The sequence below is a fragment of the Acinetobacter terrestris genome, assembly GCF_004331155.1.
GTDB lineage: Bacteria > Pseudomonadota > Gammaproteobacteria > Pseudomonadales > Moraxellaceae > Acinetobacter > Acinetobacter terrestris.
Window position 1 is genome coordinate 1 of sequence record NZ_SJNZ01000015.1, and the last position, 57,671, is coordinate 57,671.

At 40.7% G+C, this 57,671-nt stretch carries 48 protein-coding genes and 1 pseudogene (1 of these 49 running past the window's edge); 20 read left to right on the forward strand and 29 right to left on the reverse strand.

All coding sequences use genetic code 11. From position 1 onward, the window contains the following. Positions 1–180, forward strand: a 180-nt coding sequence (locus E0H81_RS09720) for an IS3 family transposase (protein ID WP_141738493.1), incomplete at its 5' end; no start/stop codon positions are given. A 403-nt stretch (positions 181–583) separates the two neighbouring features. Next, the gene (locus tag E0H81_RS09725) at positions 584–1,213 is read left to right on the forward strand and encodes a response regulator (RefSeq protein ID WP_131318513.1); all 630 of its coding nucleotides are present in this window, start codon (positions 584–586) and stop codon (positions 1,211–1,213) included. An 83-nt stretch (positions 1,214–1,296) separates the two neighbouring features. Here E0H81_RS09725 and ppk1 read toward each other — a convergent pair whose 3' ends face one another. Then, complete coding sequence (gene ppk1 / locus E0H81_RS09730) at positions 1,297–3,378, reverse strand: polyphosphate kinase 1 (RefSeq protein WP_131318515.1); 2,082 nt, start codon at positions 3,376–3,378, stop codon at positions 1,297–1,299. A 113-nt stretch (positions 3,379–3,491) separates the two neighbouring features. Then, positions 3,492–4,166, reverse strand: a complete 675-nt coding sequence (gene mtgA / locus E0H81_RS09735; RefSeq protein ID WP_131318517.1) for a monofunctional biosynthetic peptidoglycan transglycosylase — start codon at positions 4,164–4,166, stop codon at positions 3,492–3,494. Between the two features lie 79 nt (positions 4,167–4,245). Here mtgA and E0H81_RS09740 point away from each other — a divergent pair, with 79 nt between their 5' ends. Continuing rightward, on the forward strand, positions 4,246–5,058 hold the full coding sequence (locus E0H81_RS09740) for a rhomboid family intramembrane serine protease (RefSeq protein WP_131318519.1): 813 nt from the start codon (positions 4,246–4,248) through the stop codon (positions 5,056–5,058). Between the two features lie 32 nt (positions 5,059–5,090). On the opposite strand, the gene E0H81_RS09745 is transcribed toward E0H81_RS09740, so the two are convergent. Both E0H81_RS09745 and E0H81_RS09750 read right to left on the reverse strand, forming a co-directional pair. Beyond that, positions 5,091–7,553 carry an ABC transporter permease gene (locus tag E0H81_RS09745; protein WP_131318521.1) on the reverse strand — a complete coding sequence of 821 codons (2,463 nt, stop codon included), beginning with the start codon at positions 7,551–7,553 and terminating at the stop codon, positions 5,091–5,093. A 1-nt stretch (position 7,554) separates the two neighbouring features. Further along, on the reverse strand, positions 7,555–8,283 hold the full coding sequence (locus E0H81_RS09750; RefSeq protein WP_131318523.1) for an ABC transporter ATP-binding protein: 729 nt from the start codon (positions 8,281–8,283) through the stop codon (positions 7,555–7,557). 56 nt (positions 8,284–8,339) lie between these two features. Between E0H81_RS09750 and E0H81_RS09755 the strand changes: the two genes are divergently transcribed. Continuing rightward, entirely contained in the window at positions 8,340–8,924 is a 585-nt protein-coding gene (locus E0H81_RS09755; protein WP_244926529.1) for an arylesterase, read from the forward strand. A gap of 35 nt (positions 8,925–8,959) precedes the next feature. Here E0H81_RS09755 and E0H81_RS09760 read toward each other — a convergent pair whose 3' ends face one another. Next, positions 8,960–9,574: a carbonic anhydrase gene (locus E0H81_RS09760; protein WP_067868181.1), complete on the reverse strand. Its 615-nt coding sequence runs from the start codon at positions 9,572–9,574 to the stop codon at positions 8,960–8,962. Between the two features lie 312 nt (positions 9,575–9,886). Here E0H81_RS09760 and E0H81_RS09765 point away from each other — a divergent pair, with 312 nt between their 5' ends. Both E0H81_RS09765 and E0H81_RS09770 read left to right on the forward strand, forming a co-directional pair. Beyond that, on the forward strand, positions 9,887–10,918 hold the full coding sequence (locus E0H81_RS09765) for an alpha/beta fold hydrolase (RefSeq protein ID WP_131318527.1): 1,032 nt from the start codon (positions 9,887–9,889) through the stop codon (positions 10,916–10,918). Between the two features lie 14 nt (positions 10,919–10,932). Continuing rightward, the gene (locus tag E0H81_RS09770) at positions 10,933–11,940 is read left to right on the forward strand and encodes a hypothetical protein (RefSeq protein WP_131318529.1); all 1,008 of its coding nucleotides are present in this window, start codon (positions 10,933–10,935) and stop codon (positions 11,938–11,940) included. Positions 11,941–11,992: 52 nt separating this feature from the next. Here the strand turns inward: E0H81_RS09770 and E0H81_RS09775 are convergent, their stop codons facing one another. Both E0H81_RS09775 and nfuA read right to left on the reverse strand, forming a co-directional pair. Further along, positions 11,993–14,179, reverse strand: coding sequence for a TonB-dependent receptor domain-containing protein (locus tag E0H81_RS09775; RefSeq protein WP_131318531.1), 2,187 nt, complete (start codon positions 14,177–14,179; stop codon positions 11,993–11,995). Positions 14,180–14,347: 168 nt separating this feature from the next. Further along, positions 14,348–14,986: a Fe-S biogenesis protein NfuA gene (gene nfuA / locus E0H81_RS09780; RefSeq protein WP_131318533.1), complete on the reverse strand. Its 639-nt coding sequence runs from the start codon at positions 14,984–14,986 to the stop codon at positions 14,348–14,350. Positions 14,987–15,145: 159 nt separating this feature from the next. On the opposite strand from nfuA, the gene E0H81_RS09785 reads away from it, so the two are divergent. The 3 genes from E0H81_RS09785 (at position 15,146) to E0H81_RS09795 (ending at position 18,617) form a co-directional block, all read left to right on the forward strand. Next, positions 15,146–15,763: a rhomboid family intramembrane serine protease gene (locus E0H81_RS09785; protein WP_131318535.1), complete on the forward strand. Its 618-nt coding sequence runs from the start codon at positions 15,146–15,148 to the stop codon at positions 15,761–15,763. Between the two features lie 157 nt (positions 15,764–15,920). Beyond that, on the forward strand, positions 15,921–16,871 hold the full coding sequence (locus E0H81_RS09790; RefSeq protein ID WP_131318536.1) for an ABC transporter substrate-binding protein: 951 nt from the start codon (positions 15,921–15,923) through the stop codon (positions 16,869–16,871). Between the two features lie 189 nt (positions 16,872–17,060). After that, positions 17,061–18,617: a hypothetical protein gene (locus tag E0H81_RS09795; protein WP_131318537.1), complete on the forward strand. Its 1,557-nt coding sequence runs from the start codon at positions 17,061–17,063 to the stop codon at positions 18,615–18,617. Positions 18,618–18,895: 278 nt separating this feature from the next. On the opposite strand, the gene E0H81_RS09800 is transcribed toward E0H81_RS09795, so the two are convergent. After that, a complete protein-coding gene (locus tag E0H81_RS09800) occupies positions 18,896–20,515 on the reverse strand; it encodes an inorganic phosphate transporter (RefSeq protein ID WP_131268535.1) in 1,620 nt (539 codons plus the stop codon). A gap of 429 nt (positions 20,516–20,944) precedes the next feature. Between E0H81_RS09800 and metH the strand changes: the two genes are divergently transcribed. The 3 genes and pseudogenes from metH to dhaK all read left to right on the forward strand — a co-directional run bounded on the left by metH (position 20,945) and on the right by dhaK (position 27,931). Beyond that, complete coding sequence (gene metH / locus E0H81_RS09805; RefSeq protein ID WP_131268542.1) at positions 20,945–24,637, forward strand: methionine synthase; 3,693 nt, start codon at positions 20,945–20,947, stop codon at positions 24,635–24,637. 174 nt (positions 24,638–24,811) lie between these two features. Beyond that, positions 24,812–25,985: pseudogene (locus E0H81_RS09810) on the forward strand (IS3 family transposase). Between the two features lie 215 nt (positions 25,986–26,200). Further along, on the forward strand, positions 26,201–27,931 hold the full coding sequence (gene dhaK, locus E0H81_RS09815) for a dihydroxyacetone kinase subunit DhaK (RefSeq protein ID WP_131268544.1): 1,731 nt from the start codon (positions 26,201–26,203) through the stop codon (positions 27,929–27,931). Between the two features lie 345 nt (positions 27,932–28,276). Here the strand turns inward: dhaK and E0H81_RS09820 are convergent, their stop codons facing one another. Both E0H81_RS09820 and def read right to left on the reverse strand, forming a co-directional pair. Beyond that, on the reverse strand, positions 28,277–29,494 hold the full coding sequence (locus tag E0H81_RS09820; RefSeq protein WP_131268546.1) for a GGDEF domain-containing protein: 1,218 nt from the start codon (positions 29,492–29,494) through the stop codon (positions 28,277–28,279). 78 nt (positions 29,495–29,572) lie between these two features. Further along, positions 29,573–30,052: a peptide deformylase gene (gene def / locus E0H81_RS09825; RefSeq protein ID WP_131318539.1), complete on the reverse strand. Its 480-nt coding sequence runs from the start codon at positions 30,050–30,052 to the stop codon at positions 29,573–29,575. Positions 30,053–30,296: 244 nt separating this feature from the next. On the opposite strand from def, the gene E0H81_RS16220 reads away from it, so the two are divergent. After that, positions 30,297–30,500, forward strand: a complete 204-nt coding sequence (locus E0H81_RS16220) for an amino acid transport protein (RefSeq protein ID WP_131318542.1) — start codon at positions 30,297–30,299, stop codon at positions 30,498–30,500. A gap of 122 nt (positions 30,501–30,622) precedes the next feature. Beyond that, positions 30,623–31,963 carry an MFS transporter gene (locus E0H81_RS09835; protein ID WP_131318544.1) on the forward strand — a complete coding sequence of 447 codons (1,341 nt, stop codon included), beginning with the start codon at positions 30,623–30,625 and terminating at the stop codon, positions 31,961–31,963. 45 nt (positions 31,964–32,008) lie between these two features. Here the strand turns inward: E0H81_RS09835 and E0H81_RS09840 are convergent, their stop codons facing one another. The 3 genes from E0H81_RS09840 to pnuC all read right to left on the reverse strand — a co-directional run bounded on the left by E0H81_RS09840 (position 32,009) and on the right by pnuC (position 33,532). Continuing rightward, the gene (locus E0H81_RS09840) at positions 32,009–32,506 is read right to left on the reverse strand and encodes a DUF2505 family protein (RefSeq protein WP_131268552.1); all 498 of its coding nucleotides are present in this window, start codon (positions 32,504–32,506) and stop codon (positions 32,009–32,011) included. Positions 32,507–32,639: 133 nt separating this feature from the next. Next, the gene (locus E0H81_RS09845) at positions 32,640–32,915 is read right to left on the reverse strand and encodes a hypothetical protein (RefSeq protein WP_131268554.1); all 276 of its coding nucleotides are present in this window, start codon (positions 32,913–32,915) and stop codon (positions 32,640–32,642) included. A gap of 32 nt (positions 32,916–32,947) precedes the next feature. Further along, positions 32,948–33,532: a nicotinamide riboside transporter PnuC gene (pnuC, locus tag E0H81_RS09850; RefSeq protein ID WP_131318546.1), complete on the reverse strand. Its 585-nt coding sequence runs from the start codon at positions 33,530–33,532 to the stop codon at positions 32,948–32,950. A 221-nt stretch (positions 33,533–33,753) separates the two neighbouring features. Here pnuC and E0H81_RS09855 point away from each other — a divergent pair, with 221 nt between their 5' ends. Further along, on the forward strand, positions 33,754–34,539 hold the full coding sequence (locus E0H81_RS09855) for a crotonase/enoyl-CoA hydratase family protein (protein WP_131318548.1): 786 nt from the start codon (positions 33,754–33,756) through the stop codon (positions 34,537–34,539). A 466-nt stretch (positions 34,540–35,005) separates the two neighbouring features. On the opposite strand, the gene E0H81_RS09860 is transcribed toward E0H81_RS09855, so the two are convergent. The 6 genes from E0H81_RS09860 to E0H81_RS09885 form a co-directional block, all read right to left on the reverse strand. Beyond that, positions 35,006–35,368: a hypothetical protein gene (locus E0H81_RS09860; RefSeq protein ID WP_378235486.1), complete on the reverse strand. Its 363-nt coding sequence runs from the start codon at positions 35,366–35,368 to the stop codon at positions 35,006–35,008. Positions 35,369–35,628: 260 nt separating this feature from the next. Beyond that, positions 35,629–37,425 (reverse strand): sensor domain-containing diguanylate cyclase, encoded by a 1,797-nt coding sequence (locus tag E0H81_RS09865; protein ID WP_131318552.1) that lies wholly within the window; start codon positions 37,423–37,425, stop codon positions 35,629–35,631. A gap of 205 nt (positions 37,426–37,630) precedes the next feature. Next, the gene (locus E0H81_RS09870) at positions 37,631–37,969 is read right to left on the reverse strand and encodes an FKBP-type peptidyl-prolyl cis-trans isomerase (protein ID WP_092818761.1); all 339 of its coding nucleotides are present in this window, start codon (positions 37,967–37,969) and stop codon (positions 37,631–37,633) included. An 85-nt stretch (positions 37,970–38,054) separates the two neighbouring features. After that, positions 38,055–38,678, reverse strand: a complete 624-nt coding sequence (locus tag E0H81_RS09875) for an MgtC/SapB family protein (protein ID WP_131318554.1) — start codon at positions 38,676–38,678, stop codon at positions 38,055–38,057. A gap of 85 nt (positions 38,679–38,763) precedes the next feature. Beyond that, a complete protein-coding gene (locus E0H81_RS09880; RefSeq protein ID WP_131318556.1) occupies positions 38,764–39,294 on the reverse strand; it encodes a YaeQ family protein in 531 nt (176 codons plus the stop codon). Positions 39,295–39,738: 444 nt separating this feature from the next. After that, a complete protein-coding gene (locus tag E0H81_RS09885; protein WP_131318558.1) occupies positions 39,739–40,758 on the reverse strand; it encodes a CobW family GTP-binding protein in 1,020 nt (339 codons plus the stop codon). A 581-nt stretch (positions 40,759–41,339) separates the two neighbouring features. Between E0H81_RS09885 and E0H81_RS09890 the strand changes: the two genes are divergently transcribed. After that, the gene (locus E0H81_RS09890) at positions 41,340–41,573 is read left to right on the forward strand and encodes a hypothetical protein (protein ID WP_131318561.1); all 234 of its coding nucleotides are present in this window, start codon (positions 41,340–41,342) and stop codon (positions 41,571–41,573) included. Between the two features lie 354 nt (positions 41,574–41,927). Then, positions 41,928–43,535: a bifunctional 3-(3-hydroxy-phenyl)propionate/3-hydroxycinnamic acid hydroxylase gene (locus E0H81_RS09895; RefSeq protein WP_131318563.1), complete on the forward strand. Its 1,608-nt coding sequence runs from the start codon at positions 41,928–41,930 to the stop codon at positions 43,533–43,535. Between the two features lie 105 nt (positions 43,536–43,640). Here E0H81_RS09895 and E0H81_RS09900 read toward each other — a convergent pair whose 3' ends face one another. From E0H81_RS09900 to E0H81_RS09930, 7 genes are all read right to left on the reverse strand, one after another. Then, the gene (locus E0H81_RS09900; RefSeq protein ID WP_131318622.1) at positions 43,641–44,255 is read right to left on the reverse strand and encodes a glutathione S-transferase family protein; all 615 of its coding nucleotides are present in this window, start codon (positions 44,253–44,255) and stop codon (positions 43,641–43,643) included. A gap of 139 nt (positions 44,256–44,394) precedes the next feature. Beyond that, positions 44,395–45,288 (reverse strand): LysR substrate-binding domain-containing protein, encoded by an 894-nt coding sequence (locus E0H81_RS09905; protein WP_131318565.1) that lies wholly within the window; start codon positions 45,286–45,288, stop codon positions 44,395–44,397. A gap of 12 nt (positions 45,289–45,300) precedes the next feature. Continuing rightward, the gene (locus E0H81_RS09910) at positions 45,301–46,491 is read right to left on the reverse strand and encodes an MFS transporter (protein ID WP_131318567.1); all 1,191 of its coding nucleotides are present in this window, start codon (positions 46,489–46,491) and stop codon (positions 45,301–45,303) included. Between the two features lie 26 nt (positions 46,492–46,517). After that, entirely contained in the window at positions 46,518–47,087 is a 570-nt protein-coding gene (locus E0H81_RS09915) for a TetR/AcrR family transcriptional regulator (RefSeq protein ID WP_131318569.1), read from the reverse strand. 132 nt (positions 47,088–47,219) lie between these two features. Then, positions 47,220–47,741, reverse strand: a complete 522-nt coding sequence (locus tag E0H81_RS09920; protein ID WP_131268580.1) for an acyl-CoA thioesterase — start codon at positions 47,739–47,741, stop codon at positions 47,220–47,222. A gap of 421 nt (positions 47,742–48,162) precedes the next feature. Further along, positions 48,163–48,360 carry a hypothetical protein gene (locus E0H81_RS09925; protein WP_171458591.1) on the reverse strand — a complete coding sequence of 66 codons (198 nt, stop codon included), beginning with the start codon at positions 48,358–48,360 and terminating at the stop codon, positions 48,163–48,165. A 356-nt stretch (positions 48,361–48,716) separates the two neighbouring features. Beyond that, complete coding sequence (locus E0H81_RS09930; protein ID WP_131318571.1) at positions 48,717–49,706, reverse strand: patatin-like phospholipase family protein; 990 nt, start codon at positions 49,704–49,706, stop codon at positions 48,717–48,719. A 139-nt stretch (positions 49,707–49,845) separates the two neighbouring features. On the opposite strand from E0H81_RS09930, the gene chrA reads away from it, so the two are divergent. After that, positions 49,846–51,054 (forward strand): chromate efflux transporter, encoded by a 1,209-nt coding sequence (gene chrA / locus E0H81_RS09935; protein WP_131318573.1) that lies wholly within the window; start codon positions 49,846–49,848, stop codon positions 51,052–51,054. Between the two features lie 56 nt (positions 51,055–51,110). Here the strand turns inward: chrA and gltS are convergent, their stop codons facing one another. Both gltS and E0H81_RS09945 read right to left on the reverse strand, forming a co-directional pair. Next, positions 51,111–52,352 carry a sodium/glutamate symporter gene (gltS, locus tag E0H81_RS09940; RefSeq protein WP_131318575.1) on the reverse strand — a complete coding sequence of 414 codons (1,242 nt, stop codon included), beginning with the start codon at positions 52,350–52,352 and terminating at the stop codon, positions 51,111–51,113. A gap of 587 nt (positions 52,353–52,939) precedes the next feature. After that, positions 52,940–54,301 (reverse strand): DcaP family trimeric outer membrane transporter, encoded by a 1,362-nt coding sequence (locus E0H81_RS09945; RefSeq protein WP_131271598.1) that lies wholly within the window; start codon positions 54,299–54,301, stop codon positions 52,940–52,942. A gap of 388 nt (positions 54,302–54,689) precedes the next feature. On the opposite strand from E0H81_RS09945, the gene E0H81_RS09950 reads away from it, so the two are divergent. Further along, positions 54,690–55,397, forward strand: a complete 708-nt coding sequence (locus E0H81_RS09950; RefSeq protein ID WP_131318577.1) for a nitroreductase — start codon at positions 54,690–54,692, stop codon at positions 55,395–55,397. Between the two features lie 87 nt (positions 55,398–55,484). Here E0H81_RS09950 and E0H81_RS09955 read toward each other — a convergent pair whose 3' ends face one another. Beyond that, complete coding sequence (locus tag E0H81_RS09955; RefSeq protein ID WP_131318579.1) at positions 55,485–56,702, reverse strand: multidrug effflux MFS transporter; 1,218 nt, start codon at positions 56,700–56,702, stop codon at positions 55,485–55,487. A gap of 136 nt (positions 56,703–56,838) precedes the next feature. Between E0H81_RS09955 and yccS the strand changes: the two genes are divergently transcribed. Further along, on the forward strand, positions 56,839–57,671 hold the start of the coding sequence (gene yccS, locus E0H81_RS09960; protein ID WP_131318581.1) for a YccS family putative transporter. It continues 1,342 nt past the right edge of the window; 833 of the gene's 2,175 nt are visible here — the first part of the coding sequence; its start codon is at positions 56,839–56,841; its stop codon lies off the right edge, out of view.

The following is a 57,671-nucleotide window of genomic DNA, read 5'->3' on the forward strand; positions in this document are numbered from 1 at the left end:
TTCTGGGGCATACTCAAGAATGAATTAGTGCATCATTGCAACTATAAAACCAGAGATGAAGCTAAAGCAGATATTACAAAATACATTGTGTTATTTTATAATCAGCGAAGAATTCAAAAGAGTTTGGATTTTAAAACGCCAAATCAAATAGCAGAGAACTTTTATCGGTTAGCTGCCTAGCATATCCCAAGTGAAAGTCTCCTGCTAATTCAGCACATATCAAAGATATTAAAGCTTCAAAAAGTTGAAAACCTCTTACACACCAGATTTATAAGAAGCAAGCCTATTCTAATCGGTCATCTAGGCGGGTTATATCCCCAATAATAGGTATTTAATAAGCTAAAATTAAAATACAGTTCATATACCTAGATAAAGGCCATGCAATAAAAGTCCTAATTAAAAAATAGCTTAAAGATGCATAACAGCGAGATCATCCTAAAATTAAGTTTTTTAATTGTTTATTATTCTCTAAATACTTCAGTTTAGTTTAATTGTATAAATTCCCTAGTTCTTGGGATAGTACTTTTATGCGTTGTATAGCAAAGTAACTCAATAAAATGAAAACCAGTGTGAGCATAGACTAGTGGGTGAACTGATGTTGCCTGTTCCTATCCTGTTGATCACGGATCAACCCACTTTGAATACGCTATTAGAGCGCGTTCTTATTGGCTTAGGTTATCCTGCGAAATTAATTCTTTGCACTGATCATCTCGCTGAAGCAGAACAACTACTACAGCACCATTTACCCAACCTGATTTTGATCGATTTATCTATTGATGGCATAGCAACGATTTCATTTATTCAGCAACTTAAAAAAATCCATCCCGATGCAAACGTCATGGTGAGCTTAGCGCAACATCAGACCACTTTACTGTTTGAGGCTATTCAGGCAGGCGCACAGGGTTATATTTTTTATCAACATACTGAAGCAGAAATGGTGAATAATATTAAAAGTATTCTGCGCGGCGGAGCACCCATCCATCATGTTTTGGCACAGTATATTTTGTCGCATCAGATTGAATCTAAACAAGCCATATCCACCACTCAACTCAAGCAGTTCCTACATTTAAATGCCATTGAATATGAGATTTTAAATTTGGTGTCAACAGGTCTTCACCTGCAGCAAGTTGCAGAACAGACTTCGGCTTCTCTTTATAAAATTGAAGGTACTATTAAAAGCACTTATCGAAAAATTGCCGACTTAAAAAGTTAGAACTCTATATTTTTAATATTTTTCTCGCATAAAAATAAAGGAGCTTAGAGGCTCCTTTATTTCTTGATCAACACTTAAATGAATTATTTAATCGCATCTAATAATATTCTTTGTGCATTATGGGCTGCTTGTCCATCTGCCACCTGTGCACGAAGCCAGGTTCCATCCCCTTGTAAAAACCACGCTTGCTGATTGTCTTTCAAATAAGTCAGTAGGCCTTGCTGATAAATACGTTTTTTCAGTGCCGGATCTTCAACAGGAAAACAGGCTTCAACACGGTTAAATAAATTACGATCCATCCAGTCCGCACTTGAACAGTAAATTCGAGCATTGCCATTATTGCCAAAGTAATACACACGGGTATGTTCCAGGAAACGCCCCACAATTGAACGCACACGAATATTTTCTGAAAGCCCCGGTAAACCAGGACGCAAACAGCAAATGGAACGAATAATCAAATCAATTTTGACACCAGCTTGCGAAGCTTCATATAACTTGTTAATCAGCTGCATTTCAGTCAATGCATTTACTTTGACAATGATTTGCGCCGGCTTGCCTGCTTTGGCATTGGCAATTTCTTCATCAATGAAATTGATCAGTTGAGCATGCAAGGTAAAGGGTGCGTGTAGAAGTTTCTTCAGCTTGGCCATTTTGCCCATGCCGGTCAATTCCTGGAAAATGCGGTGCACGTCCTCACACAGTTCCTTGTCTGTGGTCAGCAAGCCATAATCGGTATAAATACGGGCATTGCCTGCATGATAGTTACCGGTACCTAAATGCACATAACGCACCAGTTTGTTATTTTCACGGCGCACCACCAAAATCATTTTGGCGTGGGTTTTATAGCCCACAATACCGTATACCACCACAGCACCGGCTTCCTGAAGCACATTTGCCACTTCAATATTGGATGCTTCATCGAAACGTGCCCGCAGCTCAATGACTGCGGTGACTTCTTTGCCATTTCGTGCGGCTTCTGCCAATACCTGAACAATTTCGGAATCTGGCCCACTACGGTACAAGGTTTGCTTGATGGCAAGCACTTGCGGATCACGTGCTGCTTCACGCAATAGATTGATCACGGGTGCAAAGGATTCGAACGGATGATGTAAAAGAATGTCCTGTTTCTGCATGGCAGAGAAAATATTTTCAGACTTTTTCAATACTTTAGGAATAATTGGCGTATGGGTATCATAACGTAAATGCGGACGTTTAAAATTCGACAATAACCGCGCAAGGTTGACCGGACCATCCACTTTGTAAAGCTGATCTTTTTCCAGATCAAATTCTTCAAGCAAATATTCATAAATATTTTCAGGGCAATTTTGCGTCACTTCCAAACGTACTGCACGGCCAAAACGGCGCGAATTCAACTCCCCTTTTAAGGCTTTGGCCAAATCTTCGACATCTTCATTTAAAGCCAGATCTGCATTTCGGGTCACTCGGAACTGATAACAGCCGGTGGCGGTCATGCCGGGGAATAAATCTGAAACATGCTCATGAATAATGGCAGACAACATTACATGATGCTCTTTACCGTCAGTCAATTCATCCGGTAAACGCACTACACGTGGCAGTGAACGCGGTGCCGGCACAACCGCCAAATCAATTTGACGACCAAAGGCATCTTTACCTTCTAGCGTCACAATAAAGTTTAAGCTTTTGTTGACCAAACGCGGAAATGGATGAGCCGGATCCAGGCTAATCGGAGTCAGTACCGGCGCCACTTGCTCCTGGAAATACTTCTTAACCCAGGCAGATTGAGCAGGCGTGAGTTCTCCACGGCGTAAAAAACAGATATCTTCTTCACGCAGTTTTGGCAGAATTTCTTCATTTAAAATACGGTACTGGCGTTCGATGGCATCATGCGCCCTTTTAGAAATAATCTCTAAAACCTGTTTGGGGGTTAAACCATCCGGACTATGACTTTCATTGCCTAAATCGAGCTGTTCCATCAGTCCCGCAAATCGGATTTCAAAAAACTCGTCCAGATTACGTGAAAAAATAAGCAAAAAATTCATCCGTTCAAGTAAAGGATGCAGTGGGTCAACCGCCTGTTCTAATACACGAAGATGAAAATCTAAAATAGAAAGTTCACGATTAATGTAGCGATCGTTATATGTATATTCTGTTTGTGTAGGAGATAAGCCTGCTGCAGTATTCATACCTAACCTTTACTTCTTCGAATGTGATCCGTATCTTGATCAGTATGCTTCAAAATTATGACAATTTCATAAAAAAAGCCCAAAAAATTTGGGCTTTTTATTACACTTTTTCATTAAGGAATATTGCTATAACGCATATATTTCTGAATCATCCGTTTGCGGTATTTTAATTTTCGGTCATCACGATGGTCTTGGTAATATTTTGGATTGGGTAAAATGGCAGCCAGGAAGGCAGCTTGTTCACGGGTCAAGCTTCTCGCACTTTTGCCAAAATAATGCTGGGTTGCGGCTTCCACGCCATAAATATTGTCACCAAATTCAACCGAGTTTAAATACACTTCTAAAATACGTTGTTTGGTCCAGACGCGCTCCATCATCCATGTTGCAACAGCTTCTTGACCTTTACGCAGAAATGAACGCTTGTTATATAAAAATAGATTTTTGGCCAATTGCTGTGAAATGGTTGAACCGCCTGCAACTACTTTGCCTTTGTCTTTATTACGCTCCAAGGCAAATTGCATGCCTGCCCAGTCAAAGCCATGATGCTGGAGAAACTTACCGTCTTCTGCAGCAACGACTGCATTTTTAAGGTAGTCACTGATTTGATCGTAATCACGCCATTGATGTTTGATTGGCTTAGAGGGTTCAGACCAATAATCCAGACGCATCATCATGGTGGTGTCAACCGGATGGGTGCGCCACCACACCAGACTTGCAAAAATCCAAAGCTGTATCAAAAGTACCAAACTGACAAGTATTAACAAACTACGAACAATAAAAGCTTTCATGTCAGTGAGTTACTCCAAAATATTTGTTTTTTCGTGCTAAGCTGATCGCTGAATATAGCAAAGATTATAAAAGAATAGCATGGCTGAACTTTCACCTCCTTCCATTCAAAGTAAACTCGAAGTTCACCTTTGGTGGCTGACTGCAGTTTTTATTGCCATTAATGTCGGTTTATTTCTCTGGCAAGTGCTCACAGGCGTCAATATTACCAGCCCAAGTCTGGTCGATGCTATTCATTGGGGAGCTGATTATGCACCTTTAACCTTTTTAGAGGAACCCACCCGCCTGTTTAGCAGCATGTTTTTTCATTTTGGCTTGATCCATTTAATGTTAAATATGTGGGCGCTCTATATTTTCGGCAGTGTGGCTGAACAGCTTTTTGGCCGATTCTATTATTTGGGTTTGTATATTCTTGCCGGCCTGATGGGAAGTTTGCTCAGTGGCTTTATCGATATTCAAAATACCGTTCAACTGCTGCAAACTAATGACCCCAAACTTTTCCCGACGGTCAGTGCCGGTGCTTCTGGCGCAGTGATGGGTATTGGCGGTGCTTTAACCATCTTGTCTTTATTGCCCATCTTACCGAAGCAGCGCTTTATTCTAGATAAAAAAACCTTGGTCATGGTAATGGGGATTAACCTGTTTATTGGCTTTACCATGCCGGGAATTAACAATGCAGCCCATATTGGCGGCATGCTGATGGGTGCGGTATTAGCGGCTATTTGGTACATGGGACAACGCCTGCATAAACCCAATCTAGGCTTTATGTTAGGTTTGGGTGTGGGCCTAATAGCATGTTATGGTTTTTACGATTACTGCATGCAGCAAGTGCAGCTCCTTGAACCTGTCTGGCGTCAAATTCTTGCAGCCATGCGTACACAACTGCATTTTTAATGTTAGTGAATCATTTTCGGGAGATGAATTGACTATTGATTCATCTCTCGCAAACTTTGTAATGGCGGAATATTACAGAGATAACTTAAGCGATAACGTCCAATCAGGGCACACATCAAAGTCATTAAAATTGGTAAAATCAGCCAAATTTCCCCATGCGCCTGAATGGTCAAATTCATTTTATAACTGGCAATCGCACTAATCACTTCTGCAAACAGACATGAAACCACGCCTGCCATGAATCCGATAAAACCGATCTCTACACTCATCATCTGTTTTAACTTTTGTTTGGAACTACCAAATGAGCGCAGCAAAGCCACTTCACGTTTGCGTTCATCCATCAGCAAGTTCAAACAGGCAACTAAAACCAATATACCAGAGACACTGACCAGTAGCGCAAGTATGCTAATAATTTGCACCAGTACATTTACCAGGCGTTTTACTTCATCCAGAATCAAGCTGACATCAATAAAAACCGTATTGGAAAATTGCTGAATTACGGAAACCAGTTGCTTTTTATCCTGTTCGGGCACATAAAAACTACCTAGATAACTGCCGGCATTTTCATCCATGGTCTTGGGTGCAAAAATAAAGAAAAAATTCGGACTGAAACTTTCCCACTCGACACTGCGCAAGTTAACGACTTTGGCTTGAATCAAACCTTCAGGCAGACTAAAAGTAAGCCGATCGCCTATTTTAATCCCCAACTCTTCCGCTGTTTTCACTTCAACCGATACATCACCGGCCTGTTGCAAGGCCGCCGTACCCTGCACGATTTTATTGTCAGTAGGATATTCTGCTGTTTGGGTCAAATTGAGTTCACGGCGTAAAGAGTTATTGCTTTTAAGCAAACTTTGCGAAAAAGGTTGATCATTCTTCGCCACCAATCGCCCACGAATATTGGGATAAAGTGGTGTACTGTGCCAACCCCGTTGCTCAAGCTGTGCTTTCAATAAAGGCATATCAAATGGCGGCAAACCGTAAACAAATTGATTCGGTGTACCTTGCGGTAATTGTTGCTGCCAACGCTCAAGCAAATCTGTCCGCAATACTGCCAATACGGTAATTAAACTTAGACCAAGTGCCAAAGCGGTAATTTGAAAGGCGGTTTGATAAGGCGCGCGTATATAAGCGGAAATGGACCATTTCAAGCTTTTAATCAGTTTTAAGCAGCCCCAAATCAGCATGTACAGCACAGTACACAAGATGATAATTGCACCGATGACCCAAGCAGTCAGCACTATATTTTCAGTCAGGACAATACTAAACAGCACCAGACTGGCTGTCCCCATCAGCAACATCCATAACATCGACTGCACTGATTTTTCTTGCTGGCGAATCACCCGAATAGGCGGTGTATTGAGTAACTGCCATAGACTTGGCACGATAAATCCGAGTAACACCACTGCACTGGTCAGCATCGCAATCGGTAAGGGTCCAAGTAACATATCCAATGCAGAAAATTCAATTTGCAGATGTGGAATCAGTTGCAGCATCAGTTGCAACAAACCATAGCCAAGCGCGACTCCTGCCAGACTGCCAATCGCCATTGCGGCAATTAATACCACGCCCAATAACGCCAGATATGCACTCAGAATTTGTTTTTTAGTCGCCCCGATACAACGCATCAGTGCAATACTATCCTGATTTTGTTGCACATAACGCTGACTGGTTAAGGCAATTGCAATACCACACAGCAAAATGGTCAAAATATTGGTGAGTTGCAGGAAGGTATCTAAATTTGCAATCGGCTTCATTAAACGGGTATTGCCTTCGCTGGCATTACGCAGTTTTAGGCCAGTTTGTTCATTCTGTATTTTGCTTTGCGCAGATTTATGCAGCTGATTAAAATCTTGTTCAAACTGTTTGGTCTGTTGGGCAGGCCCTGCCATCAATAAACGGTATTCCACCCGACTGCCAATTTGAATGGCGTTAGTTCGGGCAATATCGGCTTGGGAAATAATCACCGTAGGTGAAAAACCGGAAAAGCCCAATTCCTGATTGGAATCATGTTCAATTTTAGCGCTGACTTTAAATGTCCCATCGGCAATATTGATACTGTCCCCGACTTTGACATGTAACAAATCCATGGCACGTGAACTGAGCCAGACCTCTTCTGTCTGAATTTTTTGTGCCTGTGGTGCCACCCGAATTTCGCCACGCAAAGGAAAGGCATCATCAATGGCTTTCACATTGACCATCACAAATTGGTCATTAGTATGCGCCATCGAACTGAATGTGGTGACTTCAGATTGTTTTAGAGATAACTGATCAGCTTTATGTTGCCACTTTTTTTCAAGCGGCTGATTGTCGCTTAAGACCAAATCCGCTGCCAGCATTTCAGCAGCCTGTAATGCCACGGCATTCTGGATCTGTTCATTGCTAAATTTCAGAGCTGTGGTGGCACTAATGGCCAAAGTCAAAGCAATAATCAGCAAGTAGACACCGCTACTTTTAAAACTTTGGGTCAGCAAGGGTCGAAAAAGTGGATTCATTTCAGCCCTCACCGTTACGATGTTCAATCAAGCGACCATCGAGCAATTCAAAATGGCGCTGACATTGTTTTGCCAATGCAGGATCATGGGTGACTAAAACTAAAGTCGTCCCAAATTCACGATTCAGCTGAAATAACAGTTGCTCAATTTCACTGGCGGTTTGTGTGTCCAGGTTACCTGTAGGCTCATCTGCAAAAATGATTTTCGGATCGCTAATTAAAGCACGTGCAATGGCAACACGTTGCTGTTCACCGCCGGAAAGCACTTTGGGCGTTTGTGTTGCCTGGCGTTCTAGACCGACTTTCTGAAGTAAAGCCAATGCCTTTTTTCCAGCAGATGCAAAATTAAAATTCTTTTGTAAGCGCAGCGGCAACATCACATTTTCTAGCGCGGTTAAATGTGGCAACAGCTGGAAAGACTGAAACACAAAGCCGATATATTTTAAGCGAACCAGTGCGCGCTGTTCTTCATTCAGTTCAGCAATTGATTCACCACAAACCACCAGTTTTCCTGAACTGGCCTGATCCAGGGTCGCCAGAATTCCGAGCAAGGTCGATTTTCCGGAGCCTGAACGCCCGGTAATGGCCACCTGTTCACCTGCCAAAATATCCAGACTGAAATTTTCGAAAATAATAAATTCCTTTTGAGGAAGTTTTATCTTTTGTGTCAGTTGCTGTGCAGAAATTATTGCTTGTGGCATGATGGAATGGTCGCTCGTCACTTGGATCATAAAATCCCTATATGCAAAATCGCAATCTAAAAATTCGTGTATTTGCTTGCCTGGCGATGTTCAGCCTGTGTCTTGCTCCAGTCGTGGTGTCTGCTAAAACCATTATGATTCTGGGTGACAGTATTAGCGCAGGCTATGGAATGCAGGCACAGCAAGGTTGGGTGTATTTACTACAAAAACGTCTAGAGCAACAGTATCCGAAACAGCATAAAGTGGTCAATGCCAGTGTCAGTGGTGAAACCACTAGCGGTGCTTTGGCGCGGTTGCCTAAATTATTGCAAATCCATAAACCGAATATTGTGGTGATTGAGTTAGGGGGAAATGATGGTTTACGTGGTCAATCCCCGTTATTGATCCAAAAAAACTTAGCTCATCTAATTCAACAAAGTCAAAAAGCTAAAGCCACAGTGATTGTTTTGGGAATGAAAATTCCACCGAATTACGGTACAGCCTATAGCAAGGCCTTTGAAAAAAATTACCAGATTGTCAGTCAACAGTACAAAGTCAAATTAATGCCTTTCTTTTTGGAAGGCGTTGCAGGTAAGAAAGACTTGATGCAGCGGGATTTAGTTCATCCGAATGCCAGTGCGCAAAGTATTTTACTGAACAATGCTTATCCTTATATAAAAGGCGCTTTATAAAGCGCCTTTTATTCAGTGTGAAGCTTGATTTAATTTTAAAAATCAAAAAACAAAACTTCACCTGTTTCTAGAGAGTATTCTGCACCGACAACTTTCAACTGACCTTTGGCAATCAGGCATTCTAAAACTGCAGAACCATGACGCAGCTGATTTACAGAAGCAAAGACATTCGAACGAACTGCATGTTTAGACAGTTTAGATAAATCGTTTTTTAGTTCAGTTTGCATCAATGTTTCAACCGATGGTCGAACACGGTTGACAATAGACATCAGGTTTAATGAAGGTGGATGATCTGGATTCATTAAGGTATCAATGGTCGCTTGAATAGCGCCACAATGACTATGTCCCAATACCACCACAACCGCGCAATCATAACGTTCTGCAGCAAACTCCACACTGCCGACCTGTGAAGGTGCGACGACATTCCCTGCAACACGAATAACGAATAAATCGCCTAAACCCTGGTCAAATACCATTTCAGCAGGAACACGAGAATCTGAACAACCCAAGACGATGGCAAAGGGGTTTTGATTTCCTGCCATTTCTGCCCTTTGCTGATGTGAAAGTTGTTTGGGGTGTGTCGTTTCCCCCGATACAAAACGCTGGTTCCCTTTTTTTAAACGATCTAAAGCTTCTTCTGCTGTTAGCATGCTGGTCTTCCAAGGTTTTAAGTTACAATATTTTAATGCGATGCAATTGGAAAGTCACTTGCAAAAAAGTATAGCTGTTGATTTTATAACTAAGGTTACAAAATATTTTATTTAGCTCATAAACTTGCCCCCTATCACACTTTTAAAGTGACATGTAACGCAATTCAAAAAACTATTCAGTGACAATTATTTAATAATAATTACAATATACTACAGACATTTTTAAAAAAATAAAATGTAGTCAAAATCAGATGATTTTTATAGGATTACTTCTAAAGAATTATCGTCATGAATACATTAGGATGATGATCAATGACAACACTTCAATCGACTTTATCCCGCTTTTTACAAACCACCTGCTTGGCCCTTTCTATCAGTGTGCCTGTTTTTTCCCATGCAGCAATAAATAAAAATACTTACGTGGTTCAACCTTCACTTGAAAATTATTTAGTCAAAGAACGTAATGCAGCCGGACTACGCAGTAAAACCATTAAAATTGATGATATCACCTGGAGCTACAGTGAAAGTGGCTCGAGCAATAAACCTGCCGTATTGCTCCTTCATGGCTTGGCTGGCAATCGTGATAACTGGAATGGGGTGGCACATTTTTTAACCCCCTACTATCACGTGATTATTCCCGACCTTCCCGGCAATGGCGAAACCAAAGTTGCAGATAATTTTGACCTGTCTGTCCCCAATGTCACGCAGCGTTTACGCCGTTTCGTTGAAGCCATTGATGTGGAAGACAAACTGAATATTGCCGGTCACTCGCTGGGCGGATCGATTGCCACGGTTTATGCATCCCAATATCCATTTGATACGCAAAGCCTGTTTTTGCTCAATAGCGCCGGAATCTATAAACGGGCCAATACCGCCTACACCAAAGACCCTTATTTTTTAAAGCATCTGATTGTGTCTAAGCCGGGCGATCTGGACGATGTGATGGGTCAAGTCATGCAAAACCCACCGGACTTACCGATTTATTTTAAAAAAGCACAAGAAAAAATGCTGATTTCTCAGTCAGTGCAAACCCGTAAAATGATTGACCAATTAATCACCCTGAGTCGTATTTATACGCCTGAATCGTTTGCCCGAATGACGCAAACCATTGAAGCACCCACCCTGATCCTGTGGGGCAAGCAAGATAAAATTATTAATGTCGAAGCTGCAAATGAATTACAATCTTTATTGAAGCGTGCAGAAACCCCGGTGATTTTAAATAATGTCGGGCACATGCCTATTTTAGAAGCAGAACAACAAGTGGCGAACCACTATTTACCTTTTCTAGCAAAAACCCAAAAGTTAAAAAACCCACTTGCTGATAAACTTATCCCATTAAATTAGCTTGCAGAGACAGTATGCCGAAACACCCGATGATTGAGCAATTGATTGAAGCTCATCTTGACTTTTTAGAGCAAGAGTTTTCACATACTGCCACTATTCAGAGCGAATTTCTAAATTTCTACCAGTGGTTTAGAAAACAGACTTTGCAGGAGATCTGGTCATTTGAGCAAATCAATGCGCTTTTGCAAAAGCAGGTTCTAGCCACACCTGCCAGTCACTTTTTGATTGAGCAAATTAGCGAACATCTGCGCTTTGCCTTAATTCATCCTGCCAATGAAAGCACTCAGATTGCGGATGTCATTCCGGTATTAACCGTCGATAAAATTGCCCAATATGTCGCCAGTAAAAGTGCTCACCGTCAGCGTTTAATTAAAACCGTGGTCAATAATCCTGCTTTTTCTGCGATGATTACCCAGCTAATCCAGCATTCCATTCAAGACTATGTGGATAATTCAGTCATGGCAAAACGGGTGCCTGGCGTGTCCCGTTTTATGAAAATGGGCAAATCGGTTTTAGAAACCGTGACCGATTCAAATCTGGATGAAACGATTGCGCATTATCTGCAAAAGAATATTTTAAAACTGAGTCAAATGAGTGAGCATGTTTTAAATCAGCACTTTGATGATGAAAAGCTCTATCATTTTCAAGCAAATCTTTGGCATAAAATTAAGGATATGCCTTTAAATGTTTTAAAGAATTATATTGAAGTTCAGGACCTGTCCAATACCGTGAGTTTGGGCCATGAAATTTGGGATCACATCCGTCAGACTGACTATTTAAAACAGCAAGTTCATGATGGTGTCTATGCCTGGTACATCCGTAATCAGGAACGTCCGTTTGATTTGTTATTACGTGACCTGAATATTGATGAAGCCTTGATTCAACATGAATTGCAGCAGTTGTTAGCCCCTGTTGTGCAAAAACTGGTTTCATCTGCATATCTACGTGAACGTGCCCGAACATATTTAGAGAAATTCTATTATGCTGAAACGGCACAGAAAATTTTAAATCTGGATGCTTAATTTCCAGTGATAAAAAAGCCGCTTAAAGCGGCTTTTTTATGACCTTATAGAATTAGAAACGTGTCGTTAAACCAACGAAATACGTACGTCCTTGAATTGAGTAATAATCTTCTGAACTATCTGTGGTTTCCATTGATTCATCAAACAAGTTCGATACACCAGCACGAACAGTGACATTGTCATTTAAAGTGTAATTCGCATTCACACCATACAATGTATATGCTTTCGCCCATGCATTTGCATCCGATGTTTCTGTTGTATATTGCTTGCCAATGTATTGCAGGTTCATTTGTAAAGCGAGTGCATCAGAGGCTTGTAAATCAATTGCTGAATGAACTGAAAGCTCAGGTGTGCTAATTAAGGCAGCACCCGTATCCAGATTTTTCGATTCAAGGAAATAAGTTGCATTCGTTGACCAGCGTGCATAGTCGGTCAGATTCATTGCAAATGTCCCTTCTAGGCCACGAATACGTGCTTTTTCAGCATTATCAGGTGCGATATACCATACACCCTTCGGATAACGTGGGTCATTAATTTGTCCAGCAGCAATATGCTTAACCGGCGTATTCACCAATTTGTTATCAAAATCTGTATGGAAGTAAGTTAAACCGCCTGAATATTTTTCATCGTCATACTGGAAACCTAACTCGTAGTTTGTTGATTCTTCCGCTTCCAGATTAGGATTACCAGTGTTATAGCAGTTTACAAACGGATTTGTCGTTGCATTATAGGTACTTTGGAAACCGTTAGGATTAGTTACAGCATCGTATGTTCCAAATTGAGAGGTACAACCTTTACCACGTGATCCCGTACTGAAACCTGGCGCAGTTTGAACCAGATCCGGTGCACGGAAAGCGGTAGAGACACCACCTTTAAATGTTAATGCATCATTGAAATGATATACACCGTATACACGTGGGCTAAAGTTCGCATCATAGCGCTCATCTTTATCCAGACGGCCGCCAATCGTCACATCAAAATTAGGCGTAATGCTTAAGATATCTTCAAAGAATAGCGCCCAGACATCCGCGGCTACTGTTGAATCACCTGTATAGTCCTTACCATCAATTGAAGGTGCACCATTTGAATCAATCCCCAAAGTACGGTCGTTGGTCAACTCTTCAGAACGGAATTGCCCCCCTACTGTTAATTTGTGAGGAACAACCCATTCAAAAGGTAAATTTACTTTAGCATCAACAACGGTTAACTCTGTCTTTTGAACAGTTGGACTAAATACGCCATTAACCTCAGTCGTTGTACTGCGATCATATTCATTTTGGTAAACACTTAGGTTGGAACTACCCCAGGCATAAGTACCATCCCATGCAAGACCAAGACGCTGGGATTCTGTCTCATTTTTATCTCCAGCCGAACCCAGCCAGAACTCACCATCAGCAACATTGGGTGCATAGGTCGGGTTTGTATTGGTTTGACTACCATAGCTACCAAAAAGCTCAAATTGGTGATGATCATTTGGACGGTAAACAAGGCTTCCTTCAACCGTATCATTACGCATACCCGTGGTTGAACTTTCAAGATCTGTCACATTCTGATCGGCTTCACGTTCAGTACGGCCTGCTGTAATACGTGCACTCAGGGTATCTGTGAGGGCACCGCTTGCCGTTGCCGACATTTGAAGCGTATCGCCTTCAGTGCTGTCTGCCGGTTTTTCTAGATTAATGGTCGCAGAACCGCCCCACTCTTGAGCTGTTTTCTTGGTAATAATGTTAATTACGCCGCCCATGGCATCTGAGCCATATAAGGATGACATTGGACCTTTTACCACTTCAATTCGTTCAATATTTTCTGGATTAATCCAGTTTAAATCCTGACGTTGCAGATCTGTACGATACGCTGTACGTGATGAATTACCAATACGACGTCCATCAACCAGAATCAAAGAATATTCAGAAGGCAGGCCACGAAGTTTAATTTTCGCACCTTCGCCATTTAAGCCTGTCCCCCCTGATACACCAGGTACTTTCGATAACAATTCAGAAATACTTTTTACCGGTTGTTTTGCAATTTCTTCTGCTGTGAGGACTGTAATAGAAGCGGGCGCATCTTTAACATTTACTTCAGAACCACTCGCCGTTACAACAATTGTCTGCAATTTAGTCACTTCAGACTTTACTGCTGCTTTTTGTTCTTCAACTAACTGATTTTGTGCTTGTACTGAAACAGCCAACGCTGAAAGTACAGCAAAAGCTAAAGTCGATTTCATAAACGGCTTGGTCATTCAAGTTTCCCCAAGTAGCAAATAGTGGATAAGTAATGTAATTTACGTTGCACAGTGTAACAAAAATTAAACTTAATGCAATTAATTATAAGAATCATTATCATTAATTATGGTATTTTAGATAAAAATAACCTCCATATTGGAGGTTATTTTTGCCAACTTTAGGTCTTATTTAAAATAAGCACCTTCAGTGTTGCTGTGGTCAGTTTGGTCAACCACACGGGCTAATTCAGGAATATGTTGTTTTAAGGTTGTTTCAACACCTTGTTTCAAGGTCAAATCAATTGAGGAACAACCTTGGCAACCACCACCGAATTTCAATACAGCAGTTAGACCATGTTCTTCATCTTCAACAATTTCAACCAAGGCACAGTTACCGCCATGACCTGCAAGACCCGGGTTAATTTCAGATTGCAATACATAGGTAATACGTTCTTCAATTGAAGCATCCGCCCCTACGCGTGGCACTTTCGAGTTTGGTGCACGGAAAGTCAACTGACCACCAAAACGATCTTTATTGTAATCAATCACCGCATCCAACAAATATGGAATTGATGGCGCATCAATATATGCAGCAAAGGTTGGATAATCTTGTTTATAGTCTGTAGGAATCACTTCTTCAGGTGCACTATATGCCATACAACATTCAGCACGAGGCGTACCTGCATTTTCCACAAAAATACGTACAGCAATGCCCGGAGTGTTTTGTTTTTCAAGCAGGTCAAACAAATACTCTTGTGCCGTTGGCGTAATCAATAAATTTGGAATTTCTTCTGCAACTGCAGCGCTGATGTTATCAGTCGACATAATCATATTTCCTCAAGCTGAAGTTATCATTTTAACTGAAGATGCGGGGTAATAAAAAAAAATCAACTAAAATTGTCGGAATTATTATAAAAGTTCATCTTAACACTTCATTTAATGGCATTATTAAGTATAAATATTTAAAAGTTGAACTTTCAATTTATGCTAGATCTACCTTTTAACCATACTGTTTGCCTGATCCTGATTACAGTGGCTGTTTCACTGATTGCATTTTCAAATCAGAAGCTCATGAGCCGTCTTATTTTTTGGCCTCCCGCGATGCAGCGTGGACAATATGACCGCTTTATTACCCATGGTTTCGTGCATGCCGATGGTGGACATCTGATCTTCAACATGATTACGCTATTCTTCTTTGGCAGTGTAATTGAAAGTTTTTACCGGCAGTATTTTTTTGATCTTGGCTTTGTGTTGTTCTACTTAGGCGGCTTAATTGTTGCCATTATTCCAAGTTATCTCAAACATAAAAATGACCATCAATGGGCAAGTTTAGGTGCTTCTGGTGCGGTTTCGGCAGTCTTGTTTGCTTATATTTTATTTGAGCCGTGGAAACTGATTTTTGTGTTCTTTATTCCTGTACCAGCTATTATTTTTGCGATTTTATATGTTGCTTACAGTATCTGGTCAGGTAAGCGTGGCAATTCCCACATCAACCATAGTGCCCATCTTTGGGGAGCTGCCTATGGTGTGATCATGACCATCATTCTTGAACCACGCCTTATTCCACACTTTTTCAATAAGCTGATGCAATTGCCTTTCTAAAGTGGATTGTCCAGCTATCAATATTTCAAGGCGCTGAATTTTCAGCGTCTTTTTTTATATTAAAAATAAAATAATTCCTATTTGTTAATGATTATCATTTTAAATAATTCAATTCTTTGTTACCCTGTTGCCAAATTTAAGCGAAGATCACTTTCAAATGAAAACTAAGGTATTATTTTTAAGCGCCATTTTGGCTTCAGCGGGATTGAATAGCTTGGCGCATAGTGCAGTTTTCAATCTGGCTACAGAAAAACAGAACATTGAACTTAAACAAACACCGAAAAAAATTGCAGTCTATGATCTCTCCATTTTAGATACTTTAAATGCGCTAAATATTCAGGCTCAAATTGTGCCTAAAGCTACATTTACAGGTAGCCTAACTGAATATAATCAAATGCAGTTTGTTAAGGCAGGCAGTCTTTTTGAACCCGATTTGGCTCAATTAAAACAGTTAAAGCCCGATTTAATTTTTGTCGGTGGCCGTTCTGCGAAAACACTGCAAAGCTTGCAACCAATTGCAGCAACGGTTGATCTTTCTGCCAAAACCGACCATTACATGAGTGATTTGAGAAGTCGCACCGTAACGCTTGCAAAAGCCTTTAAGCGTGAAGCTATTGCCGCTAAAAAATTAAAGGATCTAGATCAATTACAGTTGAAAGTGAAAGAGCAGACTGCCAATAAATCAGCAGTGATGCTCTTTGCAGTGGGTGATAATTACATGCCGCATGCAGCCAATGACCGTTTTGGTTTTATCCATGAATTAACCGGTTTTAAATCTGTTCTTCCGCTGACTGAAAAAACCGATACTGCCCGCCCTGAAGCAGGCTCATTTGAAGCTTTAGCCGCAGAAAAGAAAAATGTTGAACTGTTAAAGTCTGCTGTTCAACAGAATCCGGATTATGTAATTGTGCTGGATCGTGGCGCGGTGAATACCCAGAAATATGCCACCAAGCAAGGCATTAAAACCCATCCTGTTTTGGGACAGTCTCAAGCGGTAAAACAGAACCGGGTTATTTTTGTAAATGCTGATGCTTGGTATATTACTGGAGCTGGTCTGGATAATACCGCGTTCATGCTAAAAGAAATTGCTCAAGGCATTTCCAAATAACACTGAAATACTAAAAAATAATACTGAAATGATAAAATTTATCCGTTAAGGAGCTGCGGCTCCTTTTTTTACTGTGCTATTTGAAAAAGATTCACACAATTTTGTCATTAAATGCTACCCATCAAATCAATTTGGCATAGATAATGTAGACATCCGTATATTAATGATCAAAAAAACGAGATTTTTTGCATGTCCACTTCATTAGATGGTCTTCAATTTCCGATCAATCCCAGCAGCAATAAGCCTAGCACCTCCCAGACCGGCAAAGAAATTATTGCTGAAGCTTTATCTATTGTTGACCACAAGTCATCAATGAATGCACTTGCGGAAAAAAACTGGCGTAAGCATTATCCTGTCTATTTTAAAGCCCTGGTTGAACAAGGGATTCGCAATATCAGTAACCCGATTACCATTGCAAAACAAGGCTTACACAAGGCCCATCATAGCTTTGACTTTTATAGAAATGGTCAGCGCTATTTACTTAAAGACATCATGAAGGATATCGATACAGCCCCTTTGTATACGGTTCAGCTGAAAGGTGAAAGTGAGTCGGCGCCTGAATGGTATGTGCCTTATAAAGGTCAAAAATTGCAAGGTCAGGCTTTACTCGACCAAATTCAAATCTGGCAAGATGCGGGCATTATAGAACCCAGTCATGCGGATGCTTTACGTGCTGCACACGCTCATCCTGAATGGTTCGACCTTTCTGACCGCACCATGGTCTTATTTGGTGCAGGTTCGGAAGCCGGCCCCCTAACCTGGCTGTCTAAATGGAAAGCCAATATTGTAGCCGTTGACTTACCCAACAGCCGCGTTTGGGACAGAATTTTAAACACCATTCAACAAGGCAATGCAACCCTATATGCACCCTGTGCGGAAAAATTAGAGGAAGGTACGCCAACTGCAACACTCAAGGAAAAGTTGGGTGCGGATTTGCTTACCCAAACACCTGAAATTGCCCATTGGCTGATCCAGAGTGAGCATCAGCTCGACCTTGCAGCCATTGCCTATTTAGATGGTGAAAAGCACGTCCGGGTGTCTATGGCCATGGACAGCATTATGCAGTACGTCAGTGAGCAAAAGGCTGACACCAGTTTGATGTTTATGTGTACCCCAACCGATGTCTACGCCATTCCTAAAGAAGTGGTAGACGCTTCAACGCTTAAGTTACTTCAGCGTTCAAAATCACAACGCATGATCAGTGAAAGCATTTCGATGATTTCTGCTCAGCACTTTTTCAAGAAAAACCTGGATGCGTTAATCCTGTGTGAAAACGGTCATGAATATGGCATTGCAGACTGCCTGGTGGTGGAGCAAGGTCCAAACTATGCTTTGGCAAAACGGATTCAGCAATGGCGTGCAACTCTGGCGCGTCATTATGGACAACGGGTCAGCATCAATATTGCACCCTCGACCACGACGCATTCGGTGACTAAAAATCCGTTATTAAAAGCCGCGTTTAATGGGGCAAGTTTGTTTGATGTGGAATCTTTTGAACCGGAAACGACCAATGCGCTGATGGCTGCATTATGGATTTATGACTTGCGCAATCCTGAATCGGTAGCCAATCCGGAAACGCCTTTGGATCATCCATTAGAATTGATGATGAAAGGTGCCAACCATGGCGGTCTATGGCGTGTGGCCTATTTGGCCCGTACCGCGCTGCCTTTTGCTGCACTGTATGGTTTTGCCAATGAAAAATTGCCGCTTAAGAAGATGTTTGGTTTATTTAAAAATAAGAAGTAGTTGTTAGACTTTCCTTTTGATGAATATATTCATTATTCTGGAAAAGCTCCCTCTCCTTAACGGAGAGGGTTAGGGAGAGGTCATTTTTTTACTGTACTAAAAGGTACATATATTAATTAAAACCCTCTACCCAATCTCCTCCCGAAGGGAGGAGGAACTTCTCTATTTTAAAAAGATGAGTAGTTCTGCTCATCCAGGAAGCGTTTATTTTTTTAAACCACCTATTCCTTAAAAACAAAAAACGCTGCAATTGCAGCGTTTTTTTTCAGATAAATATCTTAAACAAACTGCAAGAACAGCCAGAACAAACCACCCGATAAACAGATTGTGGCAGGTAAAGTGAAGATCCATGCGGATAGAATGGTTTTCACCGTCGCAAAGTTTAGCCCCGATTTATTGGCCACCATGGTACCTGCAACCGCACTGTTCAGAACGTGGGTAGTCGATACTGGCATACCAAAACCATCCGCCGCAGCAATGGTCGACATCGCAACAAGTTCTGCTGACATGCCCTGACCAAAGGTCATGTGGTCTTTACCAATACGTTCACCCACAGTCACCACAATACGTTTCCAGCCCACCATTGTTCCAAGGCCGAGTGCAAGTGCAACTGCCACTTTCACCCAAGTTGGAATGTATTGCAGGAATGAATCTAAATTGTCGCGATATGCTTTCACTGTCTCGGTTTGCTCGGCTGACATTGCAGGCAACTGTTCAGCTTTATCTAAACGCTTAAATGCCGTGGTACTTAAGTACATGTCATTGCGGATGATTGAAACTTCAGTTTCTGGAATGTCTTTTAAATCATCATATTGCGCTACACGATCACCCAAATGTTCCGACAAGCTTGCCAAAGCAGGCACCACTTCTGGTGACATCTCTTTGGTTTGAATATAACGGGTCAAGACTTGGCGCGCTTCGCCATCTGGAATGTCTGAATGATTGGCATAAATAGCGGTCGCTGCCTGACTAGATAACTGATCAAACGATTGAATATGTTGTTGATCTAGATTTTTATTTAAAGAATAAGCTAGCGGTACAACACCAATCAGGATGAGCATAATCAAGCCCATGCCTTTTTGACCATCGTTTGATCCATGTGCAAAACTTACACCGGTACAGGTGAAAATCAGGATGGCACGAATTAAAGGCGGTGGTGGCTTATTGCCTTCAGGCGGTTGAAAAAGTTCGACCTGTTTTTTGAAAACTTTTTTCACTAAAATAAACAAGATAGCCGCGAAAGCAAAACCGATTAAAGGTGAAAACAACAAGGCTTTACCGACTTTAATCACTTGGTCCATGTCCACACCACTGGCACCATTACCCATGTGCAGGATGTAGTTCATAATGCCCACACCTAAAATCGAACCGATTAAAGTATGTGAACTTGACGCTGGAATACCCAGAAACCAGGTACCCAAATTCCAGAGAATGGCGGCAATCAGCATGGCGAAAACCATGGCGAAACCTGCGCCAGAGCTGACATTCATGATCAGCTCGACTGGCAATAAGGCAATGATACCGTAGGCCACTGCCCCACTTGCAACCATCACCCCAAGGAAATTACAAAAACCGGCCCACATCACAGCAACAGGTGCAGACAAGGCATTGGTATAAATGACCGTTGCTACCGCATTGGCAGTGTCATGAAAACCATTAACAAATTCAAAGCCTAAAGCGATGAACAACGCAGTCGCTAAAAGAATAACCGAATATAAACTTAAGGTTGGAACATGGGCCAAATCGGTTGAAAGTTGAAAGCCGATGTACACCAAAGTAGAAATAATGACCGTAAAAAACACCGGCATAAAAAATTTCGGTGTAGGAACATGCACATTCGTCGATTTCGCTGATGCTGATGGCACCTGATCTTGGACGGGAGGAATATTAGAATTCATGCAGACGGTTCAAGGGGATAATAAAATCCCCTTATTGTTCAATTTAATTGTGACAATTATATGACAAACAGCTGTCACATAAAGCCAAATTTTAACAATTGAGCTAATTTAAATCACTCCGCTTTATCTTGGGGGAGCTGAACTGTTTTAAATCCATCATTTTAAAATATTTAAAGCCCAGAATAGTTTGTGCCTCAATATTTCAAAGTACCTGGATCATGCATAAAAAATCTTTCCAATCATCCAATCACTCAACTTTTTCTTATCTATGCTGAATGCTAAGGTTTTTATATTTCAATTCGATGAAAAATTCGGCACAAATGAACTTATTTTAAGCCGTGCTTAACTAAGTCAGCTGAATATTCCTCAAAGGCAGTGTAATTCTGCTAAAATAATGTCCATTTGTATTCCATCGGATTGGGGTTATTTATGTCCACGCTTGCCACCCTGAAAGAGCTTCTCGCCAAACGCATCCTGATTATTGACGGTGCCATGGGTACCATGATTCAACGCCATAAACTAGAAGAAGCGGATTATCGTGGTGAGCGTTTTGCTGACTGGGCATCTGACCTAAAAGGCAACAATGACCTTTTAGTCCTTACTCAACCGCAGATTATTCAAGGTATTCACGAAGCTTATCTGGATGCCGGTGCAGACATTATTGAAACCAACAGCTTTAACGGCACACGTGTTTCAATGTCTGACTACCACATGGAAGATCTGGTTCCGGAAATTAACCGTGAAGCCGCGCGTATTGCCAAAGCGGCTTGTGAAAAATACTCAACACCCGACAAACCGCGTTTTGTTGCCGGGGTGCTTGGACCGACATCTCGTACCTGTTCAATTTCACCAAATGTAAATGATCCGGCATTTCGTAACATTACCTTTGATGAACTGGTCGCTAACTATATTGAAGCAGCACATGCCTTAATTGAAGGCGGTGTGGATATTCTGCTCATTGAAACTGTGTTCGATACCCTGAACTGTAAAGCGGCTATTTTTGCAGTCAAAGAAGTCTTTAACCAGCTCGGTTATGAATTGCCGTTGATGATTTCCGGCACCATCACCGATGCTTCAGGTCGTACCCTGACCGGCCAGACTGCTGAAGCGTTCTGGAACTCGGTTCGTCATGGCGACTTGCTATCTATCGGCTTTAACTGTGCCTTGGGTGCAGATGCGATGCGTCCGCACGTTAAAACCGTTGCAGATGTGGCCAATACCTTTATTTCAGCGCATCCAAACGCAGGCTTACCCAATGCTTTCGGTGGTTATGATGAAACCCCTGAACAAACTGCAGCATTCCTTAAAGAATTTGCAGAAAGTGGCTTGATCAATATCACGGGCGGTTGCTGTGGTACAACTCCGGATCATATCCGTGCCATCTACAATGCAGTAAAAGACATTGCGCCGCGTCAGATTCCTGAGATTAAACCGGCTTGCCGCCTTTCAGGTTTAGAGCCGTTCAACATTGATGAAAATTCCCTGTTCGTTAACGTGGGTGAACGTACCAACGTAACCGGTTCTAAAAAATTCGCCCGTCTGATTCGTGAAGAAAACTATACCGAAGCTTTAGAAGTTGCCTTGGATCAAGTCCAAGGTGGTGCGCAGATTGTCGACATCAACATGGATGAAGGCATGCTGGATTCGCAAGCTGCGATGGTGAAATTCCTGAACCTGATTGCGTCTGAACCGGATATTTCCCGTGTGCCATTAATGATTGACTCATCGAAATGGGAAATTATTGAAGCGGGTTTAAAATGTGTACAAGGTAAACCGGTTGTAAACTCGATTTCCTTAAAAGAAGGTTATGACGAGTTCGTACACAAAGCACGCCTATGCCGTCAGTATGGTGCAGCGGTTATTGTGATGGCATTTGACGAAGATGGTCAGGCCGACACCGCTGCGCGTAAACGTGAAATCTGTAAGCGTTCTTATGATGTATTGGTCAATGACGTGGGCTTCCCTGCCGAGGATATTATTTTTGACCCGAACGTATTTGCAATTGCAACCGGTATTGAAGAACACAACAACTACGCAGTCGATTTCATTGAAGCAACCGGTTGGATTAAACAAAACCTGCCACATGCGATGATTTCTGGCGGTGTATCCAACGTATCTTTCTCTTTCCGGGGTAACGAACCAGTTCGTGAAGCCATTCATGCCGTCTTCTTGTACCATGCCATTCAAAAAGGCATGACCATGGGGATTGTAAATGCCGGTCAATTGGCGATTTATGATGACATCCCGGCTGAATTAAAAGCTGCGGTTGAAGATGTTGTACTGAATCAAAAACAAGGTGAAAGCGGTCAGGATGCCACTGAAAGATTACTTGAAATTGCGGAACAATACCGTGGCAAAGGCGGTGCTCAGCGCGAAGCGGAAAATCTGGAATGGCGTGAACAGTCTGTTGAAAAACGTCTTGAATATGCACTGGTTAAAGGTATCACCGCTTATATTGATGTCGATACTGAAGAAGCGCGCTTAAAAGCTGTGCGTCCTTTAGATGTGATTGAAGGTCCGTTGATGTCGGGCATGAACGTGGTCGGTGACTTATTCGGTGCAGGTAAAATGTTCCTGCCGCAAGTGGTGAAATCTGCCCGTGTAATGAAACAAGCCGTAGCCTGGTTGAACCCGTACATCGAAGCAGGAAAAACCGCAGGTCAAACCAAAGGGAAAATCCTGATGGCGACTGTTAAAGGTGACGTGCACGATATTGGTAAAAATATTGTGGGCGTAGTGCTCGGTTGTAACGGTTATGACATCGTTGACCTTGGCGTAATGGTGCCTGCAGAAAAAATCCTGCAAACCGCAATTGATGAAAAAGTCGATATTATTGGTTTATCCGGTTTGATTACACCGTCACTGGATGAAATGGTCTTTGTTGCCAAAGAAATGCAGCGTAAAGGTTTCCATGTACCGTTAATGATTGGTGGTGCAACCACTTCTAAAGCGCATACCGCAGTAAAAATTGACCCGCAATATTCAAATGATGCGGTGATTTATGTTGCAGATGCTTCACGTGCAGTTGGTGTTGCGACTTCACTGCTTTCACCTGAAATGAAACCTGAGTTCATTAAAGGTTATCGTGAAGAATATGCCAAAGTGCGTGAGCGTATTGCCAACAAGCAACCAAAAGCAGCAAAACTGTCTTATGCAGCTTCAATTGCCAATGGCGTGAAAATTGACTGGACCAACTATGTGCCGCCTAAGCCAAATGTGCTGGGTCAGCACGTTCTGAAAAATTATCCGCTTGAAACTTTAGTGCCTTATTTTGACTGGACACCGTTCTTTATCTCATGGAGTTTGGCAGGCAAATTCCCTGCGATTCTGACAGATGAAGTGGTCGGTGAAGCAGCGACTGATTTGTACGAACAAGCGCAAATTATGCTGAAAGATATTGTTGAGAACAAGCGTTTTGATGCACGCGCCGTGTTTAGTCTTGCTCCTGCAAAACGTACCGGTGCAGATACGGTTTCGATTTTTGATGAAAATCAAACTGCAACACATAAGTTCGAGCATACCCGTCAGCAGTCAGACAAAGTTTCAGGTAAACCGAACTTCTCATTGGCAGACTTTATTGCGCCTGAAGATACCAAGCTAGAAGATTACTTGGGTGGTTTCACCGTATCGATTTTTGGTGCGGAAGAAATGGCGCATGAATACAAAGCCAAAGGCGATGATTATTCTGCAATTTTGGCGCAATCTTTAGGTGACCGTTTTGCAGAAGCTTTTGCTGAGCATTTGCATGAACGTATTCGTAAAGAGTTTTGGGGCTATCAAGTGTCTGAACAGTTGTCGAATGATGAACTGATTAAAGAGAAGTATGTCGGGATTCGTCCTGCACCGGGTTACCCTGCCTGCCCTGAACATTCTGAAAAAGCCACCTTGTTTAGCTGGTTAGATTCAACCAATGCGATTGGTACTGAACTGACTTCAAGCTTTGCAATGTGGCCACCTTCAAGTGTCAGCGGTTTCTATTACAGCAATCCGCAGTCTGAATACTTTAATGTCGGCAAGATTGCGCAGGATCAGTTGGATAGTTATGCAGAGCGTAAAGGCTGGTCAATGGATGAAGCGAAGCGTTGGTTGATGCCAAACTTGGATGATTCGATTGATATTTAAGGCTTTTAAGATGTAAAAAAACCCCTCACATGAGGGGGTTTCTTTTTTTAATCTCCCTAAATCCCTCTTTAAAAAGAGGGATTTTGCCATGTGATTAGATGAATTACGTGTGTAGTGGTTTAATGAAGTTGGACACCAACTTAGGTGATAATGTATTCACCAAAGAGGTGCTCAATGAGAACAAGACGAACATTCACTCCAGAATTCAAACTAGAAGCAGCAAGCCTTGTACTTAATCAAGGCTATTCAATTACACAAGCTTGTCGTGCTTTAGATATTGGACAAACAGCATTAAAACGTTAGGTTGATCAACTCCAATTTGAACGAACAGGCCAATCTCCAACAACGCCTGCTTTAACGGCTGAACAAAGAGAAATACAACAACTTAAGACTCGTATTCATCAACTCGAGCAGGAGAAGATGATTCTAAAAAAGGCTACAGCTCTCTTAATGTCAGACGAATTCAAACATATGCGTTGATTGATCAATTAAGAAAGCGAAGCCCTGTTAAAGTACTCTGTCGTGCATTTGGTATACTTCGTTCAAGCTACTATGATTATCGTGCAACACGTAAAAGCCGAAGTTCAGATCGTACTAAGCTTAATGCCATGATCCATAGCCTATTTAAGCAAAGTCGTTGTTCCCTCGGTAGTCGTGGTATGCGGTACATGCTGTTGAATCAAGGGATTAAGATTGGGCGCTATTTGGTACGTAAGCTGATGCGTGAATCAGGTCTTATTTCCAAACAGCGAAAGAAGCATCGATATCAAAACACTGTGGATGAAACTATTCTTGTACCAAATACTTTGAATAGACAATTTAAACCTGCTTACCCCAACCATGTTTGGAGCAGTGATATCACATATATTTGGACAGGTAAGACTTGGGCTTATCTTGCGGTTGTGCTTGATCTGTATGCTCGTCGAGTGATTGGTTGGTCTATGTCGGCACAAGCAAATCAGCATTTAGTGCTTAAGGCATTAGATGAAGCATGGCATCGTAGAGGTAAACCAGCTGGAGTTATATTTCACTCCGACCAAGGCAGCCAATATAAAAGCCTCCTAGTTCGGCAGAGATTGAAAAGTTACGCCATACAACAAAGTATGAGTCGCAAAGGTCTTGCGCAGTATACTGCTCATGGGATAATGCTCCAACAGAACGACTATTTAGAAGTCTCAAGACTGAGTGGATTCCTAAACTAGGTTATCATTCAATTGAGGAAGCAAAACTAGATATAGGGCTGTATCTGATGGAATACTACAATCGGATACGACCACATCAATTTAATAATGGTATCAGCCCTTTTGCAGCTGAACAAAAACTTAAAACTGTGTCCAATATTTGTTGACCACTACAGACTGCCATCACACTCAATAATTAAATTTGCTTAACCCTCACCCCAGCCCTCTCCCATAGGGAGAGGTACTTTTAGCCACCCATCAACCAGAAATCCGTTTTTTAACAGCTTAAAACCTTATTTTTTAGATAAGCTTTATCAGACTAAATGATTATATAATACGAAATATTTATTCTTCTCCCCTATACATGCTCGTTGGTGTTTCAATGAAAAAATTAATGAACGGTGCTGAAAACATCGTTGTCGAAATGTGTAAAGGTTTTGTCCTGGCACACCCTGAACTCGCATTCAATGAATCATCTAAAATTATTTCACGTAAAGAAAAACACCAAAACGTGGCTTTAATCAGTGGCGGTGGTAGCGGTCATGAACCAGCACATGCTGGCTTTGTGGGACAAGGCATGCTGGATGCTGCGGTTTGCGGCGATGTATTTGCTTCCCCTTCTCAAATTCAAGTCTATAAAGCTTTGCAGCAAGTTGCTTCTGACAAAGGCGTACTGATGATTATTAAAAACTATTCTGGTGATATGATGAATTTCCAGAATGGCGCTGCGCTTGCTGTCGATGATGGCATTCAAGTGGATTACGTCAAAGTTGCCGATGATATTGCAGTCAAAGACAGCTTATACACTGTAGGCCGTCGTGGTGTTGCCGGTACGGTATTTGTCCATAAAATCGCTGGTGCAGCCGCATCAAAAGGCTATGACTTAGTGCGCGTCAAAGAAATCGCACAAAAAGCTGCGAACAATGTCACCAGCTTAGGCTTTGCCTTTAACTCATGTACCGTGCCTGCCAAAGGAACCCCCACCTTTACCTTGGCTGATGATGAAATGGAATATGGCGTGGGCATTCACGGTGAACCAGGTATTCGCCGTGAAAAAATCCTGTCATCGAATGAATTAGCGCAGCGCATTGTCGATGACCTGTTCCTCGATCGTCCTGATTTAAGCGAAGTTGCAGTGCTCATTAATGGTTTTGGTGCAACCCCAACACAAGAACTGTATCTGTTCAACCAAGACGTGTGCCAACAGTTAGTGAAAAAAGGAATTCAAATTTACCGTACCTTTGTCGGTAACTATATGACCAGTATCGATATGGCGGGTGCATCCGTTTCGTTACTTGCTTTGGACGATGAACTGAAAAGCTATTTAGATGCACCTGCCAACACCCCTGCTTTTAAAATGGATGGTTCGGCCACCCTTCCCATTGAATTTGCAAGAGACAATTCAAAGGTGGAAGGTACATTAAATGTAGATATTGAAACACATGCAGAACATGCCGAAATTGTGAATGAACAATTTACGATTGAAAATATGCGCTATGTAATCGATGTGATGAGTGCATGCATCATTAAAAATGAAGTGCCATTTTGTGAACTCGATGCCCATGCAGGTGATGGCGACTTTGGGATGAGTGTGGCCAAAGGCTTTAAACAGCTTAAACGTCAATGGGACGCGCTTGTGCAATATCAACACATGGATGAATTCTTGTTGAACTGCTCAATCATCATTATGGAACATTGTGGTGGTGCTTCAGGCCCGATTTGGGGTTCAGCTTTCCGTGCCGCTAGTAAGTCAATTAAAGACAAAGCAACTCTATCCGTTGCCGACTTTGCCACAATGCTGCAAGACGCAGTGAAAGGTATTCAAATTACAGGTGAGCGTTCATTTGGGCGAGGTGCTGTGGTTGGCGATAAGACATTAATCGATGCATTGGTTCCTTGTGCCGATGCATGGTCAACAAACACAGATAAAAAATTTAAAGAAAACTTTGTATTAGGCGCACAGGCTGCTGTTCAAGGTGCGGAATCGACCAAAGACATCGTTGCACGCATGGGTCGTGCAGGCACAGTCGGTGACCGAAGCTTAGGTTACCCTGATGCAGGGGCGCATGGTTTAGGTGTGATCTTTAGCGATATTGCGGAACATATTAAGTAGTCACTATAAGATAATATCCAAAAAGCATCGGATTAATTCGGTGCTTTTTTATTCCAAAATAATGCCCTATGCTCGAATTCTAAGCCTTTATTTATAATCTGTAGATCCATCGTCACACTCAAGGTTCAAATTCATAGCAAGATAATAAAATCCACAATGAAATTTAACAAAGGGTTCTGCCGACAAAATGCTAAACCTAAAATTTGATGACGGCGATTGCTTTAAAACCTAATGCAAGAAAGACCTAGAAGGATTTTTTAATTTTAAATAACTATTTAGAAATCAGCTAAAGAACACCTTATAAACCCGAATATCTCTATCGATGAACTCAAACAACATTCCCAATCAATAAATCGGTGAAGGGGTATGATTCACCAATTCCAGATAATTTCGGACCTGATTTCTGCCCTGCCGTTTAGCCAGATATAAAGCCCGATCAGCTAGACGAATGGTCTGTTCTTTATTTAAAGTGCTTTGAGAAAGTGCTACCCCAAAACTTGCACTCATTTTCAAAATCTCTTTTGTTTCTAACTGAATTTCTTCCTGCTCAATTATTTTACGACAACGTTCTGCAATCTCGATCGCTTGCTGTAAATTTTGTTCTTTTAAAATCAGGATAAACTCTTCGCCACCAAAACGCCCAACGATATCCTGTTCCCGTGTCGTGGCAGACAAAATTGCTGCAACCCGTTGCAAAACGATATCTCCAACTTCATGACCATATTGGTCATTGATGAGTTTAAAATGATCCAGATCCAGTAAAATGACCGCATAAGCGGTTTTTTTCTTGCGTTCTAAAGCGCTGAGTTGTTCGCCAATATAACGGCGGTTAAATACGTTGGTCAGGACATCGGTTTGGCTCATTCTTTTAATGTTTCTTTCACGTCGACGCCATTGCGAAAGTAAAATTTCAAAAAACAAAATCGAAACCAGCAAGATCGGCAGATAGACTTCCGCCATACTTCCGATCCAGAATTCATTATGATAAAACTCACCATTTGTCAGTGCGTCACTAAACAAAGGCGCATAACGAATCACCCCGTTAAAAGTTAAGTAACTAATAACGATGGTAAAAATAAGAGCGGGAATCGCAATACTATAAATAATTTTTCGTGAATAAAAGACCAGACCAATCAGGACGATATTAACAAAACCGGCAATAGTCGCAGGACTATAAATCCCGATGGTATAGCCCGCATAAATCATGGCACCACCAAAAAACATCGGTGAAAAATAAGAAATAAATTTACGGAACTTTCTATTTCTTTTATATCTGAAGCTAACCGCAATCATGACGACAAAAATGGTTAAAGTCACCAATACACTGCCAATACGGATCAAGAAAAAGTCAGGATTAATCCAGACTCTATCCTCTTCCGAGAAATAACTGAACAGATACCATTTAATCGCACTGACTTGACATAACGCGCCAAAAATCAGGAGTAAAACCCCTTTATCAAAATTAGGCCAGTTAATAATTAAATTATCTGATTCATGGATATGAAACCTAAATCTGCCCCAATAATGCAAAACCAGTGCATATATTTTTTTAAACAAGTTCATAGACTTAATTACTATATTTATAATTTCTAAGTTTTTTATTGCCTTATATTTATAGCACAAAAATCAAACAATTGAGATTTATATTCGCTGAATAAACAGTATTCCATCCAAATGATCGACTTCATGTTGCACAATCCTTGCAGGAAAACCTGTATAGATCGTTTCCACTTGTTCACCTTGCAGTGTTAAATAACGCACTTTAATCGTTTCCGCCCTAGCCACTTGTCCACGCTCATCGGGAACACTTAAACAGCCCTCTTCACCCAGAACAGTTGCTTCAGATTTTTCTAAAATTTCAGGGTTGACCATCACCACTGTATCCATTTCAGGCGCATCGGGATAACGCAGGTTAGGACGTGAAGCGACAATAATCACCCGTTTAGAAACATAAACCTGAGGGGCAGCAATACCTACACCATTACGTTCCGTCATGGTGTCATGCATGGCTTCAACAAGTTGATTTAACCATTCACTGTTCAGCTCAGATTTGGCCACTTCAGCCGCGGCTAAGGTCAAAATAGTTTCGCCATGCTGGGCTACAGCTAAAATAGTACTCATAAGTTCTTCCCAGGTTTGGATATCTTGGATATAAAGTTAAATCTATTTTTTTAATCACAAATGTTTTAAATCACAAATTCTGCATAAATTTTAACGCTAAAAAACAGATCTATCCTATGCAATTTTAATCTTTGTATTTCACCTTTCCTGCAAATTGGGACTAGTGACCCTTAAGCCAATCTTTTAAGCCCATTTTAATTTTACCTGGTTATAATCAGCTTAAATCCTTTATAAATATAAAATAATGACCACAGCCCAACTCCTTCTTGGTGTTCTTTTTAGTTCCATAGGCTTAGGCTATTTCCTGTATGGAAAAAAGCAGAAAGTTACTGTGCCCTTGCTGTGTGGCTTGGTCCTGATGATCTTTCCCTATTTTGTGGAAAATACCGCGATGCTCACAACAATTGGCATCATTTTGTCTCTTTTACCTTACTTTGTAAGGCTCTAATATCCACACGGATCACGCGTGCTTATTCATAAATTTAAGTTGTTGCACTCAAAAGAAAGATTAATTTTTTATATAGATAGCAATTGATTAAAATCAAAACTTTACCACTATTTGTACATGCGATGACCAATACAACCAGCACGGAAGCGCCTGCACGTCTAAGCAGTGAAGATAAACGCACCCTTGGGCTTTCCTCTCTCGGTGGTGCACTCGAATTCTATGACTTTGTCATTTATGTCTTTTATGCCAAAATCATTTCTGAACTGTTTTTCCCAACTGGCTTAAGTCCCTTTTGGGCGATGCTGAACACCTACGGTATTTTTGCCGCAGGTTACTTCTTCCGCCCACTCGGTGGCGTGGTCATGGCACATTTTGGTGACATGATTGGACGTAAACGTTTATTCAGCCTGTCCATTTTACTGATGGCGCTGCCGACCTTAATGATTGGTGTGATGCCGACCTTTGAAAGCATTGGTTATGCCGCACCATTATTGTTATTGCTGATGCGCGTAGTCCAAGGTATTGCCATTGGTGGAGAAATTCCTGCGGCCTGGACTTTCGTTTCTGAGCATGTGCCCGCGAAGAAAATTGGTTTTGCCAACGGCTTGCTCACCGCAGGTCTATCTTTAGGGATATTGCTCGGTGCATTGATGTCCTTGTTTATTTCCATCAAATTTTCAGAAACAGAAATTCATGACTGGGCGTGGCGCGTTCCCTTTATTGCCGGTGGTATTTTTGGTTTAGTCGCCCTGTATTTGCGTAGCTATTTAAAAGAAACCCCTGTATTTAAGGCAATGCAGGCCCGTAAAGAACTGTCTAAAGAAATGCCGGTAAAACAGGTTTTAGCAGAACATAAAATGGCTGTCGTGATTGGGATGTTATTTACCTGGTTCCTGACTGGCTGTGTGGTGGTACTGATTTTAGCGATGCCAAACCTGTTGGTGGGTGCTTTTGGTTTTGAACGTGCCGATGCCTTTAAAATGCAAAGTGCCGCAATTGTCATGCAAATGCTGGGTTGTATTCTGGCAGGACTTCTCGCTGACCGTTTTGGCGCAGGCAAAGTGATTTTATTCGGCTCGCTTGCTGTCGCGATCATTGCAGGCGTTTTTTATAACAGCTTAGGACATGTCGCTCCATCCACCGTGTTCATGCTGTACATGTTGCTTGGATTATTTTCAGGGACGGTAGGCATGGTGTCTTACAGTATGGTGAAAATGTTCCCAGCGCAAATCCGCTTCTCGGGCATTTCATTTTCCTATAATGTTGCCTATGCCATAGCCGGCGGTATTACTTTGCCCTTAGTGCAATGGTTAAGCTTATATAGCAATATTGGTGCAATGTATTACATTTGGGTGGTGTGCTTGGTCTCGTTCTTTACTGCGATGCTGTATAGAGCCAAATTTGAAAAACAGGATTTAGCAGTATCTGCAATTTCTACAGCGCAGAACAGCATAAAAGATTAATCATTCATAAAAAAAGCCCTTTACTCAAAGGGCTTTTTATCATCATCAAGCAGAGAGGTTTTTCTTTAATTCATCTTCAACAATCTGGATTTCCACATCACTGAATTTACGAATTTCCCCTTCAGCATGCTTTTCTAGCATACCCGCAACCAACGGGACCTTAATCTGAACCTGCCAATTTAAGGTGATATGAATTTGCTTATCATCCCCTGTCACGAAACGTTCACAGTTCGCTTGCAAAGGCAGATTTGCACCTAATTCTATGGTCGAAGTTAAAGCTTCTAAATTGGTGATATCGGTACGTTTTAAACGAAATGCATCTTTAAGCAGTTTTTTGGCAATATCCGGAATTTTTACATCCAAATTATAGGCACGGCGTAAAGTATAGGTATTGCCCTGAATTTTAGATTCAATAATTTCTAATTTTTCACCGGGTATACGTCTACACACGGCTTCGTGCAAAGCTGTATTTGATGCAATTCGTTTAAATTCATCAATCGAAACTCCCTGAATTGTAGAATTTACAGTAAAACGATGTGCCATCTCTCTATCCTTTATTTTTTTATTGGTGGTTTTGAATACTTATAAACCATTCGATGATCACTAATCTAGTGCATTTGGTCGCTGTTTATTTAATTGAATTTTAGTGAAGCTGTCATTGACCGCATAGAGCGAACTATTGATCATATACGCCACAGCGTATTTCAATTTTCTCGCAGCAGGAAATACTGAGGAAATGGTTTCTATATTCAATGATTGCATAGAATTGTTCAGCACCATCATCCAAGCCTGTCGCTGTCCATATGCTGCCTTTGGGAAAATCATTTAGCCACTCGGCTTTATAAAAATCTGAGACTGAATCGAAGTTGATATAGTCTTCAGGCGCAGCTTGAATCCGTGATGCCATTTCATCAAATTGCTTTAATTGATGTTGAACGAAATCAATCAGCATAGCAATCAATCCAAGTGCGCTATAAAATATCTTTATACACCCTTAAAATGCGTGATTGCCTGTTTCTTTTTCACTTGTTCCCACTGCCACCAGCCAAAAGCAGCCAGACCGACAAAAGCGGCATACAAACCTGCAGTCAGAAATAAATCTTTATAAATAAACATGCCCACATAAATGATATCGACAAAAACCCACAAGATCCAAGTCGCAATATGTTTACGGCTCGTCCAATAGGTGGCCAGTAAACTGAAAGCCGCCAATTGTGAATCCAGCATCGGCACGGCCGCATCGGTAAAATGTTTTAAAGTTAAACCGAAAATCAAACCGCCCACTGCTGCAAGTAGCATCTGGAAAATCACGATTTTACTGGCAATCGGTTCAATCCGGATTTCATGATCTTGCTGTTTGCCCTTCAGCCAGTGATAGAAACCATAAAAGTTCACCCCCATAAAAAAGAACTGCAAGATGGTTTCTCCATACAGCTTAAATTCATAAAATAAATAAGCATATAAAACAAAGGCTGCGAAGTTAAACCACCAACACCACATATTTCGTTTAATGGTCAATGTCACCCCAATAAGACTGATAATGACCGCAACAATTTCTAAAGGTGACATAGCAATAAACAGGTAGGTAAACAGTGCTGCTATTATGGAAAAAATAGCGCTGAACGCAAGATAAATTATATCAATTCAGTCCCTCAATCTGACGGATGCCACAACTTTTTAGAACTATGATCTGTCACTTCAATACAAATTAAAAAGTAGCCTGCCCAGATTTGACAGTTTTCTAACGCTCGTTTAGAAGTATAAAAATTAATTACGCCAGGAGAGTAAAAATGTCACAACAACAAGGAAAAGTCAGCCGGGAAATCCGTGGGTCGCTGTTGTTGATTGGACTCGACCGGGCGACAAAAAGAAATGCCTTTGATAGCCATCTGATTCATGACTTATCACTGGCCTTAACCGAATATGAAGACCATCCAGAATTACGCTGTGCTGTGATCTTCGCTCATGGCGATCACTTTACTGCAGGCCTGGATCTGGTTGAGTTACAACCCAAATTGAGCAGTGGCATATTTAGCTACGATGAACATCAGATCAATCCATGGGGAACCAGCGGACGTCAGCGAAAAAAGCCGGTCATTGTTGCGGTACAGGGCTTTTGCTATACCGCAGGTATCGAGTTGATGCTGAATGCCGATATCGTAATTGCACAGGACAATAGCCAGTTTGCACAAATGGAAGTTCAGCGCGGTATTTTACCTTTTGGTGGTGCAACGGTGCGTTTTGTACAGGCGGCGGGCTGGTCTAAAGCCATGCGCTACTTACTCACTGGAGATACCTTCGATGCACAAACGGCACTCGACTTAAACCTGATCAATGAAATCACCCGTGAAGCACCACTTAACCGAGCGATTGAACTGGCGGAGCGTATTGCACAAGCCGCGCCACTCGCGGTACAGGCCACGCTTGCCTCTGCCAAAGAAGCCGCTGAACATGGGGCAGAAACCGCATTTTCCAATTTACAACAACACCTCAGCCCACTGTTAAATACTCAAGATGTACAGGAGGGTGTCATGGCAATGCTGCAACGGCGTGCACCCGAATTTAAAGGTCAATGATTTAAAAACCAATAACTTAAAAACTAATAATTTAAAATTAGTCATCTAAAAGTGAAGCGTCTAAATCCAGTAAAAACTGGTATTTTTAACCCTGTATTTTGAAAAGAGTGATGAACGCGCGCACTGTTTTTAAGACATGTAGTCAAATTTTGTTAAGTCGGGATTCTTTCGATTAAAGCAGTGTATTAATCGAACAATATTTTAATACATTCAAGCTATTTTCCGTATTCGGAAATGGCGTTCTATTCCCTATTTAAAATTCAATTTACAGAAAATGAAGCTAAAATTTTAGCCAAGAATTGCTAGCCGATTTTGAAGGAGTGATTTTAATGGATCACCTGAATGAAGACCTGCTCTATCCTGATCAGGTGAAGTAACGCATTCTAAGACAACTGCATACTGCCAGAGATATATAGCATTTTATCCTTTAGCTAAAAATATGTGGTACTCAAGTGCATCATTTTGATCAAGCATGACTATGCAAATCTTTCATTTCAAATTTATGCTCTTCCCCGAAACGGTCGACATGGGTATAAAACACCCCGTAACGTCCTACATAATATTCCAAAGACTGATCATAGAAGGTCCAGTAAATAGACCATTCACCTAAATCCAGCTTTCGAATCTGGGTCTGGGTTTTGGCTGGCATTTTTCTTAATACATCTTCTTGAACCACAATCGCCTGACTCAAATTTCGTTCAGTCAATTCGCGCTCAAAAAATATTTGGCACACCCCATCAAATAATTGCTGTTCATATTCCTCTACTTCATCGATACGTGCTTCATAGTTTGACAATGGCTTGGTGGATATAGCGGCAGTTTTATCCATATCGGCTAACTGCTTGATTTTGAATTGCTGATAATGTTGATTAATATAAAATTTTAAAAATATTTTCCAAAGCCCAATGCACCCCAAGAAAAGACACAACCACACAAGTATTTTTATCATAGCGTCACTCTCACGAGTAAATAGTTGTTATTTTTATATTTATAAAACAATTTGAATAAAATTCATACAATTTTTAAAATATTATGTGTTTAAAGTTAAAGTCTATTTTGAGTTTTATTCAGTCTTTTTAGTTTTCAGCGCTAAGCTCGAAGGGCTTGATACTGGTCCCGACCGGCACCTTTAGCGGCATAAAGCTGAACATCGGCAGCCTTCATCAGTTCATGAATATCAGCATAGGGATGATTTCGATCCATCCACGCCACTCCCATACTTAAGGTCACATATTGTTTTTGGTCGGGTCTATTTACATGTTCCAGTTGTGCCTGTCTGACTGCATTTAGCACCTGCTGCAATACCTTTAACACCACTTCACTGGGAACATTATGCAGAATGACTGCAAACTCTTCCCCGCCATAGCGGGCCACATAAGCTGAAGGTGGCAAGGCCTGTTGTATAATCTTGACTAAGTCTTGCAAAATCACGTCACCTTTCAAGTGACCGTAGTAATCATTATAATTTTTAAAATAATCTACATCTAACATGGCAAATGCCAAAGTACTATTGCTGTGATTTTTTGTCAGGGTAAATAAACGCTGAATTTCATCATTTAATGCACGGCGGTTAAATGCCCCGGTCAGTGCATCCACTTGAATCTGGTGTTCTAACTGTTCATTTAACTGATGTAATTGCGAAGTACGCTCTTGTACTTTTTGATCTAAGGAACTATTTAATTCGAGTAAATTATTATTAAGCTGCTCAACATGATGAATATGCTGTGCATAATTTTTGGACTGTTGGAACATAATCAGCAAAGCATAAAAGCTGGTTGATATAAAGGACAGGTTAAATGAATCAATGAAATTAAGTGTCAGTAAAAAGTCATGCAGAAAAGTGCTACATAATAAAATCACCGCCCAAAAATTAATGGTCGAATATTGTTCTTTCAATTTCACGGTTAAATAAAAACCATAGGCAAAATTAAACAACACCACGGGGCTAAATAAAAAACTATAAAATGCTAAACGCTCAAAAACTTCTGGTTGAGTAAATAGGGTAAGAATAATATCAACAACAAATATCGACATTGAAATAAAATAAACAATTGGGTGCAAATAACGCCAATTGAGCAAAAACATATAGGTCAGAAAAAAAGCGATGGCAAAATAGGTAAACAGATATTCTAAGCGCAGCCCCCAAATCCAGCTTAAATTTGTAAATGTGGTATAGGCATAAGGTGCAGAAAATAAATTATGCAAAGCAAGGAACACGATAAAAATACCAAAGACAAATACCCTGATACTGCTCCGATCCACTTTTCCCTGAAAAACTGAAAACATCAGGGTAAATATACCAACCCCCAATACTGCGCCACATATTAAGCCAATGCTCATCATTAGCTGCTGAAACTGGCGAGTAACGGTGGTACCGATGCCAATCCGCATCGAATTTTCTAAACCGCCATGCAAATGATTAAAATTGGAAGCTTGAATGCTCAGGGTAAAATATTCTTGTTTTGAGACAAAATAAGCGATTTTAGGTGCATTTTCTGTTCGGTGACTGTTTTTATCTTTTCCCACTTCGCCTAAACGCAAGATGAAGTCGCCATTCAAATACATACGGTAAGCACCATATTGATTGGGAAGAAAAATGGCAATACGGCGTCCAATATATTGTTTTGGTAGTTTAAAATGCCCAATAAATGTGCCGTAGTTTTTATTGGTGCCGGTAAGTTGTTTAAAGGAAATGGGTAAAGTCACCGTTTCAGATTTTAAAACTGAACTGGGTTTGATAATGAATTGTTGAGAATAATACTGCCATGATCCTTTTAAGGGAGCAGTGCGGTTTTCAGTAAACTCAACTTGATTCAGGCCTTCTAGTTGTAAATAATAAGCCTCAGAGGCTAGCTCATATTGTGCCCATGCGTGTTTTTGCCACATGAATATACCTATACATGCGATCAGGAAAATCTTTAAAAAATATATTAAATTATGGATCTTATCCAAAAAGTGAATCACTCTTAAATTATGTTTACCTCTTTCTTAATGTAGCGATAAAAAAATAAAACTCAAATAATTTTTCATGTATTTGCAAGATCTATCCCTGTATCTTGCAGAATATTTTTTGAACAGAGATTAATGAATTTTAATCACGTGTTTTGACGTCAAATAATTCAATTTCAAAAATAAGGTTTGAGTTGGCAGGAATGATTTTGCCCATTTTCCGTTCACCATAAGCCAAATGTGCAGGAACCAACAATTTACGTTTACCGCCCACTTTCATGCCCATAATGCCCTGATCCCAGCCCTTGATCACTCGACCAGTCCCAATCACGGTTTCAAAGTAATTGCCACGGTCAATAGAGGAATCAAACTTGGTTCCATCTTCCAGCCAGCCTGTGTAATGTGTGGTAATCAGCGCACCTTTAACGGCTTCCTTACCTTCGCCTACTTTTAAATCAATAATTTCAAGTTCGTTGATCATGGTTATTTACCTGAGAGGAGCATAAAATTCAAAGCTCAGTATAAACCGGATTGCTCTGTTTTTTTAAGTCTGGGCCATTGATGGGTTAAAAGCTGAGTTCCTGAATATTCTTATCATTGAGTAAATACTGGGTTAATTCTTGATGATTCTTAGCCGATCCCATCAGGATCCAGCTTCCCAAAATCTGTTGATCAATTTTTTTTTGTGAGGAATACACCACTTTTAGCTTGTAACGCTTAAATAGCATTTCGTAGTGATTGGAATCATTTTCATCAAATGGACAGACGATTTCATAATTGCGTTCCTGATTCAGAGATTCGATGCCGCGCTGTACATACATCAGTAAAACCAGCACCGCCAAGACAATAAAAGTGGCCCAAATACTTAAGAGCTCATAGCCAGCACCAACTGCCATGCCGAGTGCAGCTGTCATCCAGATGGTAGTCGCAGTGGTAATTCCAGAAATGCGGTTATCATCTTTCAGGATAACGCCGGCCCCCAGAAAACCCAGCCCTGTCAGGACATTGGCGGCCAGCCGGTCAGGGTTGGCTACGCCTATTTTCAGGGAAATAATGGTAAATAAACACGAACTCAGACTGACCATAATCATGGTACGCAGTCCGGCAGATTTGCTATGATACTCACGCTCTGCACCAATAATCGCGCCGATCACGACAGCCAGCAATAAATCATAAAGTTCATGGTACATTGCCTATCCTTGTATATTTTTCATACTCCAGATATACGCAATTTTTGCAGCAGGATACAAGCCTAAACTTGCATCTCGTTTATATTTACTGTAACTGTTCCCATTCAACCACAACTTGCGCATGATCACCAATCAAGGTCCATTCACCGTCCATGACGTTTAACTGTAACTGCATGGTGCGTTCGCATAATTGTGGCAGTGCAGCTGTGGTTGCTGTAGACAGCTTCCACACTTCCACATTTTTTAAGGTTTTTAATTTGCTGTTGCGCTTGTACCACTCATCTACCGATGAACCATAAGTGACTACTGCGACCTGTTTGCAGCGCGCGCTGGCTTTTTTAACTTTATCTTCATCTGGACTACCCACTTCAATCCATTTGACCAATTGACCAGTTAAGTCTTTTTCCCACAAAGCCGGTTCATCGGTTTCAAATAAATCTTTGGTAAATTCTAAAGCTTCATCAGCAAAACGCGCATAGGCCAAAATGCGTACCATCAAACGCTCAATCGTTTCAGATGGATGTTGCGCCATGGTCAGTTGATAATCAGCATATTGATGATCATCCATATTGGCAATATTCAAATCAGCCTTATAAATCGTTGCTTTAAGCGCCATAAAAGAGTCCTCAAATTTGGCGCCTAGCATACTTGATTTAAAGCCTTTAGAACAGTTTGGCTAAGTTCTTGCATAACGGATACTTAATTCTATTCACCATTAGCTTTTATAGTGCAAAAGCTAAAACAAACCTCTTTGCTGCAAGTGGTATTGGTCATAATTCTGTATATTGGACTTGGTTTGATATTTCATATACCCACCTGATCGGCAACTGTATGGCGGCAATAGTGATTGCACATGGGGAAAAAACATTGACCATGTGCAGGCAAAGCACATACTAAACCCGCCCCCTCCGCAAACGACGCTTCAATCGTTGATTCACCAATATAAAAAAGCCCCCATATGAGGGCTTTGCTTTATGTTCTTTATGTTCTTTATGTTCTTTATGTTCTTTATGTTCTTTATGAGCAGCTGAATCACCTGACCAAACATTTCAGCGTTTGATTATTCTTTTTTAGAATACTCCTGATCTATGCGGCAGTTCATCAGTGCTGTTTCAAAAACTAGCCAGTCTCGCTGATCTTGCACAATGATTTCAATGCGGTTATCAATGCCCTCTTCTGAAGACTGATAGTTAAATTGCTGCGGATTAAAATTAAAGGTTTTCCAACCCTGATTGGTATTAAAAATTCCTTTAATCCGCAGCCAATTCTTTTGTTCACAAAGCACATCCAGTAAAGGATAAAAATCGAATTGCCAGCGTTTGGGTAATTTCCAGCCCGCCACACTATAGCCTTGCGTGGTCTCGACATAGTGATAAGGCAACTGTTTAATTTCAGGCTGACTTTGTCCTGACGGAAATGTTTTTTGAATTTTCAGTAAGGGTTGAATCTTGCGTTCGGTGCCTATATAAGGCTGATCAATTTGTTGAAGGGAAATTTGTTCTTTCCCACTCATCAGCCAGCTTTGTTGATAGGCTTGATATTCAATTTTTAATGCGGCTAAAGCCTGGTCATCAGCAAAATCCATCGTATCTGCATGAGAAACCACAATCATCTGCGCAGCTTTTAACTGGTCGGCATACAGATTTTGCTTGCTCCATTCAGCATCATGTAAACGTGAACCATCCACCACGGTCACCAAAGCACGCATGGCAATACTCTGTTGCCAATGCGGTTCGGTCAGTTGTTCCAGTAATTGCGCGGGATGTCCCAAACCGGTCGGTTCGATAAATAAGCGGTCCGGTTTGGTTTCAGACAATAATCGCGACAAGGCAATTTGCATCGGTAATTGACTGCTACAGCACAGACAGCCGCCTAATAGCTCTTTGACTTGATAGCCCTGGGTTTGCGGTAACATCTGCTGATCTACCCCGATTTGCCCAAACTCGTTCATCAACACTGCCCAAACTTCATTTTCAGGTTTTTGACTGAGCAAATGCTTGAGCAAGGTAGTTTTTCCAGCGCCTAAAAATCCGGAAATGATATGCGTAGGGACAGCTTGCGTGGGAGAAATCAGTTTCAAAACTTACTCGCTATTCATTTGGTAGAAATCAATCAATGCAGTGGTGAGCACAATCCACTTCAAAAATCTGCATATTGCTCCACTTTAATTTCTTCCTTGAGCTATGGCAACGTATTCACATTATTTAAAAAGACCTACACAACGCTTTTATTAAAATTTATTGAGTTAACTCAATTAAATATAAAATTTAAACTCAGTATCAACCATTTATTTTTACTTTATTAAAAGGCCAAATTGAGGAAATACAGCGCCTCATTTGAAAGATTTATTTACATTTAATCTCAAGGCATAAAGGTTTGAGAATGATGATTCAGGCAGGTTCTGTTTATGCTTAGTAAACAATAAACCTTTAAAAAAGCTGATATAGAAATATTCATATACATTTTTTCTTCAGTTTTTAGACCACTTCTTACAGTAAATAAACAGTGAGCGCTTGGTTGTATTTTTCAGGTTAACGGTTCTGTTTCACTTTGTTGCTTGGGTTGCTCCCCCGCCCCAGGCTCTTTAGCATGAGCGCTGTCCATATTTATGTGATGATGAATATGGATCGAATAACTTTTTAAAGAATAAAGGATGCCAAAATGAAATTAACTCAAATATTACTTGCTTCTACTTTTACCCTTGCTGCTGCAACTAGCTTTGCTGCAACTGAAAAACAAACCAAAGAAGAAAAAGTAGTTGTTTCAACTCAGGAACAGCCAGCGAGCAGCGCTGATAGCTCTGCAGATCAAGCAACGACGAATCAACCGGCTTCAGACAAAACTACTGAAGAAAAAACCACCAAAACAACCAAGTCCACCCAATCGACCAAGTGAAATAAATTTTTCTAATAACACGGTAAAACCCAATGCTGAATCATTCACTCCACCTGAGCTCAGCACAGGAATGATTTAGAAATTAAATTAGCAATGAAAGCTGAACTATTTAAATAGTTCAGCTTTTTTCACTTTAACAAAGATGAGTTTGAATGATAGAAAAAAATGATCATTGATTTAAAAAACCGTATAGTTAGACATCTGTATATTTATTATTTTTCAATATCTTAAAATACTCACATCATTTAAGCTGTTTTCTTTTCATTCAACATATCTACTATGGCATAGCTTGTTTAGACCCTCAATTTCACCGTTAATACCCTTAGATGTGAATTGATTGAATGGACATTCGCTATGAGCAACAAAACAAATTACACCACTGAAGTGGCAATCTTGGGTGCAGGCCCTGTTGGTTTAACGATTGCGAACTATTTAAGCAAACAAGGTGTTCAGGTCACTATTATCGAGCAGCTGGATAGTTTGATTGACTACCCGCGCGCCATTGGTATTGATGATGAATCTTTGCGTACCATTCAATCACTTGGTTTGGTCGATCAAGTCTTGCCGCATACGACGCCCAACCATGCAATGCGTTTCTTGACCCCTAAAGGCCGCTGTTTCGCAGACATTCAGCCACTTACCCGTGAATTTGGTTTCTCACGTCGTAATGCATTTATTCAACCTCAGGTCGACAATGTTTTGCTGCAAGGTTTAAAACAATACCAAAAAACTGAAGTGCTTTTTTCACGTCAGCTGAATGAGTTTAGCCAGGATGCAAATGGCGTAACGCTTAAGATTCAAGATAAAAACCAGAAACAAGAAACGGTTCAGGCAAAATATCTAATTGCCTGTGACGGCGGCAACTCAATTGTACGTCGTACTTTAAACATTGCTTTTGATGGTAAAACTGCACCGAATCAATGGATCGTGATTGATATTGAAAATGATCCATTAGCCACACCACACATTTACTTATGCTGTGACCCGGTACGTCCATATGTATCTGCGGCACTTCCGCATGGCATTCGTCGTTTCGAATTCATGGTCATGCCGGGTGAAACTCAGGAAGAGTTAAGCAAACCGGAAAATATCGCAAAATTGCTGTCTAAAGTTTTACCGAATGCTGAAAATATTGATGTGATTCGTCAGCGTGTCTATACGCATAATGCACGTATTGCCGATAAATTCCGGGTCGACCGGATTTTACTGGCTGGTGACGCAGCGCACATCATGCCGGTATGGCAAGGTCAGGGTTATAACAGCGGTATGCGTGATGCCTTCAACCTGGCGTGGAAAGTTGCGCTGGTGGTACAAGGTAAAGCGACTGCAGATTTGTTGGACTCTTACCAAATTGAACGTAAAGACCATGCCAAGGCGATGATTGATCTTTCTGTAATGGCAGGTCATGTGCTTGCGCCACCGAAGAAATGGCAAGGTTTTGTCCGTGACGGTATTGCCTACGCATTGAATTACATCAAGCCGATTAAACAGTATTTGCTGGAAATGCGTTTCAAACCGATGCCGAAGTATAATGATGGTGCATTACTTGCAGATGGTAAAAAAGAATCGCCAGTCGGTAAGATGTTTATCCAGCCGCATGTGAAACTTGAGTCTGGCGAGAAAATTTTACTCGATGATGTGATTGGCAACGACTTTGCGATTATTGCCTGGGGTGTGGATCCACAATGGGGACTCTCAGATGCCACCATGCAAGTCTGGAAAAATTTAGGCGTTAAATTTATTCAGATCATTCCTGAAGTTCAATTTGGCAATCAAAACCGTAAGAAATTTGATGGCGTGATTACCCTTGGCGATATTGGTACCGACATCCGTACCTGGTTTGGTAAAACCTCGGATTCGGTGGTCATTCTACGCCCTGACCGTTTTGTGGCCGCGCTTGCGATTCCACAAACATTGGACCACATCAGCCAACAGCTGTTTAAAAAGCTCCATGTAAAATAATAAACAATCTGAACCCTATTCAGAGGTCTGACCACGCGAAAGCGTGGTCTTTTTTATTCTGCCTTTTTTCCCTGTTCAAATAACATTAAGATTAAGAATTAAGAATTAAGCATTTATTTTTTGAAACCACGGCACATCTTTCATCGAATCCCGGCTTCCAATGAGCTGAATAAACGGCTTAAATTCATCTAAATACGGTAAAATTTTAAAAGAAATTGCAAATACCAACCAATAAGCCAAATACAAATCTGCTGCTGAAATTTTCTCACCCAGTAAGTACGGATTTGCTTGTTGCATGCCATTTTTTAGAAATGCCAATACGCTCTCTTCATGACCAAAAGTCAAGCTGCGTTTTCTTTGTTCAATTTGCTCATCCGATACTCCAAGCCCTTTTAAATCCATATATTCAGTCAAAGGACCATGACAAAAAAACAGCCATTTCAAATATGCGCCACGCTTGGGATCATCCAGTGCCGGAGCCAAACCTTTTTCCATATATTTATCGGCCAGATAGGTAAATATGGCCGCAACTTCAGAAATCACGATACCTTTATCGACCAAACACGGTACTTTTCCCATCGGATTAACCTTTAAATATTCGGCTTGATGCATTTTTTCATAAAGAATATGAATCTGTTCAATCTGGTCTTCAATCTCCAGCTCTTTTAATAATGGAAATAAAGTCATGCCACGAGACTGGGCATTGTTATACAGCTTCATCATTTTTTTTCGACCTATCTTGTTCTTTTAGATTTTAAGTATAAATCTTTTAGATGCGGTATTGATGGTTGTTATGTGAGGCATGAATTGACCACGATGCTTTTACTGAATGAAAAGCATCGTGTAAAAAAGATAATTTTTAAAAGAAGCCCATATAAAATTGTTCTTTCAAGATTTTTAAAATCAGTTCAATCACTTCATTTTTCTGACCTTTACGGTAACTGACGTGCAGGTCAATCATCGGTAAAGGTTCAAGGGTATTTTTGACCACAATTTTATCGCCCAACAATGGAATGACATAAGCAGGCACCAAACTCCAGCCCACGCCCATCCCAACCAAATTGACATTCAATAAAATATTGGTCGATTGCTGTACCACATTGACATTCAATTTGGCTTGCTTAAAAAAGTCGGTAATAATTTTATACAGCTGAGGTGATGCAATTTCATCACTGATAATAAAATCCTGGTTATTAAAACTTTTGATACTGACATGACGCTGCTCGGCAATCGGGGAATCTTTTGGAACAATTAAAGCCAGAGGCTCGCTAAAAATCTGTACATGCTCAAGTTCACTCGACTCATCAATATAACGGGTAAATGCGATATCAATATCGCCTTTCTTTAAAGCCTTGAATTGATCAGCATCGGTCATACTGTGAAAGTTAATTTTAATTTCTGGGAAATGTACCCGGATATTCGGCATGATATAGGGGAAAATTTTCATTTCAGCCACAGGCACAAAACCGATATTCAGCTGGTCTTTGTTCAAATTGGAAATCTGGCGTGCATCCTGAATCGCTTTTTCAGCATGTTCCAAACTGAGCAGTGCCTCTTTTAAAAATGCTTTGCCTTCTTCTGTCAGTTCAACTTTTCGATTCGACCGAACCAGTAATTGCACCCCCACTTCCTGTTCAAGGTCTTTAATCTGCTGGCTTAAAGATGGCTGTACCGTGCACATACGTAGTGCAGCTTTAGTAAAATTCAGCTCTTCTGCCACTGCAACAAAATAGCGTAAATGACGTAATTCCACGGCCGTACCTCTTTATTTTGGTTGTTTAAGTGATGCTGAAACTGTGTATTTATAGACACATAACGTCGCTACAGTAATCACAGCACAGAATAGATAAGTCATTTGATAACCATAATAGGCAATGATCAGACCCAGAATCACTGAACCAATAGCCATGCCTAAATCGAATAAGGTGAAGAAGGTCGAGATGGCATGTCCCATTCGCTGCTTGGGCACAGACTGAATCGCCACAGTTTGAAAGCATGGAAATAATGAGCCGTAGCCGATTCCAATAAATATAGCAGATAGCCAAAGAATCCATTGGTTTGAGACAAAGCTCACCACCACCAAGCCTAAAGCAAAGAAAATAAATGAAGGATAAATGACCGCACTGGCCCCTTTACGGTCATAAATTTTCCCTACCCAAGGCCGTACCACAATCATGGAAATGGCAAAGACAATAAAAAATAAACTGGTATAGGCCAGTAAATCTTTCGATTCACTATAAGCGGTAATGAAGCTCATAATGCTGGAATAGGCAAATGCCGTCAGTAATGCCACAAAGCCAATCGGAACTGCACGCATTTCAATAATGTCATGCAACCCCAACCGTTGTTCTTCTACTTTTTCTGTTAATTTACCGAGTTTATTTTCTTGTATCGGAACCATCAAACAGAAAATAAAGCCCAAACAAATCACGGCAGTCAATATTGCAAACAAGCTGATAAAGTCTGTAAATTGCAGCACGGTTAAGGCAATCAAGGGGCCAAATACCACTGCAAGGTTGGTCGACATGACGAAATAACCCATACCCTCACCCTTGCGATCATCCGGAATAAAATCATTGGCAATCGGTACAGTGACCGTGGTTAATATGCTAAACCAGATCCCGTGCATAAAACGAATCACCAATAAAGCCCACATGCTGTCGGCAAATAAATAACTAAAAGCAAACAGGACAAATAAAAATTCGGATCCGCGAAAGGATATTTTTTTACCTAATTTTTCGACAATGAGTCCAGAAAATGGGCGAACTGCAATTGAAGAGATCAGAAATAATGTCAGTGCCAAACCGGCTTCTTTAACCGTTCCACCTAAATTTTTCATGATATAGATGGGTAAAATAGTCAGGAGCGCATAATAATAAGTAAATAAAAACAGGTTATTGAACAGACACAAAATGAAAGAGCGATTCCATAAGCGCTCGGTGTTCGGGGTAGTCATAATGATCAACTTAAGGGTAGCTATGGCTACTTTTGAACAAGAACAGGTTGCATGAGTAGATGTACCAAACTTTGAATATAGGTTTCATCGGGCATACGATTGAAGAAAATAATTTGATAATGGATCGGCCCATAAAGTGCATCCAGCATCAGCTCAAAAGGATAGTCAGTAATAATTTCATGCCGTTCAATTGCGATTTGAATCAGCTTACGGGTTTGCTCACGGCGCGGTAATAAATACTGTTTAAAAAATTCACCTGCAGCTTCACGATGCTCAGCCATCACCACCAGCAAGGCTCGGCCCACCGGATGATTCAACGCATGTGCTAACTTTAAAAGTTGCTGATTGAGATTTAGTTCCAGACTTTGCTCAAAATCCAGTTCAAATACAGAAGCGGTTTTCGCTTTGAAAGCATCAAAGACCAAATCAGATTTATGCTTCCACCAGCGGTAAATCGTCGATTTCCCGACCCCTGCCCGCGCCGCAATATCTTCTACAGTTAAATGGCTGTAATCATCTTCTTCTAAAGCAGCAGTCACCGCTTTCAAAATACATTGCTTGCGGCGTGAAGTTTTCTCAACTTCTACTTCAGTCATGGCACCACCAAAAACGAAACGATACGTATCGTTTTATATTATGCCGATTTGATGCTGCTGTATAGACCAGAACCCATTTTCATAGCAAAAAAAAGACCGCCTCAAAGCGGTCTTTTTTTATTCAATACCTGATTAGCATTGCGAGGTTTTTTTATAAATACTGCATGATGGATGATGACTTTCTTGCAAACGTGCCACTTTGCGGTGTTCAGCCGCTTCAAAACGGCAGCGTTTCCAGTCATTGTCCAAATTTAACGCGGGGATTTGTTGTGGCTTACCATTTTCATCCACAGCAACCATGGTGAAATAGCAGCTATTGGTATGGCGAATCGTACGCTTTTGAATATTCTGCGCCTCTACACGAATCCCGATCTCCATAGAGGTACGTCCGACATGGTTCACGCTGGCAAGGAAAGTTACCAGTTCACCGACATGAATCGGCTCTTTAAAATTGACTTTATCCACCGATAAAGTCACCACGTAACTACCCGAATAACGGCTGGCACATGCGTATGCGACCTGATCCAACAATTTTAAAATTGTTCCACCGTGAACATTACCTGAAAAGTTTGCCATATCTGGAGTCATTAAAACCGACATGGTTAATTCAGACTGGTCATCTAATGCTGGAGCAATTTGATCTAATGGGGACATCGCGTTCTCTAGACTCTTTGATAGACAATAGTATTAAGTCATTATTATATCGTTTTTCTACGAAATAGAATGTCCAAATCGGCAATAAAGTCATCATTATTATTTATAGTGATTTAAGTATCATTCAAGAAAATATATATCAGTCCATTTAACACGCTGTATCTGCTATCTTTTTAATTTATTGCGGTTTTTATAGAATAATTACTCAAAAAACATGATTACAAAAAATACACTCGCATTCATTTAAAAATATTCCATTTTTAAATAATAAGGTAGTTATGCGAATTAAGACTCAATGCAAATCCATTTGCAGATATTCTTTTTTGAGTATTTACTTTCTTAAGAATCAACTGCTCAAAAATAAAAACAGCCTCATACACGTTAAATAGGACGAAATTAAATAGGATTAAATTAAATATGACTAAGAAACGATTTCACGTAGCATCTCTTTAGAAATATTGCCGTAACTGAGCACATTCTGCTGATCGAGCTGTGTTTCAATACTAAATGTACCGTCCGCATTTTCTGCAACGACAGTAAAAACCAGATGTTCCATAGTGGCCATTTTGACTTTATGCCCGACGCTAATTTTTTCTCTATTCATACTGTTGTTATTCATTTAACCATCCTTACAGAAATATGTTTTCATATCGACTTTAGTGCAATTAAGTTTATTGATTTTTCAACTACTGGTAAACTTAAATCATTGAACAAAAAAGCATTAATACAAAAATAATATAGGATAAAACTTTTAGCCACTTAATTAATTTTATCCAGAAATATCAATTAATTAATTTATCTTTATAATAGAATTCAGCTTAATTCGCTTATTTATCCATCAAAACCAAAATCTATGTGACACTATTGAAAATAGGAACAAAACTTCATTAAACAAAAAATTATGTCTTGTTCTTCACTCATTTCTTCATTGTTACTATTGTTCGTTGTTACTCATTCAATTTTTTATAACTTCAATTAATCCTGCGCACTCAACTGAATTTTGTTTACTGGTGAATAGTGCTTTTGATTAAATACTGTTGAAATGGCATTTAATTGATTTTTTGCTGCTTTTGCGCCCGCCCGTATGGTCATTTCGCGGCCTTTGACATCAAAAATATGTGCTTTTTCTCTTAAATCAGGCTGAATCACAACATCGGCATGTTTCAGTTCTTCTCTGGCTAAATGGTTCTGCATGATATTAATATTCTGGTTAAACAGGCCCCAAACATTGCTGGTTTCGGTATGCACCGGTTGAGCCAGAATATCGACTGCGATCACAATATCTGCGCCCAAATCACGCGCGACATTGACAGGAACCGGACTGACCAGGCCACCATCCACATATTCATCTTCACCAATTTTAGTGGGCACAAACATACTTGGAATAGACACAGAGGCACGCACTGCTTGCCCGGTGTTGCCATAATTAAAGACTACTTTTTTGCCTTCTTTTAATTCTGTCGCCACCACATACATTGGGGTTTTAAGCAATTCCAAAGGTATATTATTCACTTGCTGGTTAACGTAGTTTTCGACTTTTTTACCGTCAAAAAAACCTTTCATATCCAGTTTTACATCACGGACATCATTGGCTTTCATATTTAAAGCAATATCACGCAATTCATTCGCGGTTTTACCGCTGGCATAAATTGAACCCACAATACTACCGGCACTGGTACCGACAATAAAATCAGGATGAATGCCTTGTTGTTCCAATACCTGAATCACACCAATATGCGCATAGCCACGCGCACCACCACTCCCAAGAACCAAAGCGACAATCGGACGATTTTCCTGTTTTTTTAATTTTTTAAAGTCAATGCGGTCGGCATGTACTTGCGCATCTACACTTGGAGATTCAGATAAGCCAGTAGAGCCTACAGTAAGCTTGGAATGAGGAATACTTTGGCATCCCACTACACTTATTACAGCTAAAGCAATAAACCCGAATTTGATATTTATCATGAACTACCCAAAGATGAATAAGCTTATCTTTTAAAAGTTGTACAGTTTAAGAACTATATGTTTTTCACACTGTAGTATTTCGTTAAACTGCCATCGAAAAATATTAGCCTTTAAAAGATTGAACTGAGTGAATTTGCCAATGCCATCTCTTCATTATCGCACTATTTTTCTAAATTTTTTAAAATTAGGTTGTCTGGCATTTGGTGGTCCCGCCGCACATTTGGTCTTTTTTCATCAAACCTTTGTAAAACAATTAAATTGGTTAGATGACCAGCAATATGCCCAATTGGTCGCATTGGCACAAATTCTACCTGGACCGACCAGCAGCCAAGTCGGATTAGCCATTGGCTATATGAAAAAAGGCTATTGGGGTGCGCTACTTGCCTGGCTGGGTTTCACTTTACCTTCTGCATTACTGATGACCATGGTAGCCCTATTAGGCGAACAATTTTTCCCACTGCTTTCTTCAGCGTTTTTTCATAGTATTCAATTGATTGTTTTAGCTGTAGTGACATGGGCTTTCTGGCAAATGCTGCACAGCTTTTGTACCCAAATTTGGCAATACATTTTAATGCTCTGTTCCACCCTGTTTATTTGTACTGTTTCCCTGCCCATGAATCAAATTATTGTGATTTTTATTGCGGCATTGCTGGGCATATTCTTCGCACAAAAAAATGCACTTACAAAAGAAAATAAAGCGGAAAATTCTTCTTTAACAGATGCTATTTCTTCTACAAAAAGATCAAAAGCTTATCTTTGGTTCATAGTTTTTATTCTGCCTTTTTTTATCTTTCCAGTTCTGAACTGGCTTCATAGCGGTGTGTTTACTCAAATTTTTGAAAGCTTTTATCGCACCGCTTCGCTGGTGTTTGGCGGGGGGCATATTATGCTGCCTTTTTTACATCAGGATTTTGTTGCTACAGGTTTAATTTCAGCAGAAAAATTCGATTTAGGTTATGCCTTTGCCCAACTGATGCCAGGGCCTTTATTTAGTTTTGCCAGCTATATTGGGGCGTTAATGCCTTTAACCGCATTTCCTGTACTTAATGCAGCCATTGCAACTTTGGCTATATTCATTCCTTCCTTTCTACTAGTTTTTGGAAGCTTGCCTTACTGGTCATGGCTGATGAACCGAGCCTATATACGTCATGCTGTTGTGGGGATCAATGCAGCTGTAGTCGGTCTTCTACTGTCTATGGTCATACAAATGGCACAGCCTTATATTGTACAACTGACTGATCTTTTATTTGTTGCAGTGATCATTGCACTACTCAAAACTAGATTACCCATTTGGTTAAGCCTAATTGGCAGCTTCTTGGGCCATCAACTTGTGCTGAGCTTTTTATAAAATTCAGGAATAAAAAAGCCCCAGTTTCCTAAGGCTTTTTAGACATATATTCAGACTTATACAAAAAACTTAAGAATCAGCTGAATGACGGTCGCATTAATTAAATCGACAAAGAATGCCCCACATAATGGAACAATCAAGAATGCCTTATGCGAAGGACCATACATATTGGTAATGGCCTGCATATTGGCTACGGCAGTGGGCGTTGCGCCCATACCAAAACCACAGTGCCCTGCAGAAAGTACCGCAGCATCATAGTTTTTACCCATAACGCGGAAAGTCACAAATGCCGCATAAAGTGCCATGGTTAAGGTTTGCGCACCCAGAATGACCACCAATGGGCCAGCCAAATCTGACAATTGCCATAACTTCAAAGAAAGTAAGGCCATAGCCAGATAAAGCGATAACGAGGCATTTCCGAACACATCAATTGCACGGTCGAAAATTTCAACTTTAAATACCCCTTCCAGGACATTTCGCAGAATTACACCACCAGCCAAAGTCCATACAAAGGTCGGAAGCTCAAACCAGCTGCCTTTACTATAGCCGGTCATAAATTCAGCAAAGGCCAAACATGCGGCGAACATGCCCAAAGTGGTAATCGCATTATCAGCGGTAATTAAACGCACCTGATGCGGATATTCAAATTGAGTAAATTCAGTTGAATCGGTATCGGCATTAAGTGTTGAATCCCGGGCTGCAATTTGCTGATTAGTACGCGGCTGAGCAAGTTGATGACGGTTAATCAACATTTTGGCCAAAGGACCGCCAATGATGCCACCAATGATCAAACCAAAAGTTGCGCTGGCCATACCCAAGGCTAAAGCACCCTGAATACCGTGTTCAACTTCTAGAATTTCACCCCAGGCACCCGCTGTACCATGCCCACCCGTCAGGGTAATTGAACCCGCAATCAAGCCAATTAAGGGATCAATTCCCAATAAAGTCGCTAAGCTAATCCCGACAAAATCTTGCACGACAATAAATGAAGCCACACAAACCAGGAAAACCACCAGCCCCATGCCACCCTCTCTTAACTTGGCAAAGTTTGCACTTAAACCAATAGAGGCAAAGAAAATCAGCATAAAGCTGGTCTGTAATTCAGTACTTGTGGAGATACTGAGACCCCAAATATTGTGCACAAATAGTGAAACAATCGCAGCGACCAAGCCGCCCGCCACGGGTTCGGGAATATTGTAGCGCCTTAAAAAATCAATTTTATTGACAAGAAACCGTCCTAATAAAAGAACGATTACCGCTGCAATGAGCGTATAAAAGGCATTAAAAGTAAATTCCATCATCATTGTCCATAAAATGGTTGGATTCTTTTTGTTCTATAGCCTTTTTATTTTCTTGAAACAAAAAAGCTCAAGAACCATTTGATAAAAATCAAATGAAATAAAAGCTGTACAACAAAAAGGAATAAAGAAAATTCATTTTTGATGAAACTACGGACAAGGAGATCATTCTTTCATATAGATGAAAAATATCAAAAAAGACGATGCAAGTTATTATATTCTTGGAATTCAATAAAAGAACATTTCCTTAAATCCCTACTAACCCGCTTACTCATGAGAGATCGTCTCAATTAAAGCTTCTAGTCCATATCATGCTGATTTCTGCAGGATATGCAGAAATAAAACAATTCATTTTTAGCAATGATAATGCTATCACGCCAGGCAATGTTCAAAAAAGCGTATATTATCCAGATTTGGTGATTAATGTCTCTATTTATTTACAATTTTGCCTATGACTAAAAATCAGGTTTTTCACAGTTTAATTTTTTAAATAAATAGCTTTCATAAATAATAATTCATATTGTCAAACTAGAAATAAAAAAGAGACGAATAAATCGCCTCTTTTTTTCAAATTTCTAGTTTTTTAATTAGAAATTATATTTTGCCATTAAGCCGACACGGTTATCTTTATATGAATCACCTGCAAATGTTTCACGCTTACCGTTAACATATTCAACACCTAGGTCAATCGGTGCAGCGGGTGAATAGATAAAGTTAATCCAAGCTTGTTGAACTTCTTCATTAGCTGCACGATAAAGTTTTGCATAATCAGTACCATCATCGGCAAACTGTGCGCCATACGCTAAAGTTGAACGTAATTTAGGCGAGAATTTATATGTCGCACCGACTTGAACCGCATTAAATTCATTCTGCTCTATATCGCCATTAACTGGGTTTAAATAGAAAGCAGAGTTGCTACCATATAAGTAATTGCTGTTACCCACAACATGTGAAACATCAGCTGAAACTTTTAATGGCTCAGATACTTGATAATTTACCCCAGCTGCCAAACCCCAACCCATTTTATCATCATCACTCGTTTCAGATTTATAGTGCTCAAGTAACGCACGACCTGAAACGGCGCCTTTTCCATCAGCAAAACTTTGCGTTAATTTAGCTGTTAATACAGGCAAGTTATATTTAACACCAGAACTTACATCTTCATCAGTTGTCTTTGTACCAGTGACAGCACCTGTAGTATCTCGAATTTCCGTAACAGTGCGTTTAAAAGCTGTTGCAGAACTATTACCCTCTTCAGCAGAGAAGAACAATTGCGTTGCAGGAGAGAGTTTTAGACCATAACGTACTTGTGGAATACGCGCTGTACCACCACCGATGTTGGTACCAAAATCAATCATTTCTGGTGCATGATTCGACAGGAAGTTAGATGTGGTTTGACCGAACAACCAGTCGTTATAGGTTAAATAAGCATGACGAATACGCAAGGCTTCATTGGTGCCAGCAAAGTCAACCTCAACTTTACCGCCGACTTTAGCATCACCTACTGGTGTATTAAAATCCAAGCCTAAACGGGTCGTTTTACCCGTTGCACGTAATTTATCTTGTGTTTTACCATCGCTAGTATGAACTGAGTTAAAGTCGTTATCTGCACCTTCAATAATGTAGTTCGCATCACCACGAACGAAACCATATAGGTTTACACTTGAACCTGCTTTAGTTTTAAGGCCTGTGAATGCTGATTCAGGTTTAGCTGCTGGTGCTGCTGCAAGTTGTACAGGCTGCGCTTTAACTTGTTCAATTTGAGTTTGCTGCTGTTGTTGAACTTGATGTTGCTGTTGAATTAAAGATTTTAATGTTTCAACTTCTTGACGTAGTTCTTGAATTTGTTGTTGCTCAGTTTTACCTGCGTGCGCTGTGCTTACCATTACAGCTGTAACTGCCAATGCTAAACTTTTAGCCATAAATTTACCGTTGAGTAAGCGACTCATTCTTATCTCCAATTTAAATATTTCGCATCCGTGCATAACTGACCCTTAAAAACTCAACAAATCAATGAAAAAGTCATGATTCAAAATTTTAAAAAGCTTCAAAAATCATTGCATTTTCTGCTTATCAGTACAGTGAAAAAAGCTTAACGTATTATGAAAGTACAACATATGTAAACCATATGTAGCCAACAATCTATCAAGTTCTTCGCTTGATTAAAATCGGTTTTCTTGAACAATGATTAAAAAACCATCTTATTTTTAATTTTTTTTTGAAAATAATGAATACATTCTTTAGCTTAGCGAAAATTCACACAAAGTCTTATGCATAAATATTAGACTAATGTATATAGTAATAAGCGCTAAAAAACTCATTTCAAAAGGAATTTTTATGAATTTGCAACAGGTTCATCATGTTGATGATGCGATTACTTCACGCCATTCCGTACGTGCTTTTTTAAATAAGGCAGTTGAGCCGCAGATCATTAAAGACATTTTAACTGTGGCAAGTCGGGCACCCTCCGGAACCAATACACAACCCTGGAAAGTGTATGTGGTGACGGGAAAAAAACGTGATGAAATGGTTGAACGGGTATGTAGAGCACAAATCGAACTGGCGAATAAGCCAGAACTGGCCAGCCAATATCAAGAAACTTTTGCCTATTATCCAGAAACCTGGATTTCACCTTTTATCGAGCGTCGCCGTGAAAATGGCTGGGGTTTATATGGTTTATTAAATATTCAAAAAGGTGACAAAGAAAAAATGGCGCGTCAGCAACTGCGTAATTTCCAGTTATTCGATGCGCCTGTTGCTCTCTATTTTACCGTGAATAAGGCCATGGGGATTGGCGCTAAAATGGATATTGCCATGATGATTCAAAATGTCATGGTCGCCGCTAAAGCCCGTGGTCTGGATACCTGCCCTCAAGCCGCCTGGAATCATTTTCACCGCATTGTACTGGATGTACTGAATGCTCCTGAAGATGAAGAACTGGTGTGTGCCATTGCATTAGGTTATGCCGATCCCAACGATATCATCAATACTTTTATCACTCCGCGTCTAGCCGTTGAAGAATTTACCGTGTTCCTGGATGAATGAATGAATAGATTTATTCAATCTAAAAACAACAAAGAGACCTGAATACAGGTCTCTTTTTCTTTCTATTTTTACTTTAGTTTTTCAAGATTAACTGTGCTGTCGCTCATGAGGTGCAGGCGGATTTAATTGCTTGATCGCAAGCAGAGTCACAGCTACAAACGCGAGCATCACCAGAGCCATGTTCAAAAGTGCATTCCAAATCAGAAAATTCAGGATCACGCCACCCAATAAACCACAGGCAAACTGCATGCTGCCCATAATGGCACTGGCGGTTCCTGCGCGCGAACCTTGTTCCGACATTGCCAAAGCCATGGCATTGGGTCCAGTAAAGCCAATTCCTGCCACCGCCAGAAACATGCCTGAAAGCACCATCCAAAGTGGGATCTGGCCCATTAAACCGGCAATAAATAAAATAGCTGCGCCGATTAGCTGAATTGTGCCGCCTATCTTTAAACGGCCAAGTACTGAAAATTGATGCGCCAGTTTTTTATTTAGCGTAGAGAACAACATAATACCAAAGGCATTGATACCGAAGGCATAAGCGAATTGCTGCTGATTCAAGCCATAATCGTCCATCAATACCGAAGCCGATGAACTGATATAGCAGAACAGCACGCCACCAGAAAAACAGCCGGCCAGCATTGGCCATCTAAAACTACGATCGGTAAAAATTACAGCATACAAACTGCCTACCTGATTTATATTCAATTTTAAACGGCGTTCAGGCGCCAGGCTTTCTTTAAAGAAAAAGTGTACGCATAACAAGCAAATCACGCCCATCAGGGTTAAAAAAACAAACACCGCATGCCAAGTAAAGAACCTCAACACCATTGCACCCAGGCTTGGCGCAATAATCGGTGCAATTCCCATCACAATCATCATACTGGCAAAGGCCTGTGCGGAAGCTTGCATATCTAGACGGTCACGAATGGCAGCTCGGGCAATAACGACGCCAACACAGCCGCCAACCGCCTGTAAAATACGTGCTGCAATCAAGCTCCATTCACTGGTAGCAAAAACACAGAGCATACTTGCCACGATATAGAGCAGCAAACCAAAATAGAGTGGCTTCTTACGGCCAATCCGATCGCTCAACGGACCATAAATCAGTTGTCCCAATGCCAAACCTAAAAAGTATGCAGGTAAAGTATTGGCCACCATTTGTGTACTTACCCCAAAGTCACTGGCCATTTGTGGCAATGCCGGCAAGTACATATCGATGGAAAGTGGACCCAATGAAGTCAGTAAGGCCAGCAGCATGATCCATGCCGTAGAATATTGTTGAGTAGACTGTTGTTCAGACATATCGATATTTAATTTTTAAATGACTGCTTTGAAGACAAGCTTACACTGTACATAGTATTATTTCCCAGAATTGAGAGTGAAAAATCACATAATTCAACACCACAATGCACAGATCACCTTGCGGTAGGAACCAACTTTGAAATCTTGGCTGACGCGGCTTAAACAAGCGACGTATAACACCACCTTTATGTATAACCTGCGCATGATTATTGCATTTGCAGGTACGGCTTTTGTGCCCTATTTTATGGGTTATCAAATTGCGACTATACCTTTAACACTCGGCGTTGTGGCCGCAGGTTTAAGTGATATTGATGACCGATTCTCGGTCCGTATCATGAACCTGATTTATACCTATATCGGTTTCTTTATTACAGCCTGCTCTGTTTATTTCTTGTTTCCTTATCCGATTTTATTTGCCTTGGGCTTGATTGTTTCCTGTATTGGCTGGATTCTGCTCGGCTCCTTGGGACGTCGTTATGCCACCATTTCCTATGGCTGTCTGGTGATTTCAGTTTACTCGATGCTGGGAGTTGAACTGTTTGACAACTGGTATAGCCAACCCCTGCTGCTGGTTGCAGGTGCCGCATGGTATGGCCTGATTTCAACCATCAGTTTCTTGTTATTTCCAGTTCGCCAGGTTCAAGACAAATTGTCGCAGTGTTATTCATCCTTGGGCGATTTTCTGTTTGCAAAATCCAACCTGTTTGATGTCGACATGACCCCAAGCAGTTATCAGCAAAGCATGATTGAACTGTCTTTGGAAAATGGTAAGCTGGTCGGCATTTTCAATGAAATGAAAACGGCACTGTTGACCCGTTTAAAGGGTGACCGTGGGCAAAAAGATACCCGTCGCAGCCTACAATATTATTTTGTTGCGCAAGATATTCATGAACGCGCCGATTCAGCGCATATTGACTATCAAAAACTGGTTAAAATTTTTGAACATAGTGATATTTTATTTCGCTTCCA

Excerpts from the sequence above, each read along its gene's own strand:
- E0H81_RS09900 (WP_131318622.1), bottom strand. The coding sequence starts at position 44,255 with ATGAAGCTGTATAACAATGCCCAGTCTCGTGGCATGACTTTATTTCCA.
- E0H81_RS09925 (WP_171458591.1), bottom strand. The coding sequence starts at position 48,360 with ATGAATAACAACAGTATGAATAGAGAAAAAATTAGCGTCGGGCATAAA.
- E0H81_RS09890 (WP_131318561.1), top strand. The coding sequence starts at position 41,340 with ATGAAATTAACTCAAATATTACTTGCTTCTACTTTTACCCTTGCTGCT.
- E0H81_RS09760 (WP_067868181.1), bottom strand. The coding sequence starts at position 9,574 with ATGCTAACAGCAGAAGAAGCTTTAGATCGTTTAAAAAAAGGGAACCAG.
- E0H81_RS09945 (WP_131271598.1), bottom strand. The coding sequence starts at position 54,301 with ATGAGTCGCTTACTCAACGGTAAATTTATGGCTAAAAGTTTAGCATTG.
- dhaK (WP_131268544.1), top strand. The coding sequence starts at position 26,201 with ATGAAAAAATTAATGAACGGTGCTGAAAACATCGTTGTCGAAATGTGT.
- E0H81_RS09845 (WP_131268554.1), bottom strand. The coding sequence starts at position 32,915 with ATGCTGATTGATTTCGTTCAACATCAATTAAAGCAATTTGATGAAATG.
- gltS (WP_131318575.1), bottom strand. The coding sequence starts at position 52,352 with ATGGAATTTACTTTTAATGCCTTTTATACGCTCATTGCAGCGGTAATC.
- E0H81_RS09790 (WP_131318536.1), top strand. The coding sequence starts at position 15,921 with ATGAAAACTAAGGTATTATTTTTAAGCGCCATTTTGGCTTCAGCGGGA.
- def (WP_131318539.1), bottom strand. The coding sequence starts at position 30,052 with ATGAGTACTATTTTAGCTGTAGCCCAGCATGGCGAAACTATTTTGACC.
- E0H81_RS09865 (WP_131318552.1), bottom strand. The coding sequence starts at position 37,425 with ATGTGGCAAAAACACGCATGGGCACAATATGAGCTAGCCTCTGAGGCT.
- E0H81_RS09795 (WP_131318537.1), top strand. The coding sequence starts at position 17,061 with ATGTCCACTTCATTAGATGGTCTTCAATTTCCGATCAATCCCAGCAGC.
- E0H81_RS09955 (WP_131318579.1), bottom strand. The coding sequence starts at position 56,702 with ATGTCTGAACAACAGTCTACTCAACAATATTCTACGGCATGGATCATG.
- E0H81_RS09930 (WP_131318571.1), bottom strand. The coding sequence starts at position 49,706 with ATGATAAATATCAAATTCGGGTTTATTGCTTTAGCTGTAATAAGTGTA.
- E0H81_RS09745 (WP_131318521.1), bottom strand. The coding sequence starts at position 7,553 with ATGAATCCACTTTTTCGACCCTTGCTGACCCAAAGTTTTAAAAGTAGC.
- E0H81_RS09920 (WP_131268580.1), bottom strand. The coding sequence starts at position 47,741 with ATGTCCCCATTAGATCAAATTGCTCCAGCATTAGATGACCAGTCTGAA.
- metH (WP_131268542.1), top strand. The coding sequence starts at position 20,945 with ATGTCCACGCTTGCCACCCTGAAAGAGCTTCTCGCCAAACGCATCCTG.
- mtgA (WP_131318517.1), bottom strand. The coding sequence starts at position 4,166 with ATGAAAGCTTTTATTGTTCGTAGTTTGTTAATACTTGTCAGTTTGGTA.
- E0H81_RS09910 (WP_131318567.1), bottom strand. The coding sequence starts at position 46,491 with ATGACTACCCCGAACACCGAGCGCTTATGGAATCGCTCTTTCATTTTG.
- E0H81_RS09950 (WP_131318577.1), top strand. The coding sequence starts at position 54,690 with ATGAATTTGCAACAGGTTCATCATGTTGATGATGCGATTACTTCACGC.
- E0H81_RS09860 (WP_378235486.1), bottom strand. The coding sequence starts at position 35,368 with ATGGATAAAACTGCCGCTATATCCACCAAGCCATTGTCAAACTATGAA.
- ppk1 (WP_131318515.1), bottom strand. The coding sequence starts at position 3,378 with ATGAATACTGCAGCAGGCTTATCTCCTACACAAACAGAATATACATAT.
- E0H81_RS09765 (WP_131318527.1), top strand. The coding sequence starts at position 9,887 with ATGACAACACTTCAATCGACTTTATCCCGCTTTTTACAAACCACCTGC.
- nfuA (WP_131318533.1), bottom strand. The coding sequence starts at position 14,986 with ATGTCGACTGATAACATCAGCGCTGCAGTTGCAGAAGAAATTCCAAAT.
- E0H81_RS09895 (WP_131318563.1), top strand. The coding sequence starts at position 41,928 with ATGAGCAACAAAACAAATTACACCACTGAAGTGGCAATCTTGGGTGCA.
- E0H81_RS09800 (WP_131268535.1), bottom strand. The coding sequence starts at position 20,515 with ATGAATTCTAATATTCCTCCCGTCCAAGATCAGGTGCCATCAGCATCA.
- E0H81_RS09770 (WP_131318529.1), top strand. The coding sequence starts at position 10,933 with ATGCCGAAACACCCGATGATTGAGCAATTGATTGAAGCTCATCTTGAC.
- E0H81_RS09875 (WP_131318554.1), bottom strand. The coding sequence starts at position 38,678 with ATGTACCATGAACTTTATGATTTATTGCTGGCTGTCGTGATCGGCGCG.
- E0H81_RS09785 (WP_131318535.1), top strand. The coding sequence starts at position 15,146 with ATGCTAGATCTACCTTTTAACCATACTGTTTGCCTGATCCTGATTACA.
- E0H81_RS09755 (WP_244926529.1), top strand. The coding sequence starts at position 8,340 with ATGTTCAGCCTGTGTCTTGCTCCAGTCGTGGTGTCTGCTAAAACCATT.
- E0H81_RS09775 (WP_131318531.1), bottom strand. The coding sequence starts at position 14,179 with ATGACCAAGCCGTTTATGAAATCGACTTTAGCTTTTGCTGTACTTTCA.
- E0H81_RS09840 (WP_131268552.1), bottom strand. The coding sequence starts at position 32,506 with ATGGCACATCGTTTTACTGTAAATTCTACAATTCAGGGAGTTTCGATT.
- E0H81_RS09870 (WP_092818761.1), bottom strand. The coding sequence starts at position 37,969 with ATGATCAACGAACTTGAAATTATTGATTTAAAAGTAGGCGAAGGTAAG.
- E0H81_RS09880 (WP_131318556.1), bottom strand. The coding sequence starts at position 39,294 with ATGGCGCTTAAAGCAACGATTTATAAGGCTGATTTGAATATTGCCAAT.
- E0H81_RS09740 (WP_131318519.1), top strand. The coding sequence starts at position 4,246 with ATGGCTGAACTTTCACCTCCTTCCATTCAAAGTAAACTCGAAGTTCAC.
- E0H81_RS09820 (WP_131268546.1), bottom strand. The coding sequence starts at position 29,494 with ATGAACTTGTTTAAAAAAATATATGCACTGGTTTTGCATTATTGGGGC.
- pnuC (WP_131318546.1), bottom strand. The coding sequence starts at position 33,532 with ATGTCACCTTTAGAAATTGTTGCGGTCATTATCAGTCTTATTGGGGTG.
- E0H81_RS09835 (WP_131318544.1), top strand. The coding sequence starts at position 30,623 with ATGACCAATACAACCAGCACGGAAGCGCCTGCACGTCTAAGCAGTGAA.
- chrA (WP_131318573.1), top strand. The coding sequence starts at position 49,846 with ATGCCATCTCTTCATTATCGCACTATTTTTCTAAATTTTTTAAAATTA.
- E0H81_RS09915 (WP_131318569.1), bottom strand. The coding sequence starts at position 47,087 with ATGACTGAAGTAGAAGTTGAGAAAACTTCACGCCGCAAGCAATGTATT.
- E0H81_RS09855 (WP_131318548.1), top strand. The coding sequence starts at position 33,754 with ATGTCACAACAACAAGGAAAAGTCAGCCGGGAAATCCGTGGGTCGCTG.
- E0H81_RS09750 (WP_131318523.1), bottom strand. The coding sequence starts at position 8,283 with ATGATCCAAGTGACGAGCGACCATTCCATCATGCCACAAGCAATAATT.
- E0H81_RS16220 (WP_131318542.1), top strand. The coding sequence starts at position 30,297 with ATGACCACAGCCCAACTCCTTCTTGGTGTTCTTTTTAGTTCCATAGGC.